Below are 56,751 nucleotides of genomic sequence, written 5' to 3' on the forward strand. Positions count from 1 at the left end.
CGGGCTTTCCTCCGGGCGTTTTCCCTTCGGTATTTCGTGTTTCCGACTCTATCAGACTCTCTCGGGCCCGATTTCCTCGGTGCTTTCCGGTTCCCAGCCCGACCTTTCGGCCTTTCCGTTTCCCTTTCGGCGTTTCCGACTCTATCAGATCCTCGCGGTTCCGATTCCCTGCCGGTTGGGCTTGTCTTCCCGGCCGTTTCCGGTCCGTTCCGACGTCCTGAACAGTAGTGGATTCTCGCCCGGACTCATAATCGAGCCGATCGGAAACGAATTCGGACAGCGCGAAGCCGCCAAATGCTTTTCCCTGGGGATAAGCCGTACTGCTGAGGAGGGTGCCGCTTTCGCGGCGAGAGTGCCACTGAAAGCCTGTGCGGCTTCGTGGCAACTCGGAGAACCATACGGATGCCCGGCGTCCGTGTCAAACGAGGGCAAGACCACCTGCCCGCACCCCATGATCGCCTAGCGCGCCGACAGGTGCGGGCGGTGCGGGGCGGTCCCGTACCGCGAGGGGAGGGGATCGCGATGGGGACAGCCCGTGCACTGCCGGCCGTCATGCTTCTGACGTCGGCCTTCTTGGGAGTCGGGTCCGGACAGGCCGCGCCCGCGTCACCGCGGGACACGGCACCGCCGGACCTCACCGTCGTCTCGTGGAACATCTGCGGTGAGGCGGGCGGAGGGCGCGGCGCGGCCGGATACTGCCCGTACCGGAACGACCCCGAACGCAAGACCGAGGAACTCGCGCGGCTCGTCGCCGCGGAGAACGCGGACGCGGTCCTGCTCCAGGAGACCTGCGGCGGGCCCGACGGGGCTCACGAGAAAAGCCTGCGCGAGAAGTTGGGGACCGGCTGGTCATTCGCGTTCGCACCCGCCAAGCGGCCCGATGACAGGAACGCGGACGGCACTCCCCAGGGCGACCCGGAGGCGAGTGCGTGCCGGGGTTCGCTGGTGGGCGGAATCCTCGGGAACCTGATCGCCGTGCGCGGCACCATTTCCGCGGAGGCGCACGAGAACACGCTGCCCCCCGATCCGGCCGGTGTGAGTGTGCAGAGACTGCCGGTCCAGTGCGTGGCGGTGGCCGAGTGGTCGACTTCCCTCTGCGACACGCACATCATTCCGGGCAGCGCCGATTCCCGTGTTCCCGCGCAGATCGAGGCGGTGCGGACGTTCGTGGCCGGCTTCGGGACCGCGCACGGGACGGCTCGGACGGTGCTCGGTGGGGACTTCAACCGCGCCGCGGGCGACGCCGCGATGAAGCCGCTGACCTCCGCGTACGAGAACTGTGTCAGCGGTACGACGCACCACGGCTGGGACAACGAGGCCAAGGCGCACCGCTGGCACGAGTTCGATCACCTCTTCGTCAGCCGTCCCGCCGAGGGCAGCGCCTTCTCCTCGTGCTCCGTCGAGAGCGCGCTGATGGATACGACGGAGAACGAGACGGACAGCGGCGATCCGAACGGCTTCTCGGACCACGCGCCCGTCCTCGGACGGCTCGGCGGACACCGTACGGCGGGAGACCTGGACGGGGACGGGCTGCCGGACCTGCTCGCCGTCGACGACAGCGGCCGGCTGCGGCTCTACCCGGGCGACGGGCACGGCGGGCACATGGGAGCGCCCGCGATCATCGGCACCGGCGGCTGGCTCGGCGCCTCCGTGACCCACCGCGGGGACTGGACCGGGGACGGCCTGGAGGACGTGGTGGCGCGCGTCGGCGACGAGTTGCGCGTCTATCCCGGCCGCGTCGGCGGCACGCTCGGCTCCCCCGTGCGCCTCCTCACCGGTCTCGCCTCCGACGCCCGGCTCGTCGTACCCGGCGACGCGACGGGGGACGGACGCGCGGACCTCGTCGTGTCGACCGGCGGCAGGCTGTGGCTGTACGAGAACGACTGGACGCACCGGCCCGCGGTGCGGGAGCCGCGGCTGATCGGCACCGCGGGCTGGTCCCCCATGGACCTGACCGCGCCCGGCGACGCGGACCACGACGGCCGTCCCGACCTGCTCGCCCGCGACGCGCGGGACGGCACGCTGTGGCTGTACCGCGGCCTCGCCGGTGGCGGCGTGGGCGCGCGGACCGAGTACGGGCACGGCTGGACCACCGCCGCCAGGCCCCTGCTCGCCGGAGCCTCGGACGCCGACCGGGACGGACGCGCGGATCTGTGGGCCACGACGGGCGAGGGCACCGGGACCCTGCTCTTCTACGCGGGCGGTACCTCCGCGAGCGGCGAGCCGGTGGACGGGCCCCGTACGACGGTCGGCCTGAGGAGCTGGAACACGATCCGCGCGCTGTCCTGAGCGGCCGGGGAGCGGCCGGGTCTCAGGCCCCGGCCGCCAGCTCGCGGCTGCGGTCGCGGGCCGCTTCGAGGGCGGCGATCAGGGCGGCGCGGACGCCGTGGTTCTCCAGCTCGCGGATCGCGTTGATCGTCGTTCCGGCCGGGGAGGTGACGTTCTCGCGGAGCTTGACCGGGTGCTCGCCCGAGTCGCGGAGCATGACGGCGGCGCCGACCGCGGCCTGGACGATCAGCTCGTGCGCCTTGTCTCGCGGCAGGCCGAGCAGGATGCCCGCGTCCGTCATCGCCTCGACGAGGAAGTAGAAGTACGCCGGGCCCGAGCCCGAGAGCGCGGTCGCGGCGTCCTGCTGGCTCTCCGGGACCCGCAGCGTCTTGCCGACGCCGCCGAAGATCGTCTCCGCGTGGGCGAGGTGCTCCCCGGTGGCGTGCGTGCCCGCCGAGATCACCGACATCGCCTCGTCGACGAGCGCCGGGGTGTTCGTCATGACCCGTACGACCGGCGTGCCGGGGGCGAGGCGGTCCTCGAAGAAGGCGGTCGGGATGCCCGCCGCGCCGCTGATCACGAGGCGGTCGGCGGGCAGGTGGGGGGCGAGCTCGTCGAGCAGCGTGCCCATGTCCTGCGGCTTCACCGTGAGGATGAGGATGTCCGCCCTCTTCGCCGCCTCCGCGTTGCCCACGGGGCTCACGCCGTGGCGCGCGCGCAGTTCCTCGGCGCGCTCGGGGCGGCGCGCGGTCACGAGCAGGTCCTGCGGCGCCCAGCCGGCCCGCAGCATGCCGCTGAGCAGCGCCTCGCCGATCTTTCCGGTGCCGAGTACGGCGACTTTCAGCGTCATCGTGTTCACCCTCCGGGCGGGTTCGTCGTCCGGCGGTCAGTCTCGCACCGGGCGACGGTCGCGGGCCGGGGTGTCCGGTGGGCGGTACGGGGACGGGCGGGGCCGCGGGGCGGGCCCCCGTACCCGTACCGCTTCGTCCCGTACTCGTACGGTCGTCAGTTCGTACGACGGCGCAGTGTCGCCGCGCCCAGGCCGAGGACGAGGAGGGCGCAGCCGGCGACGACGAGGATGTCGCGGACGAAGTCGCCCGTGACGCCGGTGTGGCGCTGGATCTCGGTCATGGCGTCGACCGCGTAGGACATGGGGAGGACGTTCGAGAGCGCCTCCAGGACGGGCTGCATGCGGTCGCGCGGGGTGAAGAGGCCGCACAGGAGGAGCTGCGGGAAGATCACCGCCGGCATGAACTGGACGGCCTGGAACTCGGAGGCGGCGAAGGCCGAGACGAAGAGGCCGAGCGCGGTGCCGAGGAGGGCGTCGAGGAGCGCGACCAGGAGCAGGAGCCAGGGGGAACCGGTCACGTCGAGGCCGAGCGCCCACACCGAGAGGCCGGTGGCGAGGGCCGCCTGGAGGACGGCGAGGGCGCCGAAGGCGAGGGCGTAGCCGCCGATGAGGTCGGCCTTCGCGAGGGGGAGGGCGAGGAGGCGTTCGAGGGTGCCCGAGGTGCGTTCGCGCAGGGTCGAGATCGAGGCGACCAGGAACATCGTGATGAGCGGGAAGATCCCGAGCAGGGAGGCGCCGATCTGGTCGAACGTGCGCGGGCTCGCGTCGAACACGTACCGCAGCAGGAAGATCATCAGACAGGGGACGACGAGGAGCAGCGCGACGGTGCGGGGGTCGGCGCGCAGTTGGCGCAGGACGCGCGCGGCGGTGGCGAGGGTGCGGGCGGCGTTCATCGGTCCTCCTGGGAGGCGCTGTCCACGAGGGCGAGGAAGGCGGCCTCGACGGAGTCGGTCGCGGTGCGGGTGCGCAGGTCTTCGGGGGTGCCCGCGGCGAGGAGGGCGCCCTCGCGGAGCAGGAGCAGGTGGTCGCAGCGTTCCGCCTCGTCCATGACGTGCGAGGAGATGAGCAGGCTCGTGCCGCTCTCGCGGGCGAGGCGGTGGAAGAGGGCCCACAGGTCGCGGCGCAGGACGGGGTCGAGACCGACCGTCGGTTCGTCGAGGACGAGGAGTTCCGGACTGCCGAGGAGGGCGACGGCGAGGGAGACGCGGCTGCGCTGGCCACCGGAGAGGGCGCCCGCGCGGGCTTCGGCGTGCGGGGTGAGGTCGACGGCTTCGAGGGCGGCGTCGACCGCGGCGGTGCGGCGGCGCGCCGCGCGGCGGCCCGGGTCGAGCACGGCGGCGAAGTAGGCGAGGTTCTGGCGCACGCTCAGGTCGTCGTAGACGGAGGGGGCCTGCGTCACGTAGCCGACGCGGGACCGCAGGGCCGGGGTTCCGGCGGGCGCGCCGAGGACGGTCAGCTCGCCCGTGACGGCGCGCTGGGTGCCGACGACGGCGCGCATGAGGGTGGATTTCCCGCAGCCGGAGGGGCCGAGCAGGCCGGTGACGCGGCCGGTGGGGACGGTGAAGGCGAGGTCGTCGAGGACGGGGCGGTGGCCGCGGTGGACGGTGAGGCGGGTGGCGCGGACGGCGGCGGGCGCGGCCGGGTCGGGGTCGGTGGTGGTGGTGGGGCGGCTGGGGCGCATGGGGGTCTCCGTGGTCTCCGGGAGGGAGCCGGGGGCGGGCGGGACGGGAGCGGGCGGGGGCAGAGTGGGGACGGTGGGCGATTAATTAATCGCGCGGTTAATTCTTGGGTCGCCGCGTCCGGAGCGTCAAGGGCCCGGGGGTACGGAGCCTGCGGCGTACGGGGTGGGGCCGCCCGGGCCGGGTGGGAGCCGTGTCGCCGTGTTGACGCGCGAAGGCCCCCGGGGTGCGGGGGCCTTCGGTGGTGCGGCGCTGGACGGCGTCGCAGGTCAGAGGTGACGTGACGTCATGCGGGCTCAGTGCGTGGGGCGGCGCGCGAGCGTCAACTCGACGAGGTATTTCTCCTCGATCGTGGCATCCGGGAACACCGCGAGCAGCGCGGCGCGTTCGGCTGCCAAGAAGTTGTTACGGGTGGATTCGTCACGGACGAGGAGGATGGAGTGGCTTGCGAGGTTCGCGAGGTGGTGGTCGAGCGGGACACGGCGGCTCCATCGCACGGTGCGGGAGGCGGAGTCGGCCTTGTCCGCGAGGGCGCGGTCTCGCGCGGAGCCGTGGCGCGGGTCCTGGGTGGGCTGCGGCGCCTTCTGGAGTTCGTGCGGGCCCTGGGCTCCGGGAGCACCGTGCGCCTGGGCCTCGGAGCCGAACCACTCGCGCAGGCGGGCGCCTTGGGCGGCGACCCACTCCACCTCGGGATCGGAGACGTTCCACCACGCGGCGAGCGCGCCGCCCGGGCGCAGGACGCGCATCGCCTCGGGAAGCGCGCGCTCGGGGTCGGTCCAGTGCCAGGACTGGGCGTAGGTGACGAAGTCGGCGCTCGCGTCGCGGAGCGGGAGTGCGTTGCCGTCGCCGCGCACGACGGGGAGGTGCGGGAGGTCGTGGCGGTACTGGGCGGCCATGCCCGCGCCGGGTTCGACACCGAGGACGTGGGCGCCGCGCGCGGCGAGCCGGGCGCTCGCGATGCCGGTGCCCGCGCCGACGTCGATGACGCGGGCGTCGCTCAGGGAGCGTCCGGCGAGTTCCTCGACGGCGTCGAAGAGGGCGTCGGGGTAGGAGGGGCGGTAGGCGGCGTAGGAGCCTGCGGCGGCGTTGAAGGAGTGTGCTCTGCGGGTGTGCGTGGCAGCGTCCATGGGGTCATCCTGCGCCGACCGCCGGGCTGTCTTTCAAGCCCCCCCGGTGCGGGCCTCGTTCGCGGTCCGGGACGCTTCGCGTCAGCGGCGTTTCGTCTTGCCGCGCCCCTTCGCGCCGGGCTTCGCGCCGCCCTTGGCGCGGCGCTTCTCGTAGCGCGTCCGCGCTTCCTCGTACTCCTCGCGGACGAGGGACTCGCCCGGGGCCTCGGTGAGGCAGCGGACCGCGTGGGCGAGGAGGGTGCCGAGGAAGCCGATGGCCAGGAGGCCGCGCACGGACTGCTGGGCGGCCGGGTCGGGGCGGCGGGTGAAGTTCTGCCACGTACGGGCGAAGGCCATCGCCGTGCACAGCGCGAACATCACGACGAGCAGGAGGTTCACGAGGCCGCCCACATCGGCGAGCGCGATGCCCTCGTAGGCGAACTTCAGCACGAGGGCCCCGGCCGCCGCGCAGAGCAGCGAGCCGAGGCCGACGGCGGCGCGGCGGGCGCCGTAGCCGCCGTCGTGGGCGAGCCACGTCGTGCCGAAGAAGCGCAGCGGTTCGGGGCGGGGCCCCGGCTCGCTCGGTGTCCTGGGGGACGGGGGGCCGGGGGTCTCGCGCGCGTTCTCGGTCACCCGGCGATTATCGCGGGCGCGGGGCACGGCGGTGGCTCAGCCCCCGAGGAGGGTCACGTCGCGCACGGCGCCCTTGTCGGCGCTGGTCGCCATCGCCGCGTACGCGCGCAGGGCGGTCGAGACGGCCCGTTCGCGGTTCTTCGGCGCGTAGACCCCACCGAGTGCTTCGCGGCGAGCCGCGAGGGTCTCGTCGTCGACGAGCAGTTCCATCGAGCGGTTCGGGATGTCGATGCGGATGCGGTCGCCGTCCTCGACGAGCGCGATCGTGCCGCCGGCCGCGGCCTCGGGCGAGGCGTGGCCGATGGAGAGGCCGGAGGTGCCGCCGGAGAAGCGGCCGTCGGTGACGAGCGCGCACACCTTGCCGAGCCCGCGGCCCTTGAGGAAGGACGTCGGGTAGAGCATCTCCTGCATGCCGGGGCCGCCCTTGGGGCCCTCGTAGCGGATGACGACGACGTCGCCGGGCGTGACCTTCTTCGCGAGGATCTTCTCGACGGCCTCTTCCTGCGACTCGCAGACGACGGCGGGGCCCTCGAAGGTCCAGATCGACTCGTCGACGCCCGCGGTCTTCACGACGGCGCCGTCCACGGCGAGGTTGCCGCGCAGGACCGCGAGGCCGCCGTCCACGGAGTAGGCGTGCGCGACGTCGCGGATGCAGCCGCCCGCCGCGTCCGTGTCGAGCGTGTCCCAGCGCTCCGACTGCGAGAACGCCTCGGCGCTGCGGCGGCACCCGGGCGCCGCGTGCCACAGCTCGACGGCCTCCTCGCTCGCCGTGCCGCCGCGCACGTCCCACGTCTCCAGCCAGTCCTTGACGGACGGCGAGTGGATCGTGTGCACGTCCTCGTTGAGCAGTCCGCCCCGGTACAGCTCGCCGAGGATCGCCGGGATACCGCCCGCGCGGTGCACGTCCTCCATGTAGTACGTGTGCGAGCCGGCCACGTTCGGCGCGACCTTCGCGAGGCAGGGGACGCGCCGCGAGACGTCGTTGATGTCGTGCAGGTCGTAGTCCGCGCCCGCCTCCTGGGCGGCCGCGAGCAGGTGCAGGATCGTGTTCGTCGAGCCGCCCATGGCGATGTCGAGCGCCATGGCGTTCTCGAAGGCCGCGTGCGTGGCGATGTTGCGCGGCAGGACGCTGTCGTCGTCCTGCTCGTAGTAGCGGCGGGTCAGCTCGACGACCGTCTCGCCCGCCTTCTCGTAGAGCGCGCGGCGGGCCGTGTGCGTGGCGAGGACCGAGCCGTTGCCCGGGAGCGCGAGGCCGATCGCCTCGGCGAGGCAGTTCATCGAGTTGGCGGTGAACATGCCGGAGCAGGAGCCGCAGGTGGGACAGGCGTTCTCCTCGATCCGGAGGATGTCCTCGTCCGAGACCGACTCGTTGACCGCGTCGCTGATCGCGTTGATCAGGTCGAGCTTGCGGACGGTGCCGTCGACCAGCGTCGCCTTGCCGGCCTCCATCGGGCCGCCGGAGACGAAGACCGTCGGGATGTTGAGGCGCAGGGCGGCCATCAGCATGCCGGGCGTGATCTTGTCGCAGTTCGAGATGCAGATGAGCGCGTCGGCGCAGTGCGCCTCGACCATGTACTCGACGGAGTCGGCGATCAGGTCGCGCGAGGGCAGCGAGTAGAGCATCCCGCCGTGGCCCATCGCGATGCCGTCGTCGACGGCGATCGTGTTGAACTCGCGGGGCACGGCGCCCGCCGCCTTGACCGCCTCGGAGACGATCCGGCCGACCGGCTGGAGGTGGGTGTGCCCCGGCACGAACTCGGTGAACGAGTTCGCGATGGCGACGATCGGCTTGCCGATGTCCGCACTGGCTACGCCCGAGGCGCGCATAAGGGCGCGGGCGCCCGCCATGTTGCGGCCGTGGGTGACAGTGCGGGACCTCAGCTCGGGCATCGTCGCTCGCTCCTCGTCGTACAGGGTGGTGATGCGCGCCGGGCGCGGCCACGGGGACCGCCCTCGACGCGTAAGTCTTGCGATCGAGCGTACGCCCGTGCTCCAAGATCTGGACAGGGTGTCCGGAATACGGGACGTCTGTGCTCGGCGCGGGGCGGGTGGGATGGTGCGACGCGGGGGCGGGCGGGGTGCGACGCGCGCCGGTTCAGGGGTGGCCCGCGCCGGTTCGGGGGTGGCGCGCCGGTTCAGGGGTGGCCGTGGACTGGTTCGCCGGTGACGCCCGGGTCCGGGTCGGTCAGGTAGCGCTGGAGGGTGGGGGCGACGGCGGCGACGAGGCGGGGGGCCGGTTCGGAGGCGATGGGTTCGACTCCGAGCACGTACCGGAGCAGCGCGATGCCGACGAGGTGCGAGGCGGCGAGTTCGGCGCGCAGGCGGGGGTCGGGGACGTCGAGTTTCTGGGCGATGCGTTCCAGGAGGCGGCTGAGGACGAGCGAGCGAAGGACTCCGGCGGCGGCCTCGTGGGTGAGCGCGGAGCGGACGAGGGCGAGCAGCGGGGCGCGTGAGGCGGGGTTCTCCCAGATGCCGAAGAAGTACGTGGCGAGGCGTTCGCCGACGCCCTCGGCGCCCGCACCGATGACGTCGGCGAGCCCCTCGGTCGGTGCGAAGTGCGCCTCGACGGCGGCGGCGAACAGGGCGTCCTTCGTGCCGAAGTAGTGGTGCACGAGGGAGGCGTCGACCCCGGCGAGCCGCGCGACGGCGCGTACCGGGGTGCGGTCGTAGCCCTGCGCGGCGAAGGCGGTGCTGGCGGCGTCGAGGATGCGTTCCCTGGCGGCGGGGCCGCTGGCGGCGAGTGCCTTGGGGGGTCGGCCGCGGCGTCGGCGGGGTTCGCGCGCCGTCTCGTCGTCCGCCATCCGTACCGCCTCCTCCGTGCCGTGCCCGGCCGTGTTCCGGGCCGCTTTCCGCGCTCGTCGCCGGGCCTTCGCGCCCGCGCGGTGATTCAGGGGCGCGGGGACCTCGCGGGCGAGGTGGTGGTGGGGCCGGGCTCGGTGCGCGGGGTCCGGGTTGCTTCGGCGTCCCCGGTGTCCCCGGCGGCTCCGGTGTGCCCAGCGGCTCCGGGGGCTCCGGTGTGTCCGGCGGCTCCGGGGGCGTCCGCGCGGGGCGGGGAGAGGGGGGCGGCGAGGTGGAGGCGCGTGTAGGCGAGGGCTTCGGCGAGGTCCGCCTCGCGTTCGGCGTTGGACATCGCGCGGCGCGTGTTGACCTCGATGACCACGTGCCCGGTGAAGCCGCTCACGGCGAGGCGTTCCAGCGTCTCGGCGCACGGCTGGGTGCCCCGTCCCGGCACGAGGTGTTCGTCCTTGCCGGAGCCGGAGCCGTCGGCGAGGTGCACGTGGGCGAGGCGGTCGCCCATGCGGTCGATCATCGCGGTGGCGTCGGTGCGGGCCGTCGCGGTGTGCGAGAGATCGACGGTGAAGTGCCGGTAGTCGTCGTGCGTGACGTCCCAGTCGGGGGCGTAGGCGAGGAGTTCGCGCTCGCGGTAGCGCCAGGGGTACATGTTCTCGACGGCGAAGCGCACGTCCGTCTCGTTCGCCATGCGCCAGATGCCGTCGACGAAGTCGCGCGCGTACTGGCGCTGCCAGCGGAAGGGCGGGTGGACGACGACGGCCGAGGCGCCGAGGCGCTCGGCGGCGCTGCGAGCGCGCTGGAGCTTGGTCCAGGGGTCCGTTGTCCACACCCGTTGCGTGATGAGCAGACAGGGGGCGTGGACGGCGAGAACGGGGACGCGGTGGAAGTCGGAGAGCCTGCGCAGGGCGTCGATGTCCTGACTGACCGGGTCGGTCCACACCATGACCTCGACGCCGTCGTAGCCGAGGCGCGCGGCGATCTCGAAGGCCGTCGCCGTCGACTCCGGATAGACCGAGGCCGTCGACAGGGCGACCTTCGCCCCCGGAACGCGAACCGCTGCTTCAACCACCCCCACAGCCTACGGGGCGGTAGCCCCGGGGTGTCCGGGCGCGAGCCGCGCGGGAACGTGCGGGAGGGCGCGGCGGGCGGCTCGACCTGCGCGGTGGCGGCGGGTGTGCGGTTCGCCACGGAGGGGCGGGGAGCGCGCGGGGCGCCGGGCCGCCCCCGTATCTCCGAAGGGCCGCACCGCGCGTACTTCGCACATGGCACGTGTGGCGCGCTCATGGCGCGTACCGCGAGGGCCGTGGCCCCCACCGCGGGAGCCGGTCTGGCGTCAGGCCTGAGGGGTGCGGGTCGCGACAGCCTCGGTGATCACCGCTCCGCGACCGCCCTCGGCGCGGTCGAGGCGGTCCAGGCGGTCCAGGCGGTCCAGGCGGTCCAGGCGGTCCAGGCGGCGGAGGATGACTCCTTCGCGCAGTGCCCAGGGGCAGATCTCGGCGCGTTCGATGCCGAAGAGGTCGAAGGCGCCCTCGGCGACGATCGCGCCCGCGAGCAGCTGGTCGGCGCGGTCCTCGGGGATGCCGGGGAGTTCGGCGCGTTCTGCGGCGGTCATCGCGGCGAGGCGCGGCACCCACTCCTCCAGCGAGCGGCGCTTGAGCTCGCGCGTCACGTACAGCCCCTCCGAGGAGCGTGCCGCGCCGCCGACGCGGGCGAGGCGGCGGAAGGTCTTGGACGTCGCGACGACGTGGTCGGGCGGCCCGAAGCGGCTGAACTCGCCGACGACGCGCGCGATGGAGGCACGTACGTACTTGCGCAGCTGCCTGACGTCCTCGGGCGCGGGCGGGTCGCCGGGCAGGCGCGCGTGCGTGAGGCGGCCGGCGCCGAGCGGCAGCGAGACGGCCGCGTCGGGTTCCTCGTCGAGGCCGTAGGCGATCTCCAGCGAGCCGCCGCCGATGTCGAGCAGCAGCAGCCGGCCCGCCGACCAGCCGAACCAGCGGCGCGCGGCGAGGAACGTGAGCCGCGCCTCCTCCGGGCCGCTGAGCACGTCGAGCCGTACGCCGGTCTCCTCGCGGACGCGGCGCAGGACCTCGTCGGCGTTGACGGCGTCGCGCACCGCGGAGGTCGCGAAGGGCAGCAGTTCCTCCACGCCCTTGTCCTCGGCGGCCAGGAGCGCTTCGCGGACGGTGGCTGTCAGCGCGGTCACGCCCCGTTCACCGATCGCGCCGTCAGCGTCGAGCAGCTGGGCCAGGCGCAGTTCGGCCTTGTGCGAGTGCGCGGGCAGCGGCCGCGCGCCGTGGTGGGCGTCCACGACGAGCAGGTGCACCGTGTTCGAGCCGACGTCGAGTACTCCGAGCCTCATGGCCGCACACGCTACTGCGCCGCTCCGGGCGCGCGGGCGGAGTAGCGGACGAAGCACCGGACGGTGTACCGGGGCGTACGGGGCGCGGGCGGCCGTCGGCGTGCGTAAGCGGAAGCGGACGGCGCGCGACGCGGCGTGACCTTGTGGCGGGGCGCGGGCGTGACGTTCCCGGTCGGCGGGGCGACGCGCTTACGCTGGGCGCGTGCCGAAGACGAAAAAGGCGAAGTCCCCGGAAATGCCGCCGTCCGAAGGGGCCCCCGAGGTGCCGCAGCAGCAGAAGCAGAAGCAGGACAAGCGGAAGCGCGAGCAGGGCGCGAAGCAGGCGGACAAGGCGGACAAGCGGAGTGCGACGCGGGGCGCGAAGCCGGGCGCCAAGCGGAACGCGAGGCAGGCCGCGTTGCTCGCGCGCGAGCTGCGGACCGCGCCGCCGGAGGACGGTACGGGCGACGTGGCCGTCGCGGTGGCGACCGATCCCGGCACGTACCCCCTTCCCCGGGACGACGAGAAGGGGCTCGACTTCGCGCGGGCGTGGGTGGAGTTCGTCGATCCGGACGACGAGGAGCAGGTCTTCCGCTGCGATCTGACGTGGCTCACCTCGCGCTGGAGCTGTGTCTTCGGCAGCGGCTGCCAGGGCATCCAGGCGGGGCGCGCGGCCGACGGCTGCTGCACGCTGGGCGCGCACTTCTCGGACGAGGAGGACGAGGAGCGGGTCGCCGGTTTCGTCGAGCGCCTCACGCCGGACATCTGGCAGCACCACGACGTGGGCACGACGACGGGCTGGGTGCAGCTCGACGAGAACGACGGGGAGCGGCAGACGCGGCGCTGGCAGGGTTCGTGCGTCTTCCAGAACCGGCCCGGCTTCGCGGGCGGCGCGGGCTGCGCGCTGCACATCCTGGCGCTGCGCGAGGGCCGCGAACCGCTGGAGACGAAGCCGGACGTGTGCTGGCAGCTGCCGGTGCGCAGGACGTACGACTGGGTGGAGCGACCGGACGGCACGCAGATCCTCCAGGTGTCGATCGGGGAGTACGACCGCAGGGGCTGGGGCCCGGGCGGCCACGACCTGCACTGGTGGTGCACCTCGGCGACCTCGGCGCACGGCGCGGGTGAGCCGGTCTACGTCTCGTACCGGCCCGAGCTGACGGAGCTGATGGGCAAGAAGGCGTACGCGCAGCTCGCGGAGGTGTGCGAGGCGCGCCTGGCCTCGCAGCTGCCGCTGGTGGCACCGCACCCGGCGGACCAACGAGCGGGATGACGAGGCGGGACGGGGCGGGGCCGGAGGGGGCGGCAGGGGCTGGGGCCGAGGGGCGCGAGCTGGCGGGGGCGGGGCCGGGGGCGCGAGCTGGCGGGAAGCGGGGGCTGTCTAGTGCCTCCGCTGCTGCTCCCCCTCCGCCCCCGGCTCCCCCGTCGTCGGCTCCTCCGGGCTCGTGGGCCCCGAGGTCGGCGGGGTGCTCTCCGGTGGCTCGGGCGGCCGGCTCGTCGGTGGCTCGCTCGGGCCGGGGCCGGTGGGTGGCGGGTCCTCGCTCGGGCCGGTTTCGGCCGGCGGCTCCTGGCTGTGGCTCGGCCCGGCGCTCGGTCGCGACTCGGCGGGCGGCTCGGCGCTCTCCCGGCCGCCTCCGGTGCCCTTCTCGTGCGAACGGGCACGGGCGCCGCTGCCGCTGAGCACGATCACCGCGTCCACCGGGCTCACCCGGATCTCCGCCCGCCAGCCGTGCTCCGGCGTGCGCCCGCGCACCACGTGCGCCAGTACCGTCACCGACTCGCCCCGTTCGAGCCGTCCCGCGTGCTTGCTCAGCCGTACCCAGCCGGCCCCCGTCGCGAGGCCCCAGTCGAGCGGCGCGCGGCCGGTGGCGCGCAGCGTGATCAGGCTGCTGTCGCCTCGTGTGCGGACGCTGATGGCGAGCCCCGAGGCGCCCGCGCGGTGCTTGCCCTCCGGGTCGACGACGGTCGCCGAGAGCGGTTCGCCCGCGTCCTGGGCGCTGCCCGCGTTCTCGTACGGCTCGGCTCCCGCGCCGCCCTTGCCCTCGCTGTCCCGCGCGCTCACCGCGCGCCCGCCGTCCGGGCCGTCGTCGAAGAACGGCAGCCCACCCCCGTACGAGGTCCACAGCGCGAGGAGCGGCGCGGCGACGACGGTCGCCACGACCGTCGTCGTGACGGCGCGCGAGCGCAGCCGTTCGCGCCGGGCCGCGCGCTCCCGCGCGTCCATCGGGAAGCCCTTGCGGTCGAGTCGCAGCTGCGCGGCGCCTTTGCGGCGCCTCGCCACCTCGGCGGCGGGGCGCGCGAGGATCTCGGCGCGCGGGGCCGCGAGGACGGGCAGCGCGTCCGGGGTGACGGCCGTGCCCGGCCACGGCTCGGCGGCACCGGCGCGTTCGGCGGTACGGCGACAGCGCGGGCACTCGTCGACGTGGCGCACCAACTCGCCGCGGAGCGCGGAGCCGAGCGGGATACGGCGGTCCCCCGCGTACCGCGCGGCGACGGGGCAACCCCCGCTCGCCGCGACCCCGAGCGCGACCCGCGTCCGCTCCACCTCGCACGCCGCCGCCGCGAGCAGTTCCCGCGCCGCGCTCTCCTCCAGACCGATCACCGAGGCCACCTGGAGCGGGGTCAGCCCGTGCCGTACCGCGAGTTCCAGCGCCTCGCGCTGCTCGGGGCTCGTCCCCGCCGCCTCCGGCCAGGCGAGCCGGGCCAGTTCCCTGCGCCGCTCGCGCCCCTGCGCCGACTCCTCGCGCGCTTCCTCCTCCGGGCGGCCGCGCGTCTCGGTGAGGCGCCGCAGGCACACCCAGCGGGCCAGCGCGTAGAGCCACGCCTGCCGGTCCGCGTCGTCCTGCGGCGCGCGGCTCTGCTTGCGCGCGGCGAGATCCAGCACCTCGCGCACCACGCCGACCGCCGCCTCGTGCGCGCACAGGACGGAGAGGCAGTACGTGAAAAGGCCGTCGAGATGCCCGTCGAACCGCCCGTCAATGCCCCCGCCGGGCCCCGCCGCGGCCGCGCCGGGCATGCCTGAGGAGCCCGTACCGTCCCGGGAAGTGGAGTGCTCGGTCCTGCTGCTCATCACCCGGCGACCGTAGGCGCCCGTGCGCCCTCACTCGCCCCTCCTTGAGCCCTTTTACTCCTTACGGGTGAACAGATCGCTCGAAAGGGGACAGGAAAGGGCGCGTACGGGTCGGCGCGGGCGTACGGGGAGCGGGCAGGGGCGTACGGGGCGCGGCGCGGGGGTGGTACCGGTCCACGCGCGGGCGTGCGGGTCCGGCGAGGGGGGACCGGTCCCGGCAGGGCGTACGGGTGCTGGCGAGGCGGGGCGTATGGGTGCCGGCGAGGCGGGGGTGTGCGGGTCCGCCCCGGCGCAGACGTGCGGCCCAGGCGAGACGTGCGGGTCCCGGCGAGGGGGGACACGGGTCCGCGCGAGGGGGACACGGGTCCGGGCGAGGGCGTGCGTGTCCCTGCTAGGCGAGGGCGTACGGGTCCCGAAGCAGACGTGCGGGTCCCGGCGAGGCCGTACAGGGCCCCGCGAGGGGTGGTACCGGTCCACGCGCAGGCGTACGGGTCCCGGTAAGAGCGTGCGCAGCACTCCCGCACGGGCGCCCGCCCCTTCACGCCCCCAGAATCCCCCGCGCTCCCCCACCCCGCGTCCACCTCCGCGGAACTCCCCGCCCACCCTCGACCGTTGTGGCCCGTCGGGGGCCCGCACGACCCCTAGGGGATATCCCCGAGCCTCCCGCCCCGTCTCTCAGGGACATCCCCCAAGAAACCCGGAGTTCCCGCTCCAGCCGCTCGCTCCGGCTCTCCCTGTCAGTCCCTCCCGCTACGGTGGCCGCATGCCCACCCGCACCAAGTCCGCCAAAGAACGCCCCTCCTACCGCTGCACCGAGTGCGGCTGGCAGACGGCCAAGTGGCTGGGGCGCTGCCCGGAGTGCCAGGCGTGGGGGACGATCGAGGAGTACGGCGCTCCCGCGGTGCGCACAACGGCGCCCGGCCGCGTCACCACCTCCGCCCTCCCCATCGCGCAGGTCGACGGGCGGCAGGCCACGGCCCGTTCCACCGGCGTGCCCGAGCTGGACCGGGTGCTCGGCGGCGGGCTCGTGCCGGGCGCCGTCGTCCTCCTCGCGGGGGAGCCGGGGGTCGGCAAGTCCACGCTGCTCCTCGACGTCGCCGCGAAGGCCGCGGGTCCCGGGCACCGCACGCTGTACGTGACGGGCGAGGAGTCCGCCTCGCAGGTCAGGCTCCGCGCGGACCGTATCGACGCGCTCGACGACGAGCTGTACCTGGCCGCCGAGACCGACCTCTCCGCCGTCCTCGGCCACCTCGACGCGGTGAAGCCCTCCCTGCTCGTCGTCGACTCCGTCCAGACCGTCGCCTCCCCCGAGATCGACGGCGCGCCCGGCGGCATGGCGCAGGTGCGCGAGGTCGCGGGCGCGCTCATCCGCGCGTCGAAGGAGCGCGGCATGGCGACCCTGCTCGTCGGCCACGTCACGAAGGACGGCGCCATCGCCGGGCCCCGTCTCCTCGAACACCTCGTCGACGTCGTCCTCAGCTTCGAGGGCGACCGGCACGCGCGCCTGCGCCTCGTGCGCGGGGTCAAGAACCGCTTCGGCGCGACCGACGAGGTCGGCTGCTTCGAGCTGCACGACGAGGGCATCACCGGGGTCACCGACCCCTCGGGCCTCTTCCTCACCCGCCGTGACGAGCCCGTCCCCGGCACCTGCCTCACCGTCACGCTGGAGGGCCGCCGTCCCCTCGTCGCCGAGGTGCAGGCCCTCACCGTCGACTCGCAGATCCCCTCGCCGCGCCGTACCACCTCGGGCCTGGAGACCTCCCGCGTCTCGATGATGCTCGCCGTCCTCGAACAGCGCGGGCGCATCAGCGCGCTCGGCAAGCGCGATATCTACAGCGCGACGGTCGGCGGCGTGAAGCTCTCCGAACCGGCCGCCGACCTCGCCATCGCGCTCGCCCTCGCGAGCGCGGCGAGCGACACCCCGCTGCCGAAGAACCTCGTCGCGATCGGCGAGGTCGGCCTCGCGGGCGAGGTGAGGCGTGTCACGGGCGTGCAGCGCCGCCTCGCCGAGGCCCACCGCCTCGGCTTCACCCACGCCCTCGTCCCCGCCGACCCGGGGCGCGTCCCGGACGGCATGCGCGTCACCGAGGTCGCCGACATCGCCGACGCCCTCCTCGTCCTCCCCCGCGGCCGCGCCGCGGCGCGCGGCGGAAGGGCCGGGGGCCAGGGGGCGGAGACCGAGGGGCGTACGGGTACGGGGCGCGGCGCCGAGGGGCGTACGGGTGCGGGCGCGCGCGGCGAAACCCGTACGGGTGCGGGGCGCGGCGAAGCCCGTACGTCCGCCGCACGCCGTACCGCGCGCACCTCCCCCGTCAAGGGCTCCTCCGGCGCCCCCGCGCCCCGTGAGGAAGAGGCGCCCGATCTCTGGGAGGACGACGCGGCGGCCCCCTTCTGAACGGCTCGCACGGGCCCTGGGACCGGGCGCGCCCCCCTTCGCCCCGGCACGCCGGGGCGGCGCCGGTAGACTTTGCCCCGGTCTCGCCTGTCCGTACGGTGGGCCACGGGTCGCCTCGGCCCTGGGAGGACCGGGCGGCGCGGTGGCGGCGGCCGGGAACCGTAGATCTGCGACCGGAGGAATGCAGTGGCAGCAGGCGACCGGGGAGCGACTCCCGGCAAGTCGGGCGGTGTTGCCCGTGCCGACGCGCTGATGCGCGCCTCACTGAGCGCGGTCGCGCCGGGCACGGCCCTGCGGGACGGACTCGAAAGAGTCCTGCGCGGGAACACGGGCGGGCTCATCATCCTCGGCTGGGACAAGACCGTCGAATCCCTGTGCACGGGCGGGTTCATCCTCGACGTCGAGTTCAGCGCGACCCGGCTGCGAGAGCTGTGCAAGCTCGACGGCGGCATCGTGCTCGACAAGGACCTCACCAAGATCCTCCGGGCGGGCGTGCAGTTCGTGCCCGATCCGACGATCCCGACCGAGGAGACCGGTACGCGGCACCGCACCGCCGACCGCGTCTCCAAGCAGGTGGGTTTCCCCGTCGTCTCGGTGAGCCAGTCGATGCGGCTCATCGCGCTGTACGTCGACGGGCAGCGCCGCGTCATGGAGGACTCCGCCGCGATCCTCTCGCGCGCGAACCAGGCCCTCGCGACGCTGGAGCGGTACAAACTGCGCCTCGACGAGGTGGCGGGAACGCTCTCCGCGCTGGAGATCGAGGATCTCGTCACGGTGCGGGACGTGTGCGCGGTCGCACAGCGCCTGGAGATGGTGCGGCGGATCGCGACGGAGATCGCGGAGTACGTCCTTGAGCTGGGTACCGACGGACGACTCCTCGCGCTCCAGCTCGACGAGCTGATCGCCGGTGTCGAGCCGGAGCGTGAACTCGTGGCCCGCGACTACGTCCCCGAGCCGACCGCGCGCCGGGCCCGTACCGTCGAGGAAGCGCTCACCGAGCTGAACGCGCTCACGCACACCGAGCTCCTCGAACTCCCCGTCGTGGCCCGCGCGCTCGGTTACACAGGCTCCCCCGAGGCCCTCGACTCGGCGGTCTCGCCGCGCGGTTACCGGCTGCTCGCGAAGGTCCCCCGGCTGCCGGGCGCCATCATCGACCGCCTCGTCGAGCACTTCGGCGGCTTGCAGAAGCTCCTCGCCGCGAGCGTCGACGACCTCCAGACCGTCGACGGGGTGGGCGAGGCCCGCGCCCGCAGCGTGCGCGAGGGGCTGTCGCGACTGGCCGAGTCGTCGATCCTTGAGCGGTACGTCTGAGAAGTACGGCGGCGGCGGGACGCGGGACGGGGTCGAGCGCTCTACCGAGCCCGGCGAAGTCCCGGCCCCGGCAAGGTCAGGACCCGGCCGGTGCCCCGGCTGTGGTGGCGTCCCGACCCGGGCTTGCTCGGCCCGGGCTTGCCCCAACCCGGCCGCTGCCCCGGCTCCGGCGGTCTCCGGCCCCGGTCGGCGGCCTGATGCCGACCGTCTCCGGCTCTGGCCGACGCCCCGGCTCCGGCGGGGGCCGGGCAAGCCCGCGCCCCCTCGGTTTCTCAGTCCTTGTCGAGGCGGAACGACGTGCGGGCCTTCTCCAGCCCCGGCGCCGTCGCCTCCACCAGGTACGTGCCCGGCTTCGCCGAGCCGCTCGGCGGCTTCGCGCACGCGGCGCGGCTCGCCTTGCGGTTCCACTCGATCTCGTACCGGATCGTCTCCTTCGCCGGTACCCGCAGCCACAGGCTCTCGGTCGCCGGGCAGTCCTTGGAGGACCAGTAGGGGGCGTCCTCGCCGGTCAGCGTGATCGTCACGACGGTGCGCGCCGCGCCGAGGTTCACCTTGCACGCGGCGGCCGAACTGTTCTTGACGGACAGTTCGAGCTGCGGCTTCTTGCCCGGCTCGTACGTGTTGTGCTCGCTGCGCAGCGAGAGTTCGGCGACGCCTGTCGCGCAGTCGGGCAGGCTAGACCCGGCGGGGACCTGCTGCGCGTCGCTGCTACCGGCTCCCGCGCCCTTGCCCGAGCCGCCCGAACCCGAACCGCCTTCGCCACCCGCCTCGTTCGAGCCGTCCGCCTCGTCCGCCCCGTCCGCCGAGCCGCCCTTGCCGGAACCGTCCTTGCCGGAGCCGCTGTCCGCGTCCCCGTCCGAGGCGCCGTCACCCGGCGTGGCCGTGTCGTCGTCCTTGTCGGAGCCGCCCGACTCGTCGCGGCCGCCCGGCTGTTGACTGATCGCCGGGCCCGAACCGCTGGGGCCCGGGGTGATCGAGGGCGCGGGGCCCGAGGAGCCGCCGGAACCCTGCGCACCGTCCTTGTTGCCGCCCCCGCCCCCGCCCGTCACGTTCACCAGCCATACGACGAGCAGGGCGACGAGCACCAGTACGGCGCCGAAAATCGCCCTCCGTCGCCAGTAGATGCTGGAGGGAAGCGGACCGACCGGATTGCGCATAGATCCCACGGCGCAACTCTACGAGAGATCCACGCCACTCCCGGCGCCACCCGCCGCCCCATCGTCAACTTTCCCGGATCATCATTCCGGCTGGTCTTCACACGAGCGGCAGCTCCGTTCCCGGCTGCCGGTTTCGCGCCGGTACGGGCCGTTCCGGTCCACCCCGAGCACCCCCCGAGCGCACCCCGGTACCGCCTCACCACCCCGGCCCGGTGCCGTGATCACTCCGTTCCTCATTCGTGTCGCTTCCGTTTCTTTTCCCTTCCGGCGCCTGTGTGATTGCCACGCATCCGCGCTTTCGCCCGCGCCCCACTTCCCGAGCGGGCCCGCCGTCCGCCCGGCTTGTCCGCGCGTATCCCTTCCGCCCCCGCCCCGCCGCGGGACCGGCGCCGCGGGCGGTCCGGTTCACCCCTCCTTCGTGCTACGTCCTCCCCCGGTTCACCCGCCGCCCCCGCCGATCGGCAGGGGCGGGAACGGTCCCGCCGGACGATGCGGTGGTCAGGAGCAGCCCGTAGCGTCCCCGACCATGGAAGGCATGACCAGCGTCGACTCTGACCTCTATCTCGACATCCTCGACTTCGGGCACAGCACGCCGGAGTGGTTCCAGAAGCTCGCCGAGATCTGGACGGAACTGGGACTGCTGCTCTTCGCGGCACTCTTCGTCGTCGCCTGGTGGCGCGCCCGGCGCGGTGACCCGAGCGCCCTGGCCGTCGCGGTCCTCGCCCCGCTCGGGACCGCCGTCGCGTACGTGATCAGCGAGGTCGCGAAGTCCTCGATCACGGAGGAGCGGCCCTGTCGTGCCGTCAAGGGCGCCCATCCGCTCATCGACTGCCCGGCGCAGGGCGACTGGTCCTTCCCCAGCAACCACGCGACGATCGCGGCGGGCGCGGCCGTGGGTCTCATGCTCGCCTGGCGTGTGATCGCCTGGCTCACCCTGCCCATGGCGCTCCTCATGGCGTTCTCGCGGGTCTTCGTCGGCGTCCACTACCCGCACGACGTCGCGACCGGCCTCGTCCTCGGCACACTCGCCTCGCTCGTCGTCGTCAAGCTCGGCACCCGCCCGCTCGCCGCACTCGCCACCACCATGCGGGGCTCCTCGATCGGACTCCTCGCCTGGCTCGCCGGCCCGGGACAGCGCCGCGCGGCGCACGCCGCGCCCTACGTCCGCTGAGCCACCCGCTCCTCCGCCCTCCTCCCCCACCGGCAGCCCCGCCTCGTGCGCGAGCACGACGGCGCGGACCCTGTGGGTGATCCCGAGCCGGTCGAGCACGAAGCGCACGTACGCCTTCACCGTCCCCTCGCCCAGCCCGAGCCGCACCGGATGCCCGCGTTCGACAGCCCTCCCGCGAGCAGGACGAGGACCTCGCGCTCCCGGGGCGCGAGCCGGGCCACCGCCCCTCGCGCCCCGGCGGCCCGCTCCAGGCGCCGCCCGCCGAACCCGTCCAGTACGTGCCGGGTCGCCCAGGCCGGGTTCGCTTTCTTCCGCGCGCACCACGCCCACGCTCTCGCGCAGCCGGTCCACCGCGTCCGCCGTCGCCGCGCGCAGCCCCGCCGCCGCCTCGCGGTGCCGCTCCGGCAGGTCGGCCACGACCTGGAGCGTGCCGGCACGCAGCGCGAGGGGTCTCGGTTCGTGGGCGAACCAGCGGAAGACGACGAGGAAGAGGAGTACGGCGAGGAGCGGCAACCACGCGGTGACCGGGTCCTCGCCACGCCACAGCACCCGCGCCGACCCGGCGAGAACGAGTGCCGCGCACGCCGCGGCGGTCTGCCGGGCGCCGCCGCGCAGGCCGAGGAGGCAGGCGAGGGCGGGCAGCGCGAGCCCGTGGTCCGCGGTGAAGAGCGCCGTACCGAAGGCGAGGCCGGGGGCCGCGGCGAGCAGCAGGGCTGTCGCCGCCCTCCGCGCGCGGAGGGAGGCGAGCGCGAGCGCCGCGAGACCGAGCCCGGTGGCTCCCCGAGGCACGTGTTCGACAAGGCCGAACAGGCGCGCCAGGCCCACGGGCACGGCGAGCACCGCCCAGAGCCCGAGGGCCCGGACGCCGTGCGAAAGCGCGGTCACAGCCATGCCCGTCACGGTACGGGGCACCACTGACAAGCCCTCCGTGACCGACCGAATACCTTGGGTAACCGCAGGTCATGGGCCCCCACGCCCGGGGCGCCGCCCGTCCGGAGGTCCGCGTCGAGCATCCTCGGCGACCGCTCGCCACGCACCTCTCCCCCGCTTCCCCCGTTCCGCCCGCCGCCCGCACCCCTCGCCGCCCGGCCGCGCGCGCGCCGGGCGTGCGCCCCCTTTGTGCTCCGCCCTCCCCGTCGTCACCCTGGCGCGGGAGGCGCGGCGTGTGGCCGGGAGGTGTGCGCGTGGCAAGATCTGAACGCCATGACTTTGCCCACGCACTCCGCCGCGTCCGTCCCCTCCCCCTCGCCCTCGGCGCCTCCCGCACGGGAGGGCGCATCGCTGCACGGCCCCGTGATCGCCTGGTACGAGGCGAACGCCAGGGATCTGCCGTGGCGGCGGCCCGAGGCCGGCGCCTGGGGGGTGATGGTCAGCGAGTTCATGCTCCAGCAGACCCCGGTGGCCCGGGTCCTGCCCGTCTACGAGGAATGGATGCGGCGCTGGCCGCGTCCGGCCGATCTCGCCAAGGAGCCTTCCGGCGAGGCCGTGCGCGCCTGGGGGCGCCTCGGCTACCCGCGGCGCGCGCTGCGGCTGCACGGCGCGGCCGTCGCCATAACGGAACGGCACGGCGGCGACGTACCCGAGCACCACGCCCAGCTCCTCGCGCTGCCCGGCATCGGCGAGTACACGGCGGCGGCCGTCGCCTCCTTCGCGTACGGGCAGCGGCACGCGGTGCTCGACACCAATGTGCGGCGGGTGCTCGCGCGCGCGGTCAGCGGCGAGCAGTTCCCGCCGAACGCGACCACGGCGGCGGAGCGGCGGCTCGCGCGTTCGGTGCTGCCCGAGGACGAGGACACGGCGGCGCGCTGGGCCGCGGCATCGATGGAACTCGGCGCGCTCGTGTGCACGGCGAAGGGCGAGCGGTGCGAGCCCTGCCCGCTCAGCGACCGCTGCGCGTGGCGGCTCGCCGGCAAGCCCGAGCACACCGGTCCGCCGCGCCGCGCGCAGACGTACGCGGGCACCGACCGCCAAGTGCGCGGAAAGCTCCTCGCGGTGTTGCGCGAGGCCCTGGAGCCGGTGCCGCAGACGGCGCTCGACCGCGTGTGGCACGACCCGGTACAGCGGGCCAGGGCGCTCGACGGACTCGTCGCCGACGGTCTCGTGGAGCCGCTGGAGAACGGCCGCTACCGGCTGCCGGGACACCGCTCCTTCCCGCCCCACCAGCCTCGCTGACCTCCCGCCGCCCCCACTCCCCACGTCACCAAATACGGCAAAAGCCACATAGGGGTACCCATCTCCCGCCTTCCGGGAGGCTGTTACACAACCGATGGGTGGCTGTGCGCCCACCGATCGCCTACTCGGAAGGCTCCGTTACACCTCCTCCGTAGCGTCAGCACCGTGCTTCGACCAGAGCACACGGGGACACGGGGATCACGGGGACACGGAGGCGGACGACATGGCGCAGGCGACAGTCGGCGACGGTGTGCGGGACGAGGCGGCGGGGGACGGGCTGCCCGAGGAGATCCTCGGTTTCGAGGAGTACGTACGGGCGCGGCAGGACGCCCTGCTGCGCAGTGCCCGGCGTCTCGTGCCGGACCCGGTGGATGCGCAGGACCTGCTCCAGACCGCGCTCGCGCGCACGTACCGCCGCTGGCAGGGCATCGCCGACAAGCGGCTCGCCGACGCCTACCTGCGCCGCGTCATGATCAACACGCGGACCGAGTGGTGGCGGGCGCGCCGTCTGGAAGAGGTGCCGAGCGCCCAGCTTCCCGAGGACGGCATCGACTCCGTGCCCGACCCAACCGAGCAGTACGCCGACCGCTCGCTGCTCATGGACGTGCTCTCCGTACTCGCTCCCAAGCAGCGCAGCGTCGTCGTACTGCGACACTGGGAGCAGATGTCCACCGAGGAGACGGCGGCGGCGCTCGGCATGTCGCCCGGCACCGTCAAGAGCACCCTGCACCGTGCCCTGGCCCGGCTCCGGGAGGAGCTGGAGACCCGGGCGAGTGAAGCGCGGGCGCAGGAACGTGAGGAGCTGGAGCGGTGCGTGGCCTAGTGCCCCGGCAGTCGAGGTGTGCCCGGCCCCGCGTCGTCACCGAGGAAAGCGCGCGGGCGGACGTGGCTCAGGACGCTTCCGCAGGGGCGGGCGCCCGGCGACGGCGTGAGGCCGGGACGGCCGCGGGGGCGGACGACCCAGCCGGACCAGCGGCGGAGCCGGGCGACCCAGCGCGGCCCGTGGCGGAGCCGGGCGAGCCGGCGTGGTCGGCGGTCCTCGGCCACGGGGACCGTGGCGGGCGCGGGGGTCGCCGGGAGGCTCGTGCGCGTACGGCGGCGGCGCGTTGGCGCGGGCTCGGCGTGGGGGCCACCGCGCTGCTCGCGGCCGGCGGGTGCGCGGTCGGGGGCACCGGTACGCGGGACGAGGGGCCCGCCCGGCCGGAGTCGGCGGCCCAGGTCAGTCCGGCGCCGAGTGCCTCACAGAGCGCCTCGGTACCGGTCATGGGCCAGCAGAAGGTGGTCCGGCTGCTCCTCTCCGATCACTCGGTGAGCGCGGAGACGAAGAAGGACCTCAAGCCGTGCGGCGGGCACGACTACCCGGTGGACGTCTCCTCGGGCGACCTCACGGGGGCCGGCGCGCCCGATCTCCTGGTCAACGTCATGACCTGCGGGGACGCGGTGGGCGTCGCGAGTTACGTCTACCGCAAGGAGAAGTCGGGGTACGTGAGCGTCTTCCGGGCCGAGGACCCCCCGGTCTACGCGGAGATCGACCGGGGTGATCTGGTGGTGACCAGGCAGCTGTACCAGAAGGGCGACCCGGTCTCGTACCCGTCGAGCGAGGAGGTCATCACGTACGGCTGGCACGGGGACGAGTTCACGGAGTCGTACCGGATGCGGAACGACTACAGCAAGACCGTGGGCGGGGAGAACGGCGGCGGGGAGGACGGGGAGGACGACGGCGTGGGTGACGGCGCCGCCGTACCGACCAGTCCCCCCGGATGACAGCGGACCGCTCTCGGGGGCGGCTGGGCGCGGCTCGTGCGGGGCGGGGCCACGGGGTGGGGGGCCGCGTCGGCGGGGCAGGGCGGTGAACGACGGGAAGACGAGCTGACGGACATGGAAGAGCAGACACAACGGCGGGCGGGGGCGCGCGTTCTCTTCGTGGAGGACGACGACGTGATCCGGGAGGCGACGCAGCTCGCCCTGGAACGGGTGGGTTTCCGGGTGACAGCGGTCGCGGACGGTCTCCAGGGCCTGGAGTCCTTCCGCGCGGGAGCGCCGGACATCGCGCTCCTCGACGTGATGGTGCCGGGTATGGACGGGGTGAGCCTGTGCCGGCGCATCCGGGACGAGTCCACGGTGCCGGTCATCATGCTGTCGGCGCGTGCGGACAGCATCGATGTCGTACTCGGTCTGGAGGCCGGGGCGGACGACTACGTGACGAAGCCCTTCGACGTGTCCGTCCTGGTGGCGCGGCTTCGGGCGGTGATGCGCCGCTTCGGGCACGCGGGGGGTGGTGGGCAGGCGGTGGAGCAGGAGGCCGCGGGGCCGCTGCGCTTCGGGGACCTGGAGGTGGACACCGAAGGGATGGAGGTGCGGCGCGGCGGTGAGCGGATCGCGCTCACCCCCACCGAGATGCGGCTGCTCCTGGAGTTCTCGGCGGCCCCGGGCACCGTGCTCAGCAGGGACCGGCTCCTGGAGCGGGTGTGGGACTACGGCTGGGGCGGGGACACGCGGGTCGTGGATGTCCATGTGCAGCGGCTGCGCGCCAAGATCGGCCAGGACCGGATCGAGACGGTCCGCGGCTTCGGCTACAAGCTGCGGGCCTAGCGTGACGGAGCCGGAGCAGCACCGGGAGAAGGCCCCGGACGAGGAGCGGCGGCGCGCGGGGGCCGCGCCGGCGCGGGCGAAGCCGCCATGGCGGGAGCGGTTGCGCAGCGTTTTCCGTACCGGGCTGCGCTGGAAGCTGAGCGCGGCGATCGCGCTCGTCGGAGCGCTCGTGGCGATCGCGCTGAGCCTCGTCGTGCACAACGCGGCGCAGCTCTCGATGCTCGACAGCGCTCGAGACGTGCAGGACCAGCGGGTGCAGTTCGCGCAGCGGATCTACGAGACGACGGGGCGGCTCCAGTTCGGTGCCACGCTCGACGACCCCGGTCTGCCGAAGGCGCTGCGTGAGCGGGTGGCGAAGAACCGGCGGGCGACGTACATCGCCTCCGGGCCCGAGGGGCGGCCCGATATCTGGGCGGCGCTCCCCCTCAGCAACGGGCATGTCCTGTCCCTGCACACCCGCTGGTCGACGCGGAAGCAGCGGATCATGCAGGACCTCGACCAGGCTCTTGTGATCGGTTCGATCGCGGTGGTGCTCGGGGGCAGCGCGCTCGGGGTGCTCATCGGCGCTCAGCTCTCGCGGCGGCTGCGCAAGGCAGCGGCGGCGGCGCGGGAGGTGGCGCGCGGGCGGCGGGACGTGCAGGTGAGGCAGGCGATCGGGGGGATCGTACGGGACGAGACGGACGATCTCGCGCGGGCCGTGGACGCCATGGCGGATGCCCTGCGGCAGCGCCTGGAGGCGGAGCGGCGGGTCACCGCGGACATCGCGCACGAGTTGCGGACCCCGGTGACGGGGCTGCTCACGGCGGCGGAGCTGCTGCCACCGGGGCGGCCGACGGAGCTGGTCAAGGACAGGGCGCAATTGTTGCGGACGCTCGTCGAGGACGTACTGGAGGTGGCGCGGCTGGACAGTGCGGCGGAGCGGGCCGAGCTTCAGGAGCTGATGCTCGGGGAGTTCGTGGAGCGGCGGGTCCGGACGTTCGACGCGGACATCTCGGTGCGGGTGCTGCGGGAATCGGAGGTGGTGACCGATCCGCGGCGGCTGGAGCGCATCCTCGGCAATCTGCTCGCCAACGCCGCGCGGCACGGGCAGGGGCCGGTCGAGGTGACGGTGGAGGGCCGGGTGGTACGGGTGCGGGATCACGGTCCCGGCTTCCCCGCCGAGCTGCTGGCGCAGGGGCCGAGTCGTTTCCGTACCGGCAGCGCGGACCGGTCCGGGGGCGGGCACGGCCTGGGGCTGACGATCGCGGCGGGGCAGGCGCGCGTGCTCGGGGCACGGCTCACGTTCCGCAATCTGCTGCCACCCGGTGCCGAGCCGGGCACGGCGGCCGAGGGGGCGGTGGCGGTGTTGTGGCTTCCGGAGCACGCGCCGACGGACGGCGGTGGGACACCCGACACCGTCTGAGCCCGCACACGGGCGGGCGCGCACGCGGAAGGGCCCCGGTCCGGTCGACAGGGTGCGTCGCCGGGCCGGGGCCCTGGGGAGCGGTCCCGCGGTGCTCCCGTTGTCCGGGGCGTGGTCCGCGGTGTTGCTCCGCTCCGCTCACTCCGCGGTGTTGCTCCGCGTGCTGTTGCTCAGGGGGTGCGGGTCAGACCGTCACGCCCATCTTGTGGAGGAAGTCGACCGGGTTGACGGCCGAGCCGTAGTTTGGGGTGGTGCGGATCTCGAAGTGGAGGTGCGGGCCACTGGAGTTACCGGTGCTGCCGGACTCCGCGAGGTGCTGGCCGGTCTTGACGCTCTGGCCGACCTTCACGTCGATCTTCGAGAGGTGCGCGTACTGCGAGTACAGCTTGTAGCCGTGCTTGATGACGATGGCGTTGCCGTAGGCGGCGCCGTCACCGGCGCCGACCGGGCCGGCCTTGACGACGGTGCCGGAGTGCGCGGCCATCACGTTGGTGCCGGTGGGGACGGCGAAGTCCTGGCCGGAGTGCTTGTGGGCCCAGCGGGAGCCGTCGTTGCCGAAGCTCGCGGAGAGCTCGTACTTCTTGACCGGGTCGATCCAGGACTTGGCGGTCTTGGCGTGGGCGGCCTTGGTCTGGACGGCGTGCTCGGCGGCCTTCGACTGCGCGTCGGCCTGGGCGGTGACGCCGGCGGCGCTGACAGTCGGGATGACCTTGGTGGTCTGCGTGCCCGTGTCGGCGGCGACCGCGGCCCCCGCCCCGAGCACTGCGACGGCGCCGACACCGGCGGCCATGAAGGCGGCGCGGTTACGGAGACGGGCGGTGGTGCGGGCGTTCGAGGACGTGGTGCTCTTCGGCATGGGGTGAGTACCTCCGAGTGGGGGGATCGATTCCGGCGGATTACCGGGGCGACAACCCCATTGGTAACAAGCACCCCAGAGCATCCAAAACGGGTCATCTACTAATAAATTACGTAGCCGCTGGCCGCTTCGCAGGCGCCGGAGAAGCCGTTCATCCCGCCTGTGACGCGGCTTACGTGACGCCACACACAGCGAGAAACCGCAGGTGAGGCGGGGTGGAAGAGGCCGCGAGCCACCGAAATCCGGGAAGCCGCCCGGAATACCCCATGAACCGATTGGGATGGTTTGTCCCTATTTATCCACTAATGCCGCTAGTATGTGACGCAAGTCCTGTGCCTCACGTCACCCACAGCCCCTTTTCGGGCCCCTTTCCGGCCCGTGCGGGAGTGACCGCGACCACTTCCGCGGCGCCGGAAAAGCCCTTGCCCGCCTCGGCGCGGGGGGCCGAGAGTGAAGGGCCGCTCACCCCGCGAGGTCAGGAGGGCTCGTGCCGACCGTCAGGATCGCCGTGCTCGGTGGTGGTTTCTCCGTCGCGGGGGACGCGCTGCTCGATCCCTGGGTGCTCGGGCACGCGCGAAGCGCCCGTCCCAAGGTCTGTTTCGTGCCGACCGCGAGCGGCGACGCCCCCGCGTACGCGGACGCCTTCCGTTCCGCCTTCGGACGCCTCGGCTGCGAGCCGAGCGTGCTCTCGCTCTTCGCCCGGGACCAGGACGCGGCGGCGCTGCGCGCACACGTCCTCGCGCAGGACGTCCTCTACGTGGGCGGTGGGAACACGGCGAACCTGCTCGCCGTGTGGCGGGCGCACGGCGTGGACCGGCTGCTGCGGGAGGCGGCCGCGCGCGGCGCGCTGCTCTGCGGGATCTCGGCGGGGGCGAACTGCTGGGCCGAAGCCTCGCTGACCGACTCGTACGGCCCACTCGCCGTGCTCGCCGACGGCCTGGGCCTCCTCCCAGGCTCCTTCTGCCCGCACTACGACTCCGAGCCCGGCCGGCGTCCCGCCTACCGCGCGGCCGTCGCCTCCGGCGCCCTGCCCGGCGGCTGGGCACTGGACGACGCAGCGGCGGCCCTCTTCTCCGTACGCTCCGGCGCCGGTGAACCGCCGCAACCGGTCGAGGTCGTCAGCCGCCTGCCCGGAGCCGGGCTCCACCGCCTCATACCCGACGGGCACGGCGGCTGCACGGAGACCGTCCGGGAGGCACGGCTTCTGCGCTGAGCCGAGCCCGCCACGGACCGTACCCATCCGTGCCCACAGCGGCACGCGGAGCCCGCGTTGTCGCGTCGGGGCACGCGCTCCCCCGTACCCGCGACCCGGCGCAAGACGGAGCCGTACGACACAGCGCGAAGGCCCCGCCTCCTCCCGTACGGGAAAAGGCGGGGCCTTCGCGCTGTGGGGCCGGGCTCCCCGTAGGGGCTCAGCTCTCCTTGGTCAGGTTGGGGCCGCCACCGGTGGCGGACTCGACCGGGGGTGCGTCGGGGAGCGTGGACTTCTCCTCGCCGCGGAAGGTGAAGTTCTCGTTCTCGCCCTCACCCTCCGTGTCGACCACCACGATGTGACCGGGGCGCAGCTCGCCGAAGAGGATCTTCTCCGAGAGCACGTCCTCGATCTCGCGCTGGATCGTGCGACGCAGCGGACGGGCGCCGAGCACCGGGTCGTAACCGCGCTTGCCGAGGAGCTTGCGGGCCGGCTGGCTGAGCTCGATGCCCATGTCGCGGTCCTTCAGCCGCTCGTCGACCTTGGTGATCATGAGGTCGACGATGCGGGTGATGTCCTTCTCGGTGAGCTGCGGGAAGACCACCGTGTCATCGACACGGTTGAGGAACTCGGGGCGGAAGTGCTGCTTCAGCTCGTCGTTGACCTTGGCCTTCATGCGCTCGTAACCGGTCTTCGTGTCGCCCTGGACGGCGAAGCCCAGGTTGAAGCCCTTGGAGATGTCGCGGGTCCCCAGGTTGGTGGTCATGATGATCACCGTGTTCTTGAAGTCCACGACACGGCCCTGGGAGTCGGTCAGGCGACCGTCCTCCAGGATCTGGAGCAGCGAGTTGAAGATGTCCGGGTGGGCCTTCTCGACCTCGTCGAAGAGGACGACGGAGAACGGCTTGCGGCGCACCTTCTCGGTGAGCTGGCCGCCCTCCTCGTACCCGACGTAGCCGGGAGGCGAGCCGAAGAGCCGCGAGACGGTGTGCTTCTCGCTGAACTCCGACATGTCGAGGGAGATCAGCGCGTCCTCGTCGCCGAAGAGGAACTCGGCGAGCGTCTTGGCCAGCTCCGTCTTACCGACACCCGAGGGGCCGGCGAAGATGAACGAGCCACCGGGGCGCTTCGGGTCCTTGAGCCCGGCCCGCGTACGGCGGATCGCCTGCGAGAGCGCCTTGACGGCGTCCTCCTGGCCGATGACGCGCTTGTGGAGCTCGTCCTCCATGCGCAGCAGACGCGAGGACTCCTCCTCGGTGAGCTTGAAGACCGGGATGCCCGTGGCCGTGGCCAGGACCTCGGCGATCAGCTCCTCGTCCACCTCGGCGACGACGTCCATGTCGCCGGCCTTCCACTCCTTCTCCCGCTTCGCCTTCGCGGCGAGGAGCTGCTTCTCCTTGTCGCGGAGCGAGGCGGCCTTCTCGAAGTCCTGCGAGTCGATCGCGGACTCCTTGTCCCGGCGGACACCGGCGATCTTCTCGTCGAACTCGCGGAGGTCCGGCGGCGCGGTCATGCGGCGGATGCGCATCCGGGAGCCGGCCTCGTCGATGAGGTCGATCGCCTTGTCGGGCAGGAAGCGGTCGGAGATGTACCGGTCGGCGAGGGTCGCGGCGGCGACGAGCGCGGAGTCGGTGATGGAGACCCGGTGGTGCGCCTCGTAGCGGTCGCGGAGGCCCTTGAGGATCTCGATGGTGTGCGCGAGGGAGGGCTCGGCGACCTGGATCGGCTGGAAGCGGCGTTCGAGGGCCGCGTCCTTCTCCAGGTACTTGCGGTACTCCTCCAGGGTCGTCGCGCCGATCGTCTGGAGCTCGCCGCGGGCGAGCATCGGCTTGAGGATCGAGGCGGCGTCGATCGCGCCCTCGGCGGCACCCGCGCCGACGAGCGTGTGCAGCTCGTCGATGAACAGGATGATGTCGCCGCGGGTGCGGATCTCCTTGAGGACCTTCTTCAGGCGCTCCTCGAAGTCACCGCGGTACCGGGAGCCGGCGACCAGGGCGCCGAGGTCCAGGGTGTAGAGGTGCTTGTCCTTGAGGGTCTCGGGCACCTCGCCCTTGACGATGGCCTGTGCGAGGCCCTCGACGACGGCGGTCTTGCCGACGCCGGGCTCGCCGATGAGGACCGGGTTGTTCTTGGTGCGGCGCGAGAGCACCTGCATGACCCGCTCGATCTCCTTCTCGCGCCCGATGACCGGGTCGAGCTTGGATTCGCGGGCGGCCTGCGTCAGGTTGCGGCCGAACTGGTCGAGGACCAGCGAGGTCGAGGGGGTGCCCTCGGCGGGGCCGCCGGCCGTCGCCGTCTCCTTGCCGGTCTGGTAACCGGAGAGGAGCTGGATGACCTGCTGACGGACCCGGTTCAGGTCGGCGCCGAGCTTCACGAGGACCTGGGCGGCGACGCCCTCGCCCTCGCGGATCAGACCGAGCAGGATGTGCTCCGTGCCGATGTAGTTGTGGCCGAGCTGGAGGGCCTCGCGGAGCGAGAGCTCCAGGACCTTCTTCGCCCGGGGAGTGAAGGGGATGTGCCCGGACGGGGCCTGCTGGCCCTGGCCGATGATCTCCTCCACCTGCTGGCGGACCGCCTCCAGAGAGATCCCGAGGCTCTCCAGGGCCTTAGCGGCGACACCCTCACCTTCGTGGATCAGCCCCAGAAGGATGTGCTCGGTGCCGATGTAGTTGTGGTTGAGCATCCGGGCTTCTTCCTGAGCCAGGACGACAACCCGCCGCGCGCGGTCGGTGAACCTCTCGAACATCGTTAATCGCTCCTCAGAGCGGTCAGGCAGTAAAGGGGTCGGTCCCCTCTCTGTCCTTCCGCAGCTTAGTCCCGCAAGCGGGGACCGCTCGGGTCCATCCCCGCCTCCGCGGGGACCAGCGTCCTTCCTGAACTGCTGAACGAACTCACTAACACTGATGGTGCGAGACGATGTTCCCCCAGGCCAAGCCGATACCCGCTCCAGCGCTACGCCGATGGCGAACGCGCGGGGCCCGGGAGGCCCGCGTCGCCCCTCCCTACTGGGAATGTCTTACCCCCGAGCAGGGACGGTCCATGCGACACGACCCCACCCCCTCCGCTACGGGCGAACACCCTTGCGCGCCTCCGCGCCACCCCACCGGACCACCGCACACACGCTCCGTTCACGCGCGCGCACACCTCGTGACCGCGCATACGGGTGCGGGGGCGCCGCCGCCGGGCACGTACGACGGGCTCAGGGAGCCCCGTACCGCCGCGGGCCGCGCCCGCCTCCCGCACCGCGACCGGCGGCTCAGCGGTGGGCGTCGTCGTACGCCTGCCGGACGGCCCGGGACACCCGGCCGCGGTCGTTGACGTCCATGCCCTGCTCCTTGGCCCAGGCGCGGATCGCCGCGGTCTCCTCGCTGCTGCCGGTGGAGGAGGAGCGCGCCTTGCCGCGGGCGGCGGAACCGCGGCCGCCGGTGCGGCGCCCGCTCTTGATGTAGTCCTCGAGCAGCCCGCGGAGCTTGTCCGCGTTCGCCGTGGTGAGGTCGATTTCGTAGCTCTTGCCGTCGAGCGCGAACGTCACCGTCTCATCGGCCTCGCCGCCGTCGAGATCGTCGACGAGAAGGACCTGAACCTTCTGGGCCACTGGATTTCCTTTCATCCCTAAATGCAGTACGCCGGAAAGCAAACCGCTTTTTCCGGGAAAACACAAACCCCTCGGAGATGCTGAGGAGAGACTGCGCAGAGCGGACCCGCGGGAAACATGCGCGTTTCGGACATAGGTCACAGCGGCTCTACAGGCCGGGGAATGGGCCAGGATTGCCGTCGCCAAAGCGCGGGAACGGGCCGGAAGGCGGACAAGCTTTGGCCAGCACCTGCCTTTGCCATACGCGCGGGCATAGGTGCCGGCATACGCGGGGCCATAGGTCTCGGCATACGCGCGGCCATAGGCGGAGTGATAGGCGTACGGATAGACAAGCGCGACACGCGCGCAAAGCCGCTCCCGTCGCGCGCCCGCGCGAACCCGCGCGCAGGTGTGGGACGGGCCGCGGAGTGCCCTCTTCCTCGCACGTCAGAGGCCGGGGCGGCTGCGCCGCGTCCCCGCGCGGGCACTGTTCGTACGGAAATCGCGGGACGCGAAGCTCCCCGCGTTCAGAGATGCAGCAGCATCCGGTAGTTGCCCAAGGTGTTCGGTTTCACCCGTTCGAGGTCGAGGAACTCGGCGACGCCTTCGTCCGGGGAACGCAGCAGTTCGCTGTAGACCTCGGTGTCGATGGGGGTCTCGCCGATCTCGACGAAGCCGTGCTTGGCGAAGAAGTCCACTTCGAAGGTGAGGCAGAAAACCCTCCGCACCCCGATCCAGCGCGCGGTGTGGAGGAGCTTCTCCAGCAGGAGATGGCCCACTCCCGCGCCCTTGAGCGCGGGGTCGACAGCGAGCGTACGGACTTCGGCGAGGTCTTCCCACATGATGTGCAGCGCCCCGCAGCCGACGACCTCCGCGTTGTCGTCGCGTTCCGCGACCCAGAACTCCTGGATGTCCTCGTAAAGGGTCACGGTCGCTTTGTCGAGCAGGATGCCGCGCCGCGTGTACGGGTCGAGCAGCGCGCGTACGGCGGCCACGTCGGCGGTACGGGCGCGACGCACCGAGACGGCAGGCGTGGGGAGGGGGCCGGGGACGGGCGGTACGGCTTCGCTGGACATGATCGCGACGCTACCGCCCACCATCGCCGTCGGCGGGCCCGGGTGCGGGGGGCGCCGGCTCGGCGGAAGGCGGTGCGGAGGCTTCGGCGGAAGGCGCGGTGGAATCTTCGGGCTCGGCGCGGGACGCGGGCTCGGCGCGAGACGCGGACTCGGCGGGCGGCGCGGGGGGCTCGGCCGTCGGCCCCGGCCCCGGTCCCTGCACCATTCGGACCGCGTCGCGCAGGGCCTCCTGCTGGTCGGCGCTCATCATGCGGAAGAAGGCGACGAGGGCCGCGGCGCGGTTGTCGCTGCGACCCCAGTCCTCGTTCATGAGGGAGGCCGCGTAGGCGTCGCGCGTGGAGACGGCCTCGTAGCGGTAGGCGCGGCCTTCCGACTCGCGGCGGACCCAGCCCTTCTGGTGGAGGTTGTCCATGACCGTCATGACGGTCGTATAAGCGATGGAGCGCTCCAGTTTCAGGTCCTCCAGGACTTCGCGGACCGTGACCGGACGGTTCCACTTCCATACGCGGGTCATCACCGCGTCTTCCAGTTCTCCCAAAGGACGGACCACGCGTGCACTGTACGTGCACAAAGCGGCACCATCTATTCAATTCTCGGCAATTCCTGTCACCGCACGGCAAAAGGGGTGCGCGTCCCGGCGGGAACCCGTGAACGGGTCCCGGGGACACGCACCCCTCGTGACAACCGGAGCGCGGGACGCGGGGGGCGTCAGTCGCGCGCGGCGGTGTGCTCCGTGCGGGGGCCGCTCTCGACGCCGGCGAACGCCGCGTCGACGGCGGCGTCCTCCTTGTTCTTGGCCGCGCCGCCCTGGGTCTTGACGATGACCCTGACGAGGCCGATGAAGAAGATGGCCATCACCACGGGCGGCACGAGTGCGGAGACGTAGTCCATGGGGCTCAGAGTAGACCGGGTCAGCCGACCGCGAGCTTCTGGGGTGGTGTGTCCGCGGTGTCCGCATTGACGTCCGCGTGGGTGCCCGCGTCGATGTCCGGGGCCAGGAGGGCGGCGTACCGGGCGCCGGGGGGCGCGGGGCGGCGCTTGGGCGGGAAGACCTCGGCGGGGGTGGGTACGGCGCCGGGGCGGCGGGCGGGCTGTGCGGGCTCGCGGGCGGGGGTCGCCGGTTTCGCGGGCGCGGGTTTGGCGGGGGCGGGCTTCGCGGGCTCGTCGGCGGCGCGGCCGCCGGGGAGGGCGCGCAGCGGGGTGCGGGGACCGGGGGCGAGGGCGCGGCCCGCGAGGCGGGCCCGTACCGCTTGCTCGGCGAGGTCCTGGCAGCGGGCGAGGAGACGCGCGGCCGGGGGGTCGTGGCGCAGGGTGCGCAGGGCCGCGAGGTCGTCGGGTCCTGGCTGGTACCCGGCGTCGAGCGCCTCGGCCAGGAGAGGGACGAAACCGGCGAGGCTGCCGGGGAGGGCGGCGCGGTAGCGCGCGAGGTCGGCCACGAGGAAGGCCCGCAGCCGCGCGGCCTCGTCCACCGCGGCGTCGACCGCCTGCGAGAGGCGGAGGCAGTCGCGGACATCGTCCGTGCGGGCGGGTCCTGGCAGCAGGGCGAGGGCGAGGGCACGGCGCACGACGCGCACTTCGTCCGCGCCGAAGACCATGCCGCCCCGGGAAGATCCGTATGGCGTGGGCATGGAAGGACGATACGCACATAACGGACGAAAATGTGGTTATTGGGGCGGTGGCGTCTCGTCGACGGGGTGGGCGGTCGGCGGGCCGGGGGCGCCACGCGCGAGCGGGGGTGCGCGGCGGGCGAACGGGGGGCGTGCCGGGCGAACGGAGGTGCGTGCCGGACGGACGGGGACGCGTGCCGGGCGCGGGCGCGGCTCCCGCGCGGCTCCCACCCCGCCCGCCGTCCCCCGTCGGCTCACCCCGGGCCCTCTCCCGTCACCGCCGCCCCGCGTTCCTCTCGTACACCAGCCGCAGCCCGATCAGCGTCAGCCACGGCTCGTGGTGGTCGATGACCGCGGCCTCGCCGAGGACCATCGGGGCGAGGCCGCCCGTGGCGATGACGGTGACGTCGGCGGGGTCGGGGGCGAGTTCGCGGGCCATGCGCTGGACGACGCCGTCGACCTGGCCCGCGAAGCCGTAGAGGATGCCGGACTGCATCGCCTCGACGGTGCTCTTGCCGATGACGCTGCGGGGCCTGGCCAGCTCGATCTTGCGGAGCTGGGCGCCGCGCAGGCCGAGCGCCTCGACGGAGATCTCGATGCCGGGGGCGATCACGCCGCCGGTGTACTCGCCGCGCGCGGAGACGGCGTCGAAGGTCGTCGCGGTGCCGAAGTCGACGACGATCGCCGGGCCCCCGTAGAGGTGCTGCGCGGCGACGGCGTTGATGATGCGGTCCGTGCCGACCTCCTTGGGGTTGTCCATGAGGATCGGCACGCCCGTCTTCACGCCTGGCTCCACGAGGATCGCCGGGACGTCCCCGTAGTACCTGCGGCTGACCTCGCGCAGTTCGTGGAGCACGGCGGGCACGGTGGAGCAGATCGCGATGCCGTCGATGCCCTCGCCGAGTTCCATGCCGAGCAGCGGGTGGGTGCCCATGAGGCCCTGGAGAAGGACCGCCAGTTCGTCGGCGGTGCGGCGGGGGTCCGTGGAGATCCGCCAGTGCTCGACGATCTCCTCACCGTCGAAGAGACCGAGCACGGTGTGGGTGTTCCCGACGTCGATGGTCAGCAGCATCGCGAGTGTCCTGAAGGGGGAGGCGGGGGCGGGGGGACGGGGTCAGGCGTTGTCCGGCGCGCGCAGGTCGAGGCCGATGTCGAGGATCGGCGCGGAGTGCGTGAGCGCGCCGACGGCGAGGTAGTCGACACCGGTCTCGGCGTAGCCGCGGGCGTTGTCGAGGGTGAGGCGGCCGGAGGATTCGAGCAGGGCGCGCCCGGCGGTGAGGGCGACGGCCTCCTCGGTCTCGGCGGGGGTGAAGTTGTCGAGCAGGACGAGATCGGCTCCGGCGTCGAGCACTTCGCGCAGCTGGTGGATCGTGTCGACCTCCACCTCGACGGTCAGCCCGGGGAACATCGTCCGCACCGCCTCGAAGGCGGCGGCGACGCCCCCGGCGGCGACGACGTGGTTGTCCTTGACGAGCGCGGCGTCCGAGAGGGACATGCGGTGGTTGACGCCGCCGCCGCAGCGCACGGCGTACTTCTCCAGCGCGCGCAGCCCTGGTGTGGTCTTGCGGGTGTCGCGCACGCGCGCCTTCGTCCCGGCGAGCGCGTCGGCCCAGGCGCGGGTCGCCGTCGCGATGCCGGAGAGGCGGTTGAGCAGGTTGAGGGCGCTGCGCTCGGCGGTGAGCAGGTCGCGGGTGCGGGTCGTGACGCTGAGCAGCTTCTGCCCGGCGTGCACCGCGTCGCCGTCCGCGACGTGCCGCTCGACCTCGAACTCCTCGGTCGCGACGAGCGAGATGACGGCCTCCGCGATGTGCAGCCCGGCGACGACGCCGTTCTCGCGCGCGGTGAAGTCGGCGGTCGCGACGGCGTCGGCGGGGACGGTCGCGAGCGAGGTGACGTCCTCGCCGCCGTCCAGGTCCTCGGCGAGGGTCAGGTACGCGACGTCCTCGACGTGGACGGGGTCGAGGCCTTTGGCGGCGAGGAGCGCGGCGAGCGCGGGGTCCAGGCCGCAGACGTCCTCGTCGTCCTCGTGCTCGTGGTCCTCGGCGTCGTGCCCGCCGCAGGCACAGCCCGCGCCGCGGCCACCGCTCGCGCCCGCGTCGTCGGCGGGCAGCAGCGGCAGCACGGCTGCGGGGGTGGGCTCGGTCGGCTCGGGCTGCTCGGGGCTGGTGCTCACGGTCGGGGCTCCTGGTGCGGTACGGGTGGTACGGGGTCGTGCGGGCGCCGCGGTCGCGCCCGCGGGTGGTGCGCGCGGCCCCGGGTGGTGCCCGGGGTGCGCGTCGTGCGGTACGTACGAGTGTGACCGCCCGGACCGCCGGGCGTGGCGGGTACGGCGGTCGCGGGTACGTGCGTGCGTACGGACAGTACGCGGTCGCACGGACGGTCGGCTGCTCGTCCGGGCGTACGGGCCGCTACGTACGCGGTCGTACGGGAAGCGGGGGCGGTACGGGCGGGCGGGGTGCCCCGGGCGGGCGAGCGTCTCACCCGTACGAGTGAGTGGGGTCAGTCGTGCGGGCGGGTGGGCGGGAAGGTGGTGCCGTCCGTGCGGCGCAGGCGCGGGGTGTGCGTCGGGGCGTCCAGGGTGACGACGATATGCCGTGCGCCCGTGGGGTCGGCGCGCTCGGGGTGGTCCTCGCGCCAGTGGCAGCCGCGGGTCTCCTCGCGCGCGAGCGCGGCCTCGGTGAGGACGCGCGCGACGGTGAGGAGATTGGTGGCCTGCCAGGTGTCGACGCCGGGCTCGGCGGGCTCGGCGTCGGCGGCGCGGGCGCGCAGCGCGTCGAGCGCTTCGGCGGTGGTACGGAGGGAGGCGGCGGAGCGGAGTACGCTCACGCCCTCGCTCATGGCGCGCTGCACGGCGAAACGATCCTCCGCCGCCTGGAGGACCTCGACGTGGGCCGATGCGCGCACCGGTTCGCGAGCCGGTTCGCGGGCCGGCTCGTGGACCGGTTCGCGGGCCGACCGCCGCCCGTCGTCCGCGACGCCGGAAGGTTCCGCCGCCGTGGTGTGCCCCGCGATGAGGTGCGCGGCGATGCGTTCCGCGTACACGAGCCCTTCGAGGAGCGAGTTGGACGCGAGCCGGTTGGCGCCGTGGACGCCGGTGCAGGCGACCTCCCCGCAGGCGTAGAGCCCCGGCACGGTCGTACGGCCTCGGGTGTCGGTGCGGACGCCGCCCGAGGCGTAGTGCGCCGCGGGCGAGACGGGGATGGGCGCGGTGACGGGGTCGATGCCGTGGGCGCGGCAGGCGGCGAGGATCGTGGGGAAACGGTTCTCCCACATCTGCGCGCCGAAGTGCCTGGCGTCGAGGTACATGTGCGTCGTGCCCTGCTCGCGCATGCGCCGGGTGATGGCCTTGGCGACGATGTCGCGCGGGGCGAGTTCGCCGAGTTCGTGCTGCCCGGTCATGAAGCGGACGCCGTCGGCGTCGACGAGGTGGGCGCCCTCGCCCCGTACCGCCTCCGAGACCAGCGGCTGCTGCCCCTCCGCGCCGGGGCCGAGGAAGAGGACGGTGGGGTGGAACTGGACGAACTCCAGGTCGCTGACCTCGGCGCCCGCGCGCAGCGCGAGAGCGACGCCGTCGCCGGTCGAGACGGGCGGGTTCGTCGTCGCGGCGAAGACCTGGCCCATGCCGCCCGTCGCGAGGACGACGGCGGGGGCGAGGACGGCGCCGACGCCGTCGTGCCGGCCCTCGCCCATGACGTGCAGCGTGATGCCCGCGGTACGGCCTTCGGCGTCCTTGAGGAGGTCGAGCGCGAGGGCGTTCTCGATGGTCGGGATGGCCTTGGCCCGTACGGCTTCGACGAGCGCGCGCGAGACCTCCGCGCCGGTCGCGTCGCCGCCCGCGTGGACGATGCGGCGGCGGTGGTGGCCTCCCTCGCGGGTGAGGGCGATCTCCGTACCGCCCTCACCGGTGTCCTCGGTGTCGAAGCGCGCGCCCGTGTCGATGAGGCGGCGCACGGCGCCGGGGCCCTCGCTGACGAGGAGGCGCACGGCGTCGGCGTCGCACAGCCCCACGCCCGCGACGAGCGTGTCGTCGAAGTGCTGCTCGGGCGTGTCGCCCTCGCCGAGCGCGGCGGCGATCCCGCCCTGCGCCCAGCGCGTCGAGCCGTCGTCCAGGCGCGCCTTGGTGACGACGACCGTACGCAGCCCGGCCGCCTCGCAGCGCAGCGCGACGGTGAGCCCGGCGACGCCGGAGCCCACCACGACGACGTCGGCCTCGCGGCGCCAGCCGGGCTCGGGCGCGGGGAGGCGCAGGGCCTCGGGAGGTATCGCGGACTGTGCGGTGCTCATGGTCTGGCTCCGGAGGCGGGAGGGTGTGCGGGCCCGGCGGCCGGGGCCAGCGGGAGGTTGTCGATGAGGCGCGTCGCGCCGACGCGGGCCGCGACGGCGAGGACGGCTTCCGCTGTCGCGGGCGGTGTGTCGGTGACCTCGGTGAAGTCGGCGGGGTCGACGAGCGCGAGGTAGTCGAGGACGACGGGCGGCGCGGCGTGCGCGGCCTCGTCGAGCACGCGGCGCGCGGCGGCGCGTACGGACGCGGGGTCCTCGCCGCGCGCGGCGGCCTCCTGGCCCGCGTACAGCGCCCGCGAGAGCGCCAGTGCGCTGCGGCGCTCGTCCTCGGAGAGGTAGCGGTTGCGGCTGGAGCGGGCGAGTCCGTCGCTCTCGCGCGCGGTGGGTACGGCGACGATCTCGATGCCGAAGGCGAGGTCGCGCACCATGCGGCGGACGAGCGCGAGCTGCTGGGCGTCCTTCTGGCCGAAGAGGGCGAGGTCGGGGCGCACGAGGTGGAACATCTTGCCGACGACGGTGAGCATCCCGTCGAAGTGGCCCGGGCGGCTCGCGCCTTCGAGCCGCTCGCCCATGGGGCCCGCGCTGATCCGCACCTCGGGCGCGCCGCCGGGGTAGACCTCGTCGACGGAGGGGGCGAGGACGTGGTCGGCGCCCGCGGAGCCGGCGATGTCGAGGTCGGCTTCGAGGGTGCGCGGGTAGCGGTCGAGGTCCTCGCCCGCGCCGAATTGCAGCGGGTTGACGAAGACGGTGACGACGACCTGCCCCCCGGGCCCGGCGAGCGCGCGGGCCTCGCGGACGAGGCTCGCGTGGCCTTCGTGGAGCGCGCCCATCGTCATGACGAGGGCGCGGCGGCCGGCGGGGCGCGGGAGGGCGTGGAGGGCGGCGGCGGTGGTGAGGAGGAAGGGGGCGGCGGGGGTGGTGGGAGCGGGGCCGTCGGCGCCTGCGGTGGGGTGGTGCGGGGTGGTCACGCGGTGCCTCCGGTGGGGTCGGTGGGGCCCGTGTCCTCGGGGCCGTTGCCTCCGGGTGGGTCCGTGCGTGGGTGCGGGGGTTCGGCGAGGACGTCGAGGAGGTCCTCGGCGGGTTCCGGTTTGAGGAGGCCGTGGCTCAGGGCGCGGTCGGCGGTGGCGCGGGCCATGGCGAGGTAGCCGGGGAGCATCTGCGGCGCGTGCGTACGGAGCTGTTCGATGTGGGCGGCCACGGTGCCCGCGTCGCCGCGCGAGACGGGGCCGGTGAGGGCCGCGTCGCCGGAGCGCAGCGCGTTGTCGAGGCTCGCGCCGAGGAGCGGTCCGAGCATGCGGTCCGGCGCGTCGACCCCGGCGGTGCGGAGCAGGTCCATGGCCTGTGCGACGAGGGTGACGAGGTGGTTGGAGCCGAGGGCGAGGGCCGCGTGGTAGAGCGGGCGGGCCTCCTCGGCGATCCACTCGGGTTCGCCGCCCATCTCGATGACGAGCGCCTGCGCGGCGAGGCGCAGTTCCTCGGGCGCGGTGACGCCGAAGGAGCAGCCCGCGAGGCGCTGCACGTCGACGGGTGTGCCCGTGAAGGTCATGACGGGGTGCAGCGCGAGCGGCAGCCCTCCGGCGCGGACGACGGGGTCGAGGACCTTGGTCCCGTACCGCCCCGAGGTGTGTACGAGGAGCTGCCCGGGGCGGACCGCGCCGGTCTCGACGAGTCCCGCGACGAGGCCGGGGAGGGCGTCGTCGGGGACGGTGAGCAGGACGAGCTGGGCGCGCGCGAGGACTTCGTCGGGGGTGACGAGGGGAACGTCGGGCAGGAGGCTCGCGGCGCGCCTGCGAGAGGCGTCGGAGACCCCGGAGACGGCGACGGGGCGGTGCCCGGCGAGGGCGAGCGAGGCGGCGAGCGCCGGGCCGACACGGCCGGCACCGACGACGCCGATGTCGAGACGGGCGGGGCGCGAGGCGGGGTCGGGGGGCGGGGTGTTCACCGGCGGGTCCCGGGGGGTTGGGGGGTGGGGAGGGCGCTTGGGGTGGAGAGGGCGCTCGGGGTGGAGGGTGTGGGTGCGCTTGGCGCGGGCGCGCTTGGGGTGGGGGGTGCGGCGGGCGCGCTGGGGGTGGGGCTCGGGGCGGGCGCGGGGTGAGCGCTCGGCGCGGAGCTCGGAGCGGGCGCGGGGTGAGCGCTCGGCGCGATGGGTGTGCCGTGGCGGCTCGGTGGGTTCGTGTCGGTCACTGCGGGGCCTTCCGTTCCAGTCCGCTGCCGGTACCGGACGATTTCTCGTCATGCTAACGCGAAGGCGGGTGGGCGGGACGGCGGGGCGGGGCGAGGGGGCCGAGGGGGTGCGGGCCGAGGGGGCCGAGGGGGTGCGGGCCGAGGGGGTGCGGGCTGGGAGGCGATTATCGGGTGGTACGACCACGAACGCCGTCTGTGGATAACTTTGGGCGCTCGTTTTGACGGCTTGCCATGATCTATCCATCGACCGGAACGAACGAGCGAACGAGTAGACGGACGAGAGGAGCGGTGGCGATGGCTGACGCGAGGACGGCGGCGAAGGCGCCCGTGGAGCGGGCCGAGGCGGCGGCGGAACAGGACGAGGGGGCGGCTCTCCAACGCCGTCGCAGGGACGCGCAGCGTGCGGCGCGGCGGGCGTTGAGCCGGCCGCGGATGCGGGACTCGCTGGGGGAACGGATCGAGGAGCTGGCGCGGCTGGCCGGCACGGTCGCCGACCTGGACGAACCGGTGGACATCTACGGCGGCGGGATCGTCGCCGAGCTGGAGGAACGGGTCGCCGAGTTGCTCGGTACGGAGGCCGCCGCGTTCTTCCCGAGCGGGACGATGGCGCAGCAGGTGGCGCTGCGTGCCTGGGCGGGACGGACGGGGAACCCCGTCGTGGCACTGCACCCGCTGGCGCACCCGGAGGTGCACGAGCGGGACGCGCTCCACACCGTGAGCGGGCTGCGCACGGTGCATCCGACGCGGGCGCCGCGGCTGCCGACGGCGGCGGAGGTGGCGGCGCTGGAGGAGCCGTTCGGGACGCTGATGCTGGAGCTGCCGCTGCGGGACGCCGGTTTCGTCCTGCCGAGCTGGGAGGAACTGGTCGACGTGGTCGCGGCGGCCCGGGAGCGGGACGCGGTCGTGCACTTCGACGGGGCGCGCCTGTGGGAGACGGAGACGCACTTCGGGAAGGACCTGCGGGAGATCGCGGCGCTCGCGGACAGCGTGTACGTGTCCTTCTACAAGTCGCTCGAAGGGCTGGGCGGGGCGGTGCTCGCCGGTCCGGGGCAGCTCGTCGACGAGGCGCGGGCCTGGCGGCACCGGTACGGGGGCCAGATCTTCCAGCAGTTCCCCACCGCGCTGAGCGCCTTGATCGGCCTGGAGCGCGAGCTGCCCCGGCTGCCTGAGTACGTGGCGAGGGCGCGCGAGGTGTCGGCGGCGCTGCGGCGCGGCCTGGAGCGGTCCGGTGTGTCCTGGTACCGGTTGCACCCGGAGGTGCCGCACACGCACCAGTTCCAGTTGTGGCTGCCGTACGCGGCGAGGGAGCTGGACGAGGCGGGGATCGCGCAGGCGCGGGAGCGGAGCGAGAGCCTTTTCGGCGCCTGGCACGACCAGCACGTGCCGGGGATCGCGTTCACGGAGGTGACGGTCGCCGGGGCGGCGCTGGAGTGGCCGGACGAGGGCGTCGAGGACGCGGTCGTCGATTTCGTCGGGCGGCTGCAGAAGGGGAGCCGGGCGGGAGAGGAGGAGCGGGGTTGAGGCGTCGGGTCGGGGTGCGGCCGCTGTGGGCTGACGGGAGGTGGCGTGGGCGGGGCACCATGGTGCGGTGAGCGTCGTCATCGATATCGCCGGGCTGCCCCACGACCGGGTCCGGGTGAAGCCCTCGCCGCTGGCGGAGCTGGGCATGGCGCTGCACGCGTTCACCGAGTCCCGGCACCATCCACGGCTCGCGGCGTGGGTGACGGCGACCACGGCGCGTCTGGCCCCGCACCTGGCCGACCGGCTGGAGGAGGCGAGGTTCCTGTGGGGTGCGGCGTTCTCGGACGTCTTCACGGCCTTCGCCGGGCTGCCGGCGGAGGAGGAGGCGCAGCCCGCCGGAACGCTCGCCGAGGAGCTGGACCTCCTGGACCGGGTGCCGGACGAGGACTTCGTGGCCGCGCTGCTCGAATCGGTGTGCGATCCCTCGTACGGGGCGTACGGAACGCGGATACCGAGTCCGCTGACGGACGTCGTGGTGCGGAGACGCACGCTCACTCTGGCGGCGGCGCAGGGCCGGCCCCTGGTCGACTTCACCCAACGGGTCCTGGCCGATCCGGGGTGGGCACGGGAGTGGTTCCGGGGCTTGATGACGGAGTGCGAGGAGGCGTTCTTCGCCGACACATGGCGGCGGGTGGGGCCGGGCCTCGCGGCCGACGCGCGCCACACGGCGGAGTTGCTGCGCCGCAAGGGCCTCGGCGCGGCTCTGGCCCACGCCTCACCGGCCATCACGTACGACGAGGAGACGGCCCGCATCACGGTGGACAAGCTCACCGCGGCGCGGACCGCGGCGGCGCCGCAGGGGCTGACGCTCGTGCCCACGCGGCTGGGCAGCCCGCACCTGATGGTCTTGCACCGGCACGGCTGGCAGCCGGTACTGCACTACCCGGTCGCCTCGCAGGACCCGCCGCCCGGGCCGACGGTGGAGGAGCTGACGCTGCGGATGGAGGCGCTCTCGCACCCGGTTCGGATGCGGATGTGCCGCCTGCTGTCGCGCTCGGCGTACAGCACGATCGGGCTGGCGGAGGCACACGGGCTGAGCGCCCCGGAGGTCTCCCGGCACCTCGCGGTGCTGAAGCGTGCGGGCCTGGTCACGTCGAGCCGACGCGGCCGTTACGTACTGCACGAGCTGGACCTCGAACTCGTGGCCCGGCTGGGGACGGACTTCGTGGGGCACCTGCTGAGGTGACCGGGGCGGGAGCGCCTGCCTGCGGAGGGGAGGAGAACTGACGGAAGGGAGTGAGGGGGTGGAGGAGGTGCACGGTCCGGTGATTCAGGCGCCGGGGCCCCCGCCGACGCGGACGATGCCGGTCTCGTAGGCGAGGACGACGACCTGCACGCGGTCGCGCAGGCCGAGTTTGGTGAGGACACGGCCGACGTGGGTCTTCACGGTGGCCTCGGAGAGGACGAGCCTGGCGGCGATCTCCCCGTTGGACAGGCCCTGCGCCACGAGCCGCATGACTTCCTGCTCGCGGCCGGTGAGCCTGTCGAGTTCGGGGTGGGTGGCGGGGCCGGTGCCAGGCAGCATCGGTGCGAAGCGGTCGAGCAGCCGGCGCGTGGTGCTCGGCGCGACCACCGCGTCCCCGCTGTGCACGGCCCGGATCGCGGCGACCAGTTCGCTGGGCGGCACGTCTTTGAGCATGAAGCCGCTGGCTCCCGCGCGCAGGGCGGAGAAGGCGTACTCGTCGAGGTCGAAGGTGGTGAGGATCAGCACGCGCGGCGCATCCGGACGCTCATGAATCCGGCGCGTGGCCTCGACCCCGTCGAGCCGCGGCATCCGCACATCCATCAGCACGACATCGGCTTCGACACGCTCCAGCGCCTCAAGCGCCTCCAGTCCGTCCCCCGCCTCACCGACCACCTCCAGGTCCCCCTGCGAGGCCAGCACCATCCGGAAACCGGCCCGGAGCAGAGCTTGGTCATCGACGAGGAGGATGCGGATGGGAGCGGGAGCCCCCGGGGCGCCGGCGGTGGCAGGGTCGGCGCTGGGGACGCCCGGGCCAGGACCGCCGGAATCGGGGGCGGGTGAGCCTGCGGGGCCGGGGGCGGTCGCTCCAGGGCCGGGGGTGCGCGGATTGGAGGGGTCGGGGGCAGGCGTTGCCGGGCGGGGGGTGTTCGGGTCGGAGGGGCCCGGCGTGGCAGTTCCGCGGGCCGGGCTGCCCGGATCGGAGGAGCCCGGCGTGGCAGTTCCATCGGCCGGGCTGCCCGGATCGGAGGGGCCGGGAGAGGCCTCGGAAGGGGAGGCGCCTGAGGCGGGGGGCCGTGAGCCGAGAGCGCGGGGGACAGGAGCGACCGGGGGAGGCGAGGCCTGCGGGCCGGAGGCGATTGGGCGGGGGGTGTTCGGGTCGGCGGCGCTCGGGGCGGGGCTGCTCTGGCCGGGGACGAGCGGGCGCGAGGCGATTGGGCGGGGGGTGCTCGGGGCGGGGGTGCTTGGGGCGGCGGCGATCGGGCTGGCGGCGCGCGGCTCGGCGGCGCGCGGCTCAACGGCGCTTGGGCCCACGACGCTCGGGCCGGCGGCGCTTCGGCCGGGAGTGCTTCGGCCGGGAGTGCTTCGGCCGGGAGTGCTCGGGCCGGGGGGTGGGGCGGGTGGCATGGGGTTCCTTCGGGGACGGGGCGGAGGTGGGCGCCGGGCGCGGGCGGGACGTGCGCGGAGGTGTGGGGCGGGCGTTGGGGCCGGCGTGGGTGGGTGGGGGTAGGAGGGCGGGCCCGGGGTGGGCGGAGGTGGTGGGCGGAGGTGGTGGGTGGAGGTGGTGGGTGGAGGGGCGGGGGCGGGGGGCGGGGGGGGAGGCCCCCCCGGGGGCAAGTGGGGGTCAGGTTGTTTTGAGGGGGAGCAGGGCGCTGATGCGGAAGCCTCCTCCTGGGCGGGGGCCTGCGTCGAGGGTGCCGCCGACCATGCCGACGCGTTCGCGCATGCCGATGAGGCCGTGGCCGGCGCCGTCGGCGCCGCGGTCGGTGGTGAGTGCGGTGGGGGCGCCGCGGCCGTCGTCCTCGATGAGGAGGCCGAGGCCGTCGTCGAAGTAGACGAGGCGGACGCTGGCGCCGGCGTCGGGCCCGCCGTGTTTCCGGGTGTTGGTGAGGGCTTCCTGCACGATGCGGTACGCGGTGAGTTCGACGCCGCGCGGGAGTTGTCGTACCGCGCCCTCGATACGGAAGTCGACGGGCAGCCCGGCGCCTCTGACCTGCTCGATCAGCTCGTTCATCTGGTCGACGTCGGGTTGGGGGACGTACTCGCCCGCCTCACGGGGTTCGCCGGTGCGCAGTACGCCGAGCAGGCGGCGCATCTCGGCGAGGGCCTGTCGGCCGGTGGCGGAGATGGTCTCCAGCGCGGTACGGGCTTGTTCGGGCGAGCCGTCGAGCACGTAGGCGGCGCCGTCGGCCTGGACGACCATGACGGAGACGTTGTGGGCGACGACGTCGTGGAGTTCGCGGGCGATGCGGGCGCGTTCGGCGGCCACGGCGACCTTCGCCTGTGCCTCCCGTTCGCGTTCGAGACGGGCGGCGCGTTCTTCGAGGTGGGCGAAGTAGGCGCGGCGGGTGCGCAAGGAGTCACCCATGACCCAGGCCAGCACGAAGGGCACCATCAGGATGCCGGTGAAGAAGATCGCCTCGGAGGTGCCCGCGGTGCGGGTGGGCCAGCGCAGTTCCGCGACGGGGGCGGCGAGGAAGGCGCCGACGAGGGCGAGGCGCGAGGACCAGCGCGCGCCTTGGGAGGCGGCCGTGTAGACGGCGACGAGGAGCGCGAAGTCGCCGACGAAGACCTGGACGCCGAGGACGAGCTGGGCGACGCCGAGGACGATGGCGAGCAGCAGGACGCGTTCGGGGCCGCGGCGACGCAGCCCGACGACGCAGCCGAGGCCGATGAGGACGATGACGGACAGCGGGATGCTGCGTTGCCCGTGCTGTCCCGCGAAGGTGAGGAGCGTCACCACGACGAGGAGCACGGCCCAGCACCCGTCGACCCACGAGGGGTGTCTGCGGATGAAGTCGTAGAGGCGCTGCACGTTGCCCAGCGTAGGAACGGGGACGAGGGGGAGGGGTCAACCGAAGGGCCGATCCGGAAGCGATCACCGTACTCCCCAAGGTGGAGAAGCCCCCATCCGCCCGGTCACCGGCCCCCGCACTCCCCCGCTCGCGGGCCTTACGCGGCGGTCACAGCCACCCTGCGCCCCGGCTACGGCCACCCGGCGCCTCGGTCACAGCCACCCGGGCCGCCGGGCACGGCCACCCTGCACCCCGGTCACGGCCACCCGTGCCCCCGTCCCGGCACCCGGGGCCCCTGTCCCGGCACCCGGGCGCACTTTCCCGGCACCCGGGCGCACTTCCCCGTCACCCCACCCCGCCCCGCTCCTCGCCCAGATCATCCGCCCCCGCCGCCCCGCTCCCCCTCACCCCAGCGGCGCCCCACCTCCGTCCCCGCCCCGGCTCCCGTCCCCGTCCCCGCCCCCGGAAGCCCCTCCGAGCAGCGCCGTCAGACCCGGCGCGCCCGGCGTCTCCCGTACCACCTCGCCCGCCCCGAGCCCCACCCCCTGGAGCAACCACCCGAAGCCCCCGAGCCCTGCGGGGTCGGTCAGTTCGGCCGCTTCCCCGGCCTCCGCCAGGGCCCGCACGTACGCGGTGGGGTCGGTGCTCGCGAGCGAGAGCGGCGGTCTGCTCCCCGCGACGCCGAGCGCGCGCAGCGCCTCGCGTTGGCGGGTGAGCGTCGCGGGGCCGTGGTGCGCGGTCGCGGCGGCGCAGGCGTCGAGTGCCACGTGGGCGGTGAGGTCCGTCGTGCCGTCCGGTACGGGGGCGACCTCGCGCCCCGCGCGGAAACCGGTGAGCGTGCCGAAGGCGGGGCGCGCGTGCGCGCAGTGCGCGTAATCGACGGCGACGGCGAGGCCGCGCCCGAGGCGCGAGACGGCCGCGGCCCAAGCGGCATCTCGCCCCGCACCGGACTCGGCACGCATCCCCGGCTCCACCCGGACCCCCGGCTCCCCACGACCCACCGCGCCCGAGCCCGCACCCTCCCCAGAACGGCCGCCCGCACCCGCACAGCCCCCCGCCCCCGTACCGCCCCCGTGCTCCCCCACCGGCCACCACCGCGCGAGCCACTCCGCGTCCGCGCCGCTCACGAGCTCCCCGAGCCGTTCGCTCCCGTCCGGCGCGACGAGGACGATCCGCGGCACGCCGTCCGCGTCGGTCTCGACGACGTCGACGGGTACGTTGTCGAGCCACTCGTTGGCGAAGAGCAGACCGGTGAGGCCGGGGCCGGGGACCTCCTCGCCCCACCCGATCCGCCAATCGAGCCCGTCGGGCCGAGGGGCGCGCTCGACCCCGTACGGCCGCAGTCGCGCCGCCGTCCCCGGGGGGAGCGCGGCGAGGACGCCGGTGAGGAGTTCCCCGCGTCCGGCGCCGACGTCCACGAAGTCGAGCGCGGCCGGGGCGCCGAGCACGGTGTCCAGCTCGGTGAGGAGTCGGGCGACGGCCCGCGCGTAGAGCGGGGAGGCGTGCACGGAGGTACGGAAGTGCGCGGCGGGGCCCGGCCCGGCGGAGCGGTAGAAGCCGCCCGGCCCGTAGAGAGCCGTGTCCATGGCTTCGCGCCACGGGAGCGGCCACGAAGGCGGCGGTACGGGGGACGCCTCGGGGGCGGCGCGTCGAGCGGTCACACGCGCACCATAGCCACGCGTCCCACGCACCCCGGCCACGCGCCCCACGCACCCCGGCCACGCGCCCCACGCACCCCGGCCAGACACCCCACGCCCCCGCCACGCGCCCGCGCAGCCCGACGCCCCCACCACGCGTCCGCGCAGCCGGACGCCCCCCGCCCCCTACTTGTCGATGTCCCCCACCACGAAGAACAGCGACCCGAGAATCGCCACCATGTCCGCCACGAGCGTCCCCGGCAGCAGCTCGGTCAGCGCCTGGATGTTGTTGAAGGACGCCGAGCGGAGCTTGAGGCGGTACGGGGTCTTCTCGCCCTTCGACACCAGGTAGTAGCCGTTGAGTCCCAGCGGGTTCTCGGTCCACGCGTACGTGTGGCCCTCGGGGGCCTTCAGGACCTTCGGGAGGCGCTGGTTGACGGGGCCCGGGGGCAGCTCGGCGAGGTGGTCGAGGCAGGCTTCGGCGAGGTCGAGGGAGTTGTGGGTCTGGTCGAGGAGGCACTCGAAGCGGGCGAGGCAGTCGCCTTCCTCGCGGGTCACGACGCGCAGCACGTCCTGGAGTTCCCCGTAGGCGAGGTAGGGCTCGTCGCGGCGCAGGTCGAAGTCGACGCCGGAGGCGCGGGCGATGGGCCCGCTCACGCCGTACGCGTGGACGGCGCGCGCGGAGAGGACGCCGACCTCGCGGGTGCGGCCGCGGAAGATCTCGTTGCCGAGGATGAGCCCGTCGTAGTCGGGCATCCGCTCGCGGACGCGCGCGAGGGCGGTGCGGACGCGCTCCGGCCAGCCGAGCGGGATGTCCTCCTTGAGGCCGCCGACGCGGTTGAACATGTAGTGCATGCGGCCGCCGGAGACCTCCTCCATGACGGCCTGGAGTTCCTCGCGCTCGCGGAAGGCGTAGAACATGGGCGTGATGCCGCCGAGTTCGAGCGGGTAGGAGCCGAGGAACATGAGGTGGTTGAGGACGCGGTTGAGTTCGGCGAGGAGTGTGCGCAGCCAGACGGCGCGCTCGGGGACCTCCATGCCGAGCATCCGCTCGACGGCCATGACGACGCCGAGTTCGTTGGAGAACGCGGAGAGCCAGTCGTGCCGGTTGGCCAGCATGATGATCTGCCGGTAGTCGCGGGCCTCGAAGAGCTTCTCCGCGCCGCGGTGCATGTATCCGATGACGGGTTCGGCGCTCACGATCCGTTCGCCGTCCAGGACGAGCCGCAGCCGCAGCACGCCGTGCGTGGAGGGGTGCTGGGGGCCGATGTTCAGCACCATGTCGGTGCTCTCGGCCGCGCCGCCAATGCCGATCACGGTCTCCGTCATGGTTTCAGTCTCTCGCACCTACGCTGGACGGATGGAGACGGGGACGCGCCCGGGCGCGGACGACGGCATAGCGAACGGCGGCGGTACGGGCCCGAGCGGCGGTACGGGCACCCGCGGCGGTACGGGCACCTGCGGCGGTACGGGCACCCGCGGCGGTACGGGCCCGAGCGGCGGTGCTCCCCCCGCCGACACCCCCTGGCTCCGTCTCCCGCGTCAGGTCCTCGCCCTGCGCCGCCTGCTCCTCTCCCTCTGCACCGTCCCGCTCGCCGTGCTCGTCGCCGGGCTCGTGGGCTGGCTCGCGGGTCCGGTGTGGGCGCTCTTCGCGCTGCTGCCGCTCGCCGTGCTCGCCTGCGGCTGGGTTCTGCTGGCCCGCAACTGGCGCTCGTGGGGCTACCGCGAGCGCGCCGACGACCTGCTCCTCGCGCGCGGGGTGCTGTGGCGGCGCGAGACGATCGTCCCGTACGGGCGGATGCAACTCGTCGAGGTGACCTCGGGCCCGGTGGAGCGCCGGTTCGGCCTCGCGAGCGTGCAACTGCACACCGCGGCGGCGGCGAGCGACGCGCGCGTCCCCGGGCTTCTCCCGGCGGAGGCCGAGCGCCTGCGGGACCGGCTCACCGCGCTCGGCGAGGCCCGATCGGCGGGCCTGTGAGCGACACGGCGGGATGGCCGACCGGCCCGTACGAGAAGCCGCCCGCCCCGGGCCCCATGCCACCCGCCCCCTTGCCCGCCCCGGCACCCGTGCCGCCCGCCCCCATGCCGGCCCCCGCACCCGTGCCGCCCGCCCCCGCCGCGCCCCCGTCCCCCCTCCCCCGTCCCGAACGCCGCCTCCACCCCCTCACCCCCCTCCGCCGCGCCTGGGCCCCCGTCGCCGTGGTCCTCGGCTGGGCGGTGCACGACCCGAACGGGACGTACCGGCAGCTGTCGGCGCTCGCGACAGGGACGCTCGTGCTCGCGAGCCTCGGTGTCGTCCTCGTCGCCTGCGTGTACGGGGTGCTGAGCTGGTGGGTGACGTGGTTCGCCGTGACGGAGAGCGAGTTGCGCATCCGTTCGGGGGTGCTGTTCCGGCGTACCGCGCACATTCGTCTCGACCGGCTCCAGGCCGTGGACGTGACGCGTCCGCTGCTCGGGCGGCTCGTGGGCGTGGCGAAGCTGAAGCTCGACGTGGTGGGCGCGAAGTCGAGGGACGAGCTGGCGTATCTCGCCGAGGCGGAGGCGCGGGTGCTGCGCGCGGAGCTGCTCGCGCGGGTCGCGGGGGGCGCGGTGCGGGGGCCGGAGGAGACGGAGCGGCGGGTGCTGTGGCGCGTCGCGCCGGGGCGGCTCGCGGGTTCCGTGCTGCTGAGCGGTGGCCTGTTCGGTTCGCTGTGCGGCGCGGCGCTCGTGTCGGGGCTGCTGTGGACGGCTTCGCACAGCCTGTGGTCGATCGTCGTGACGGCGGTCCCGATCGTGGGCGGCGCCGCGACGAAGCTGTTCCGTACCTACGCGAACGCCTATGACTGGACGGTCGGCGAGTCCCCCGACGGGCTGCGCCTGGACCACGGGCTGCTGGAGACGGTGCACGAGACGGTGCCGCCGGGGCGGGTGCAGTCGGTGCGGCTCGTGGAGCCGTTGCTGTGGCGGGTCTTCGGATGGGTGCGGGTCGAGTTGCACGTGGCGGGCTCGCAGAACTCGGTGCTCGTCCCGGTCGCGCCGTACGCGACGGGCCGCGCGCTCGCGGCGCGGGTGCTGCCGGGTACGGGGATTCCCGAGCCGGTACGACCGCCGGGCCGCGCCCGCTGGCGGCTCGCGTGGTGGTGGCGGGGCCAGGGCCTCGCGGTGGACGGGCACCTCTTCGTCGCCCGGCAGGGGCTGCTGCGCCGTACGACCTCGCTCGTCCCGCACGCCAAGGTGCAGAGCGTCCGCTTCACGCGGGGCCCCTGGGAACGCGCCCTCGGTCTCGCCTCGCTGGCCGTCGACCACGGCGCGAACGGTACGGTCCGCGCCCGCGCCCGCTCCGCCGAGGAGGCCCGCGCCGTCTTCCACGCCCAGGCCGCCCGCTCCCGCACGAGCCGCCGCACGGCCGCCCGGCAGGAACGGCCGCACGAGCGCGGCTGAGCCACGCGGGCGCGGCTGAGCTAGGCGGGCGTGTCCAGCCCTTCGCGTACGAGGACAGCCGCCGCGAGCAGGCGGGCGCGGGCCCAGTCGGGGTGCGCACCGAGCGCCTCCGGCTCCCACGCGGCCGCGCCGCCCTCGTCGCTCAGCCGCGCGAACAGCGCGTCGATGGCGCGCAGGTCTTGTACGGAGTCGGGGTCGAGGGCGCGGGCGGCGGTGAGGGAGGGGACTCGTCGATAGGCGTCGTCGTAGCTGAGCGCGAGCTCGTCCACGGGCACCCCGTACCGCGTGATCCAGGCATGCTGCGTCTCCGCGGAGGCGGCGAGCAGGGCGAGGGACTCGCCGAGGTAGGCGCGTGCGGCGGCGGGGCCGGGATCGGAAGCCGGACCGGTTGCGGTCATCCTCCGATGCTGAGCTCCTGAGCCCCCGCGCGCGAACCCTTTACGGCCCCCTCGCGACGCGCCGCATCGCCTCCGCCTCCGCGCACGCTCCCGCGCGCCCCCGCACGCGACAAAGGCGCGGGCCCCCGGCCCGCGCCTTCGCTCACCGAACTCCCGGGCTCCGGGGCTCCCGGGCTCTCGGCTTCCAGGCGCTCCCGGCACCCTGCTCCCGGACTCCCGTCGCCGCCGCGGTCTCAGGCCCCCATCGCCTGCCGCAGTCCGCCCACGTCCAGCTGTTCCGTCTCGTCGTGCGCCGTGAGGTCGATGACCTCCTCGGTCGTGACCTGTTCGGTCGCCGCGGCCTCGGCCGCTTCCTCGCCCACGACGTCCGCGAGGTCCGCGTGCTGTACGGCCTCGCGGACGGCGGCGGGGACCTCGGCGGGGTGGCGCGGGGCCGCGCTGTGCGCGCCGAAGAAGTCGAAGCTGCCCTGCGGGACGGGGCGGCGCGGCACGGGGGCCGGGCCGAATGCCGAGGCGGCGGCGATCTGGCGGCGCGCGGGCGGGACGGCGGCGGGGGCCGTCCCGGGGTGGGCCGCGGCGTGCTCGGCCGGGGCCTGTGCGGCGCCGGAAGCGAGGTCGGCGGCACCGGTACGGGACCGGGCAGCGCGGTGCGCGAGGGCGGTCAGGGCCGCGTCGGCGCGCGCGTACAGCTCCGGCGTCGGCAGGGTGGCCCGCGGCGCGGGCGGCTGCGGGGCCGGGTGCCGGTCGGTGCCGGCCGGGGGCAGGGCCCGGGCCGGGGAGGCGGCTTCGATGGCGAGCCTGCGGCGGCCTTCGAGTGCGTTGGCGCGGCCGGTCTCGGCGGCGGCGTAGCGGCGCAGGAGGGCGGCGTGCTCGTTGCGCAGCGCGGCGAGTTCGGCGCGCTTGGCGCGCACCTTGCGGGCCAGTTCGCCCCGCTGCTCGCGCGATTCCTCCAGCTCCGTCTCCAGCTCGGCCACGCGTTCCTCGTGGCGCCACTCGTCGGCGCCGCGCGCGCGGTCGAGTTCGGCGACGCGCAGCCCGGCGACGCTGTCCCAGCGGCGCGTCACGACGGCGCCGGTGAGCGCGGCGACGGCGACGAGGAGCACGAGCCCGCGCAGGACGAGCGCCTGGCCGCTGAACCAGGAGGCCCCGGCCCCGAGCACCGCCACCACGGCGATCGCGGTGGGCGGCAGCAGCCGGTGCAGTGGTGGGGAGTGACGGTGACGTCCGTGTGGCATGGCCAGAAACTTACCGCGCGTAGGCAATTTACGGAGCCCCGGCCGGAAACATGTCAGCCCGTCAGATAAGGAAAAGCCCGAAGCCCGCACGAACGGACCGGGAAATTCCGCATGCGCGCGCCATCGGGCGGCTTCCGGAGGCACGCGGGACCCGCCGTACGGCCCCCTCACCGGTGCGGTGAGGGGGCCGTACGGGCTGCCCGCCGCGTCCTCCCTACGACGGGGTCCCGCGCCTCCGGAATTCCGCTCAGCCCTTCACGAGCCCCTTCTCCTTCAGGTAATCCGCGGCGACGTCCTTCTCCTTCAGCCGTTCCGCGTCGACCTTCCGGTTGAGTTCCACGAGATCGTCCGTCGTCAGGGTTTCGTTGAGCTTGTCGAGCGCACTGGCTATCGCGGAGTCACCGGCGTCCTTGGCGTTGACGACGGGAATGATGTTGTCGGCGTTCTGGAGTTTCTTGTCGTCCTCCAGGACGACGAGTCCGTAGCTCTCCAGCGTCGCGTCGGTCGTGGTGGTGAGGGCGAGCTGGTCCTTGCCGTCCTTCACGGCCTGCTTGGACTGCGGGGTGCCGACGCCCTTGGGGTCGATTCCGGCCACGTTGATGCCGTAGGTCTTCTTCAGGCCCGGTGCGCAGAAGGGGCGGGTCGCGCACTCGTCGCCCGCGGCGACGGTGACCTTCTCCTTCGACTCGCCGAGGTCGGAGAGGGTCTTGAGCTTGTGCTTCGCGGCGAAGTCCTTGGTGACGACGAAGGCGTTCTGGTCGACGGCCTTCCCCGCGTCGAGGACCTTGAGGCCCTGGGGCTCGGCGAGCTCGCGCAGCGCGGTGACGGTCGCGTCGACGTCGCTGGAGGCGACGGGCTTCGCGTCCTCGCCGTTCTTGGCGTGGTTGAGCCACTCGGCGAGCGTCGCCGCGTACTCGGGCACGATGTCGATCGAGCCCTTGCGCAGTTCGGGCTCGTACACCTCGCGGTTCTGCACGGTCTTGACCGAGGTGCTGTACCCGGCGTCCTTGAGGACCCCCGCGTACAGCTCGGCCATGACCTTCGCCTCGGTGAAGCGGGCGGCGCCGATGACGAGCGAGCCCTTCTTGTCTCCTCCGTCGTCGTTCTTGCTCGCGGAGGAGTCCTTGCCGTTGTCCTCCAGGCTGTCGCCGCCGCACGCGGTGAGTCCCGCGGCGAGTGCGGCGGTGGCGAGCACCGCTCCGGCCAGCCGCGCGCGGTGCGTGTTCCTGCTCATGTCGGGGTCTCCTTCATTGGTTCACGGGGGTGTTCACAGAGATGTTCAGGGGGGTGTCTCGTGGCACGGGGTATCGCGAAGTCGGTGGGTGCGGGCGCGGGTGTACGGGTCTCAGGCGGCGGCCGGGGCTGGCTCCGCGCTTGTCCCCGTGTCGCCGCCCGTGTCGGCCTCCGCGGCCTTGCCGCGTCGGTGCCGCATCGGGTCCGCCCAGCGTCCGACGAGCACGAGGAGTCCTTCGACGAGCAGCGCGAGGACCGCGACGAGGAGGGCTCCGGCGACGACCTGGGAGGTGTTCTGGAGGTTGAAGCCCGCCGTGATGACGCGGCCGAGGCCGCCGCCGCCCGGTATCGCGGCGAGGGTCGCGGTGGCGACGGTCTGCACGGCGGCGCTGCGTATCCCGGTCATGAGGAGCGGGAAGGCGAGGGGGAGTTCGACGCGCAGGAAGACCTGCCCGCCGCTCATGCCCATGCCGCGCGCGGCCTCGACGACGGCGCGGTCGGCCTCGCGCATGCCGATGTAGGCGTTGGTGAGGACGGGGGGTATCGCGAAGAGGACGAGCGCGATGAGCGTCGGCGTCTCGCCGTGCTGGCGCAGCGGGGTGAGCGAGAGCAGCGCGAGGAGGGCGAGGGTGGGGATGGCGCGGCCGATGTTGGAGATGTTGACGGCGAGCGCGCCGCCCTTGCCGAGGTGGCCGAGCCAGAGGGCGACGGGCAGGGCGATGAGGCAGGCGACGAGCATGCTCAGCCCGGTGAAGCCGAGGTGTTCGAGCAGCCGGTGCTGGACGCCGGCGTCGCCGCGCCAGTTCTTCCCGGCGCCGAGCCAGTCGAAGGCTCCGGTGAGCGCGTTCATATCGCCTCCGCGGGCGCCGGGTTCGTACGGGAAGCGGCGCGACGCGCCTTGCGGGGCACGCGGCCCGCGCGGGTCCACGGGGTCAGGAGCCGCTGGAGGCCGAGGAGGAGCAGGTCGGCGGCGACGGCGAGGACGACGCACAGCACGGACGCGGCCAGCACCTGCGCCTTGAAGGTCGTGTCGAGGCCGTCGAGGATGAGGGAGCCGAGGCCGCCGTAGTCGACGATCGCGCCGACGGTGGTGAGCGCGACGGTGGAGACGGTCGCGATGCGGACGCCGCCGAGCACGGCGGGCAGCGCGAGGGGCAGTTCGACCTCCCACAGCAGGCGCCAGGACCCGTACCCCATGCCCCGCGCGGCCTCGCGGGCCTCCTCGGGGACCGCTTCGAGTCCGGCGAGGATGTTCCGCACGAGGATCGTCAGCGAGTACAGGACGAGGCCCGTCACGACGAGCGCGGGGGAGAGCCCGAAGACGGGCAGGAGCAGCGAGAACATCGCGAGCGAGGGGATCGTGTACAGGATCGTGGTGACGCCGAGGACAGGGCCCGCGAGCGGCTTGTAGCGGCGGGCGAGGACCGCGAGCGGCAGCGCGACGGCGAGGCCGATGGCGACCGAGACGACGGTGATCAGCACGTGCTGCACCGTCGCGTCCATCAGTTCCTGGCTGCGGGTTCGCAGGTACTCCCCGCAGATCCACTCGTTCGTGACCAAGCAGTTCTGTCCGCTCATGCGCGAGCCCACCCCCTCCGGTCCTCTTTCGCCCCCGGACCTCC

Annotated in this window: 47 protein-coding genes and 1 pseudogene; 16 read left to right on the forward strand and 32 right to left on the reverse strand. The window is 73.8% G+C overall.

Features of this window, described 5'->3' with window-relative positions; translation table 11 throughout:
* The first annotated feature begins 552 nt into the window (after positions 1-552).
* Positions 553-2,289, forward strand: a complete 1,737-nt coding sequence (locus tag ACIP4O_RS25240) for an FG-GAP-like repeat-containing protein (protein ID WP_401577800.1) — start codon at positions 553-555, stop codon at positions 2,287-2,289.
* Positions 2,290-2,311: 22 nt separating this feature from the next.
* On the opposite strand, the gene proC is transcribed toward ACIP4O_RS25240, so the two are convergent.
* The 9 genes from proC to ACIP4O_RS25285 all read right to left on the reverse strand — a co-directional run bounded on the left by proC (position 2,312) and on the right by ACIP4O_RS25285 (position 11,688).
* Complete coding sequence (gene proC / locus ACIP4O_RS25245) at positions 2,312-3,118, reverse strand: pyrroline-5-carboxylate reductase (RefSeq protein ID WP_401577802.1); 807 nt, start codon at positions 3,116-3,118, stop codon at positions 2,312-2,314.
* A gap of 155 nt (positions 3,119-3,273) precedes the next feature.
* Positions 3,274-4,011, reverse strand: a complete 738-nt coding sequence (locus ACIP4O_RS25250) for an ABC transporter permease (RefSeq protein WP_401577804.1) — start codon at positions 4,009-4,011, stop codon at positions 3,274-3,276.
* Entirely contained in the window at positions 4,008-4,799 is a 792-nt protein-coding gene (locus ACIP4O_RS25255; protein WP_401577806.1) for an ABC transporter ATP-binding protein, read from the reverse strand. The genes ACIP4O_RS25250 and ACIP4O_RS25255 overlap by 4 nt, the downstream gene beginning before the upstream one ends.
* Before the next feature lie 294 nt (positions 4,800-5,093).
* The gene (locus ACIP4O_RS25260) at positions 5,094-5,924 is read right to left on the reverse strand and encodes a class I SAM-dependent methyltransferase (RefSeq protein WP_401577808.1); all 831 of its coding nucleotides are present in this window, start codon (positions 5,922-5,924) and stop codon (positions 5,094-5,096) included.
* An 81-nt stretch (positions 5,925-6,005) separates the two neighbouring features.
* Positions 6,006-6,536, reverse strand: coding sequence for an EamA/RhaT family transporter (locus ACIP4O_RS25265; protein ID WP_401577810.1), 531 nt, complete (start codon positions 6,534-6,536; stop codon positions 6,006-6,008).
* A 36-nt stretch (positions 6,537-6,572) separates the two neighbouring features.
* A complete protein-coding gene (gene ilvD, locus ACIP4O_RS25270) occupies positions 6,573-8,426 on the reverse strand; it encodes a dihydroxy-acid dehydratase (protein WP_361323137.1) in 1,854 nt (617 codons plus the stop codon).
* 245 nt (positions 8,427-8,671) lie between these two features.
* Complete coding sequence (locus ACIP4O_RS25275; RefSeq protein WP_401577811.1) at positions 8,672-9,337, reverse strand: TetR family transcriptional regulator; 666 nt, start codon at positions 9,335-9,337, stop codon at positions 8,672-8,674.
* 86 nt (positions 9,338-9,423) lie between these two features.
* Complete coding sequence (locus tag ACIP4O_RS25280; RefSeq protein ID WP_401577813.1) at positions 9,424-10,398, reverse strand: sugar phosphate isomerase/epimerase family protein; 975 nt, start codon at positions 10,396-10,398, stop codon at positions 9,424-9,426.
* A 264-nt stretch (positions 10,399-10,662) separates the two neighbouring features.
* On the reverse strand, positions 10,663-11,688 hold the full coding sequence (locus tag ACIP4O_RS25285) for a Ppx/GppA family phosphatase (protein ID WP_401577815.1): 1,026 nt from the start codon (positions 11,686-11,688) through the stop codon (positions 10,663-10,665).
* 262 nt (positions 11,689-11,950) lie between these two features.
* On the opposite strand from ACIP4O_RS25285, the gene ACIP4O_RS25290 reads away from it, so the two are divergent.
* Complete coding sequence (locus tag ACIP4O_RS25290; RefSeq protein ID WP_401578156.1) at positions 11,951-12,940, forward strand: hypothetical protein; 990 nt, start codon at positions 11,951-11,953, stop codon at positions 12,938-12,940.
* Positions 12,941-13,048: 108 nt separating this feature from the next.
* On the opposite strand, the gene ACIP4O_RS25295 is transcribed toward ACIP4O_RS25290, so the two are convergent.
* Positions 13,049-14,737 carry a sigma-70 family RNA polymerase sigma factor gene (locus ACIP4O_RS25295; RefSeq protein ID WP_401577816.1) on the reverse strand — a complete coding sequence of 563 codons (1,689 nt, stop codon included), beginning with the start codon at positions 14,735-14,737 and terminating at the stop codon, positions 13,049-13,051.
* A gap of 763 nt (positions 14,738-15,500) precedes the next feature.
* Here ACIP4O_RS25295 and radA point away from each other — a divergent pair.
* A pseudogene (gene radA, locus ACIP4O_RS25300) lies at positions 15,501-16,871 on the forward strand (DNA repair protein RadA); the annotation flags it as partial.
* Positions 16,872-17,318: 447 nt separating this feature from the next.
* Positions 17,319-18,443 (forward strand): DNA integrity scanning diadenylate cyclase DisA, encoded by a 1,125-nt coding sequence (gene disA, locus ACIP4O_RS25305; RefSeq protein ID WP_361323150.1) that lies wholly within the window; start codon positions 17,319-17,321, stop codon positions 18,441-18,443.
* Between the two features lie 272 nt (positions 18,444-18,715).
* Here disA and ACIP4O_RS25310 read toward each other — a convergent pair whose 3' ends face one another.
* Entirely contained in the window at positions 18,716-19,609 is an 894-nt protein-coding gene (locus ACIP4O_RS25310) for a hypothetical protein (RefSeq protein ID WP_401577818.1), read from the reverse strand.
* A 517-nt stretch (positions 19,610-20,126) separates the two neighbouring features.
* Here ACIP4O_RS25310 and ACIP4O_RS25315 point away from each other — a divergent pair.
* The 7 genes from ACIP4O_RS25315 (at position 20,127) to cseC (ending at position 26,937) form a co-directional block, all read left to right on the forward strand.
* Positions 20,127-20,771, forward strand: coding sequence for a phosphatase PAP2 family protein (locus tag ACIP4O_RS25315; protein ID WP_361323156.1), 645 nt, complete (start codon positions 20,127-20,129; stop codon positions 20,769-20,771).
* A gap of 45 nt (positions 20,772-20,816) precedes the next feature.
* On the forward strand, positions 20,817-21,689 hold the full coding sequence (locus ACIP4O_RS25320; RefSeq protein WP_401577820.1) for a hypothetical protein: 873 nt from the start codon (positions 20,817-20,819) through the stop codon (positions 21,687-21,689).
* A 285-nt stretch (positions 21,690-21,974) separates the two neighbouring features.
* On the forward strand, positions 21,975-22,943 hold the full coding sequence (locus ACIP4O_RS25325; protein ID WP_401577822.1) for an A/G-specific adenine glycosylase: 969 nt from the start codon (positions 21,975-21,977) through the stop codon (positions 22,941-22,943).
* A gap of 223 nt (positions 22,944-23,166) precedes the next feature.
* Positions 23,167-23,766: a SigE family RNA polymerase sigma factor gene (locus ACIP4O_RS25330; RefSeq protein WP_361323166.1), complete on the forward strand. Its 600-nt coding sequence runs from the start codon at positions 23,167-23,169 to the stop codon at positions 23,764-23,766.
* Positions 23,767-24,065: 299 nt separating this feature from the next.
* Positions 24,066-24,707 carry a hypothetical protein gene (locus ACIP4O_RS25335; protein ID WP_401577824.1) on the forward strand — a complete coding sequence of 214 codons (642 nt, stop codon included), beginning with the start codon at positions 24,066-24,068 and terminating at the stop codon, positions 24,705-24,707.
* Positions 24,708-24,821: 114 nt separating this feature from the next.
* A complete protein-coding gene (cseB, locus tag ACIP4O_RS25340) occupies positions 24,822-25,535 on the forward strand; it encodes a two-component system response regulator CseB (protein WP_361323172.1) in 714 nt (237 codons plus the stop codon).
* A complete protein-coding gene (gene cseC / locus ACIP4O_RS25345; RefSeq protein ID WP_401578158.1) occupies positions 25,456-26,937 on the forward strand; it encodes a two-component system sensor histidine kinase CseC in 1,482 nt (493 codons plus the stop codon). Before cseB ends, cseC begins: the two co-directional genes overlap by 80 nt.
* A gap of 184 nt (positions 26,938-27,121) precedes the next feature.
* Here the strand turns inward: cseC and ACIP4O_RS25350 are convergent, their stop codons facing one another.
* Positions 27,122-27,793 carry a M23 family metallopeptidase gene (locus tag ACIP4O_RS25350; RefSeq protein ID WP_401577826.1) on the reverse strand — a complete coding sequence of 224 codons (672 nt, stop codon included), beginning with the start codon at positions 27,791-27,793 and terminating at the stop codon, positions 27,122-27,124.
* 487 nt (positions 27,794-28,280) lie between these two features.
* Between ACIP4O_RS25350 and ACIP4O_RS25355 the strand changes: the two genes are divergently transcribed.
* Positions 28,281-29,006, forward strand: coding sequence for a Type 1 glutamine amidotransferase-like domain-containing protein (locus ACIP4O_RS25355; protein WP_401577827.1), 726 nt, complete (start codon positions 28,281-28,283; stop codon positions 29,004-29,006).
* Positions 29,007-29,205: 199 nt separating this feature from the next.
* On the opposite strand, the gene ACIP4O_RS25360 is transcribed toward ACIP4O_RS25355, so the two are convergent.
* From ACIP4O_RS25360 to ACIP4O_RS25410, 11 genes are all read right to left on the reverse strand, one after another.
* Positions 29,206-31,731 (reverse strand): ATP-dependent Clp protease ATP-binding subunit, encoded by a 2,526-nt coding sequence (locus tag ACIP4O_RS25360; protein ID WP_361323180.1) that lies wholly within the window; start codon positions 31,729-31,731, stop codon positions 29,206-29,208.
* A gap of 510 nt (positions 31,732-32,241) precedes the next feature.
* Complete coding sequence (locus tag ACIP4O_RS25365) at positions 32,242-32,580, reverse strand: Lsr2 family protein (protein ID WP_361323183.1); 339 nt, start codon at positions 32,578-32,580, stop codon at positions 32,242-32,244.
* Positions 32,581-33,086: 506 nt separating this feature from the next.
* Positions 33,087-33,635, reverse strand: a complete 549-nt coding sequence (locus ACIP4O_RS25370) for an amino-acid N-acetyltransferase (protein WP_401577830.1) — start codon at positions 33,633-33,635, stop codon at positions 33,087-33,089.
* 10 nt (positions 33,636-33,645) lie between these two features.
* Positions 33,646-34,185 carry a BlaI/MecI/CopY family transcriptional regulator gene (locus tag ACIP4O_RS25375; RefSeq protein WP_401577832.1) on the reverse strand — a complete coding sequence of 180 codons (540 nt, stop codon included), beginning with the start codon at positions 34,183-34,185 and terminating at the stop codon, positions 33,646-33,648.
* 158 nt (positions 34,186-34,343) lie between these two features.
* Entirely contained in the window at positions 34,344-34,526 is a 183-nt protein-coding gene (locus ACIP4O_RS25380) for a hypothetical protein (RefSeq protein WP_361323192.1), read from the reverse strand.
* 20 nt (positions 34,527-34,546) lie between these two features.
* Positions 34,547-35,230, reverse strand: coding sequence for a hypothetical protein (locus ACIP4O_RS25385; RefSeq protein WP_401578159.1), 684 nt, complete (start codon positions 35,228-35,230; stop codon positions 34,547-34,549).
* A gap of 286 nt (positions 35,231-35,516) precedes the next feature.
* Positions 35,517-36,314, reverse strand: coding sequence for a type III pantothenate kinase (locus ACIP4O_RS25390; RefSeq protein ID WP_030998612.1), 798 nt, complete (start codon positions 36,312-36,314; stop codon positions 35,517-35,519).
* A 42-nt stretch (positions 36,315-36,356) separates the two neighbouring features.
* Positions 36,357-37,415, reverse strand: coding sequence for a carboxylating nicotinate-nucleotide diphosphorylase (gene nadC / locus ACIP4O_RS25395; protein ID WP_401577834.1), 1,059 nt, complete (start codon positions 37,413-37,415; stop codon positions 36,357-36,359).
* Positions 37,416-37,741: 326 nt separating this feature from the next.
* Positions 37,742-39,526, reverse strand: a complete 1,785-nt coding sequence (locus ACIP4O_RS25400; protein WP_401577836.1) for an L-aspartate oxidase — start codon at positions 39,524-39,526, stop codon at positions 37,742-37,744.
* Complete coding sequence (gene panC / locus ACIP4O_RS25405; RefSeq protein ID WP_401577838.1) at positions 39,523-40,491, reverse strand: pantoate--beta-alanine ligase; 969 nt, start codon at positions 40,489-40,491, stop codon at positions 39,523-39,525. Before panC ends, ACIP4O_RS25400 begins: the two co-directional genes overlap by 4 nt.
* The gene (locus tag ACIP4O_RS25410; RefSeq protein ID WP_401577840.1) at positions 40,488-41,465 is read right to left on the reverse strand and encodes a Rossmann-like and DUF2520 domain-containing protein; all 978 of its coding nucleotides are present in this window, start codon (positions 41,463-41,465) and stop codon (positions 40,488-40,490) included. Before ACIP4O_RS25410 ends, panC begins: the two co-directional genes overlap by 4 nt.
* Positions 41,466-42,001: 536 nt before the next feature.
* On the opposite strand from ACIP4O_RS25410, the gene ACIP4O_RS25415 reads away from it, so the two are divergent.
* Both ACIP4O_RS25415 and ACIP4O_RS25420 read left to right on the forward strand, forming a co-directional pair.
* Complete coding sequence (locus tag ACIP4O_RS25415; protein WP_401577842.1) at positions 42,002-43,228, forward strand: threonine aldolase family protein; 1,227 nt, start codon at positions 42,002-42,004, stop codon at positions 43,226-43,228.
* Positions 43,229-43,295: 67 nt separating this feature from the next.
* Positions 43,296-44,414 (forward strand): DUF5937 family protein, encoded by a 1,119-nt coding sequence (locus tag ACIP4O_RS25420; RefSeq protein WP_401577843.1) that lies wholly within the window; start codon positions 43,296-43,298, stop codon positions 44,412-44,414.
* An 84-nt stretch (positions 44,415-44,498) separates the two neighbouring features.
* On the opposite strand, the gene ACIP4O_RS25425 is transcribed toward ACIP4O_RS25420, so the two are convergent.
* From ACIP4O_RS25425 to ACIP4O_RS25440, 4 genes are all read right to left on the reverse strand, one after another.
* Positions 44,499-45,167 carry a response regulator transcription factor gene (locus ACIP4O_RS25425; protein WP_361324034.1) on the reverse strand — a complete coding sequence of 223 codons (669 nt, stop codon included), beginning with the start codon at positions 45,165-45,167 and terminating at the stop codon, positions 44,499-44,501.
* 868 nt (positions 45,168-46,035) lie between these two features.
* Positions 46,036-47,226, reverse strand: a complete 1,191-nt coding sequence (locus ACIP4O_RS25430) for a sensor histidine kinase (protein WP_361323213.1) — start codon at positions 47,224-47,226, stop codon at positions 46,036-46,038.
* Positions 47,227-47,610: 384 nt separating this feature from the next.
* A complete protein-coding gene (locus ACIP4O_RS25435; RefSeq protein WP_401578162.1) occupies positions 47,611-48,792 on the reverse strand; it encodes an SAM-dependent methyltransferase in 1,182 nt (393 codons plus the stop codon).
* Between the two features lie 237 nt (positions 48,793-49,029).
* Entirely contained in the window at positions 49,030-50,172 is a 1,143-nt protein-coding gene (locus ACIP4O_RS25440; RefSeq protein ID WP_361323215.1) for an NADH-quinone oxidoreductase subunit D, read from the reverse strand.
* A gap of 31 nt (positions 50,173-50,203) precedes the next feature.
* Here ACIP4O_RS25440 and ACIP4O_RS25445 point away from each other — a divergent pair, with 31 nt between their 5' ends.
* Together ACIP4O_RS25445 and ACIP4O_RS25450 are read left to right on the forward strand one after the other, a co-directional pair.
* Positions 50,204-50,821, forward strand: a complete 618-nt coding sequence (locus ACIP4O_RS25445; RefSeq protein ID WP_401577845.1) for a PH domain-containing protein — start codon at positions 50,204-50,206, stop codon at positions 50,819-50,821.
* 104 nt (positions 50,822-50,925) lie between these two features.
* Positions 50,926-52,263, forward strand: coding sequence for a PH domain-containing protein (locus tag ACIP4O_RS25450; RefSeq protein WP_401577847.1), 1,338 nt, complete (start codon positions 50,926-50,928; stop codon positions 52,261-52,263).
* Between the two features lie 20 nt (positions 52,264-52,283).
* On the opposite strand, the gene ACIP4O_RS25455 is transcribed toward ACIP4O_RS25450, so the two are convergent.
* The 5 genes from ACIP4O_RS25455 to ACIP4O_RS25475 form a co-directional block, all read right to left on the reverse strand.
* Positions 52,284-52,661 carry a hypothetical protein gene (locus tag ACIP4O_RS25455; RefSeq protein WP_401577849.1) on the reverse strand — a complete coding sequence of 126 codons (378 nt, stop codon included), beginning with the start codon at positions 52,659-52,661 and terminating at the stop codon, positions 52,284-52,286.
* A gap of 233 nt (positions 52,662-52,894) precedes the next feature.
* Positions 52,895-53,896 (reverse strand): hypothetical protein, encoded by a 1,002-nt coding sequence (locus ACIP4O_RS25460; RefSeq protein ID WP_401577851.1) that lies wholly within the window; start codon positions 53,894-53,896, stop codon positions 52,895-52,897.
* Positions 53,897-54,143: 247 nt separating this feature from the next.
* The gene (locus ACIP4O_RS25465; protein WP_401577853.1) at positions 54,144-55,130 is read right to left on the reverse strand and encodes an ABC transporter substrate-binding protein; all 987 of its coding nucleotides are present in this window, start codon (positions 55,128-55,130) and stop codon (positions 54,144-54,146) included.
* Between the two features lie 111 nt (positions 55,131-55,241).
* The gene (locus tag ACIP4O_RS25470) at positions 55,242-55,979 is read right to left on the reverse strand and encodes an ABC transporter permease (RefSeq protein ID WP_401577855.1); all 738 of its coding nucleotides are present in this window, start codon (positions 55,977-55,979) and stop codon (positions 55,242-55,244) included.
* The gene (locus ACIP4O_RS25475) at positions 55,976-56,707 is read right to left on the reverse strand and encodes an ABC transporter permease (RefSeq protein ID WP_401577857.1); all 732 of its coding nucleotides are present in this window, start codon (positions 56,705-56,707) and stop codon (positions 55,976-55,978) included. Before ACIP4O_RS25475 ends, ACIP4O_RS25470 begins: the two co-directional genes overlap by 4 nt.
* Positions 56,708-56,751: the final 44 nt, after the last annotated feature.

The organism is Streptomyces sp. NPDC088923 (assembly GCF_044749745.1).
Classification (GTDB): domain Bacteria; phylum Actinomycetota; class Actinomycetes; order Streptomycetales; family Streptomycetaceae; genus Streptomyces.

Coding starts and splice junctions, on each gene's coding strand:
- ACIP4O_RS25330 (WP_361323166.1), top strand. CDS start 23,167: ATGGCGCAGGCGACAGTCGGCGACGGTGTGCGGGACGAGGCGGCGGGG.
- ACIP4O_RS25415 (WP_401577842.1), top strand. CDS start 42,002: ATGGCTGACGCGAGGACGGCGGCGAAGGCGCCCGTGGAGCGGGCCGAG.
- ilvD (WP_361323137.1), bottom strand. CDS start 8,426: ATGCCCGAGCTGAGGTCCCGCACTGTCACCCACGGCCGCAACATGGCG.
- ACIP4O_RS25475 (WP_401577857.1), bottom strand. CDS start 56,707: ATGAGCGGACAGAACTGCTTGGTCACGAACGAGTGGATCTGCGGGGAG.
- ACIP4O_RS25380 (WP_361323192.1), bottom strand. CDS start 34,526: ATGGACTACGTCTCCGCACTCGTGCCGCCCGTGGTGATGGCCATCTTC.
- ACIP4O_RS25470 (WP_401577855.1), bottom strand. CDS start 55,979: ATGAACGCGCTCACCGGAGCCTTCGACTGGCTCGGCGCCGGGAAGAAC.
- ACIP4O_RS25390 (WP_030998612.1), bottom strand. CDS start 36,314: ATGCTGCTGACCATCGACGTCGGGAACACCCACACCGTGCTCGGTCTC.
- ACIP4O_RS25360 (WP_361323180.1), bottom strand. CDS start 31,731: ATGTTCGAGAGGTTCACCGACCGCGCGCGGCGGGTTGTCGTCCTGGCT.
- cseB (WP_361323172.1), top strand. CDS start 24,822: ATGGAAGAGCAGACACAACGGCGGGCGGGGGCGCGCGTTCTCTTCGTG.
- ACIP4O_RS25325 (WP_401577822.1), top strand. CDS start 21,975: ATGACTTTGCCCACGCACTCCGCCGCGTCCGTCCCCTCCCCCTCGCCC.
- ACIP4O_RS25440 (WP_361323215.1), bottom strand. CDS start 50,172: ATGACGGAGACCGTGATCGGCATTGGCGGCGCGGCCGAGAGCACCGAC.
- ACIP4O_RS25350 (WP_401577826.1), bottom strand. CDS start 27,793: ATGCCGAAGAGCACCACGTCCTCGAACGCCCGCACCACCGCCCGTCTC.
- ACIP4O_RS25465 (WP_401577853.1), bottom strand. CDS start 55,130: ATGAGCAGGAACACGCACCGCGCGCGGCTGGCCGGAGCGGTGCTCGCC.
- ACIP4O_RS25370 (WP_401577830.1), bottom strand. CDS start 33,635: ATGTCCAGCGAAGCCGTACCGCCCGTCCCCGGCCCCCTCCCCACGCCT.
- ACIP4O_RS25255 (WP_401577806.1), bottom strand. CDS start 4,799: ATGCGCCCCAGCCGCCCCACCACCACCACCGACCCCGACCCGGCCGCG.
- cseC (WP_401578158.1), top strand. CDS start 25,456: ATGTGCAGCGGCTGCGCGCCAAGATCGGCCAGGACCGGATCGAGACGG.
- ACIP4O_RS25315 (WP_361323156.1), top strand. CDS start 20,127: ATGGAAGGCATGACCAGCGTCGACTCTGACCTCTATCTCGACATCCTC.
- ACIP4O_RS25275 (WP_401577811.1), bottom strand. CDS start 9,337: ATGGCGGACGACGAGACGGCGCGCGAACCCCGCCGACGCCGCGGCCGA.
- ACIP4O_RS25260 (WP_401577808.1), bottom strand. CDS start 5,924: ATGGACGCTGCCACGCACACCCGCAGAGCACACTCCTTCAACGCCGCC.
- ACIP4O_RS25240 (WP_401577800.1), top strand. CDS start 553: ATGCTTCTGACGTCGGCCTTCTTGGGAGTCGGGTCCGGACAGGCCGCG.
- ACIP4O_RS25385 (WP_401578159.1), bottom strand. CDS start 35,230: ATGGTCTTCGGCGCGGACGAAGTGCGCGTCGTGCGCCGTGCCCTCGCC.
- ACIP4O_RS25295 (WP_401577816.1), bottom strand. CDS start 14,737: ATGAGCAGCAGGACCGAGCACTCCACTTCCCGGGACGGTACGGGCTCC.
- proC (WP_401577802.1), bottom strand. CDS start 3,118: ATGACGCTGAAAGTCGCCGTACTCGGCACCGGAAAGATCGGCGAGGCG.
- ACIP4O_RS25460 (WP_401577851.1), bottom strand. CDS start 53,896: ATGCCACACGGACGTCACCGTCACTCCCCACCACTGCACCGGCTGCTG.
- ACIP4O_RS25455 (WP_401577849.1), bottom strand. CDS start 52,661: ATGACCGCAACCGGTCCGGCTTCCGATCCCGGCCCCGCCGCCGCACGC.
- ACIP4O_RS25250 (WP_401577804.1), bottom strand. CDS start 4,011: ATGAACGCCGCCCGCACCCTCGCCACCGCCGCGCGCGTCCTGCGCCAA.
- ACIP4O_RS25445 (WP_401577845.1), top strand. CDS start 50,204: ATGGAGACGGGGACGCGCCCGGGCGCGGACGACGGCATAGCGAACGGC.
- ACIP4O_RS25435 (WP_401578162.1), bottom strand. CDS start 48,792: ATGGACACGGCTCTCTACGGGCCGGGCGGCTTCTACCGCTCCGCCGGG.
- ACIP4O_RS25285 (WP_401577815.1), bottom strand. CDS start 11,688: ATGAGGCTCGGAGTACTCGACGTCGGCTCGAACACGGTGCACCTGCTC.
- ACIP4O_RS25450 (WP_401577847.1), top strand. CDS start 50,926: ATGCCGGCCCCCGCACCCGTGCCGCCCGCCCCCGCCGCGCCCCCGTCC.
- ACIP4O_RS25400 (WP_401577836.1), bottom strand. CDS start 39,526: ATGAGCACCGCACAGTCCGCGATACCTCCCGAGGCCCTGCGCCTCCCC.